The organism is Chryseobacterium sp. FR054, from assembly GCF_056844565.1.
Genome location: NZ_JBXDSA010000005.1, coordinates 1 through 57671, shown reverse-complemented (window position 1 = coordinate 57671; position 57671 = coordinate 1). Strand labels below are relative to the sequence as shown.

General features: G+C 38.8%; 55 protein-coding genes and 3 pseudogenes. 17 read left to right on the top strand and 41 right to left on the bottom strand.

Annotated features, from left to right (window positions below; genetic code table 11):
• Positions 1-14: 14 nt before the first annotated feature.
• Positions 15-1781 carry a S41 family peptidase gene (locus tag AC106S_RS19315; protein WP_482441306.1) on the top strand — a complete coding sequence of 589 codons (1767 nt, stop codon included), beginning with the start codon at positions 15-17 and terminating at the stop codon, positions 1779-1781.
• A 78-nt stretch (positions 1782-1859) separates the two neighbouring features.
• Positions 1860-2231, top strand: a complete 372-nt coding sequence (locus AC106S_RS19310) for a VOC family protein (protein WP_482441305.1) — start codon at positions 1860-1862, stop codon at positions 2229-2231.
• Positions 2232-2350: 119 nt separating this feature from the next.
• On the opposite strand, the gene AC106S_RS19305 is transcribed toward AC106S_RS19310, so the two are convergent.
• The 4 genes from AC106S_RS19305 to AC106S_RS19290 all read right to left on the bottom strand — a co-directional run bounded on the left by AC106S_RS19305 (position 2351) and on the right by AC106S_RS19290 (position 8287).
• The gene (locus AC106S_RS19305) at positions 2351-2962 is read right to left on the bottom strand and encodes a hypothetical protein (RefSeq protein ID WP_482441304.1); all 612 of its coding nucleotides are present in this window, start codon (positions 2960-2962) and stop codon (positions 2351-2353) included.
• 10 nt (positions 2963-2972) lie between these two features.
• Positions 2973-4721 carry a patatin-like phospholipase family protein gene (locus AC106S_RS19300; protein ID WP_482441303.1) on the bottom strand — a complete coding sequence of 583 codons (1749 nt, stop codon included), beginning with the start codon at positions 4719-4721 and terminating at the stop codon, positions 2973-2975.
• Positions 4722-5365: 644 nt separating this feature from the next.
• Positions 5366-6805: a tetratricopeptide repeat protein gene (locus AC106S_RS19295; RefSeq protein ID WP_482441302.1), complete on the bottom strand. Its 1440-nt coding sequence runs from the start codon at positions 6803-6805 to the stop codon at positions 5366-5368.
• A gap of 12 nt (positions 6806-6817) precedes the next feature.
• Complete coding sequence (locus AC106S_RS19290) at positions 6818-8287, bottom strand: tetratricopeptide repeat protein (RefSeq protein WP_482441301.1); 1470 nt, start codon at positions 8285-8287, stop codon at positions 6818-6820.
• Between the two features lie 385 nt (positions 8288-8672).
• Here AC106S_RS19290 and AC106S_RS19285 point away from each other — a divergent pair, with 385 nt between their 5' ends.
• Positions 8673-9176, top strand: a complete 504-nt coding sequence (locus tag AC106S_RS19285; protein WP_482441300.1) for a GNAT family N-acetyltransferase — start codon at positions 8673-8675, stop codon at positions 9174-9176.
• Positions 9177-9178: 2 nt separating this feature from the next.
• Here AC106S_RS19285 and AC106S_RS19280 read toward each other — a convergent pair whose 3' ends face one another.
• The 16 genes from AC106S_RS19280 to AC106S_RS19205 form a co-directional block, all read right to left on the bottom strand.
• Positions 9179-10219 (bottom strand): S66 family peptidase, encoded by a 1041-nt coding sequence (locus AC106S_RS19280; RefSeq protein WP_482441626.1) that lies wholly within the window; start codon positions 10217-10219, stop codon positions 9179-9181.
• Between the two features lie 32 nt (positions 10220-10251).
• The gene (locus AC106S_RS19275) at positions 10252-11031 is read right to left on the bottom strand and encodes a hypothetical protein (protein WP_482441299.1); all 780 of its coding nucleotides are present in this window, start codon (positions 11029-11031) and stop codon (positions 10252-10254) included.
• Positions 11032-11053: 22 nt separating this feature from the next.
• On the bottom strand, positions 11054-11269 hold the full coding sequence (locus tag AC106S_RS19270; RefSeq protein ID WP_482441298.1) for a hypervirulence associated TUDOR domain-containing protein: 216 nt from the start codon (positions 11267-11269) through the stop codon (positions 11054-11056).
• A gap of 14 nt (positions 11270-11283) precedes the next feature.
• Positions 11284-11829: a DUF488 domain-containing protein gene (locus AC106S_RS19265; protein ID WP_482441297.1), complete on the bottom strand. Its 546-nt coding sequence runs from the start codon at positions 11827-11829 to the stop codon at positions 11284-11286.
• 27 nt (positions 11830-11856) lie between these two features.
• Positions 11857-12771, bottom strand: a complete 915-nt coding sequence (locus AC106S_RS19260; protein WP_482441296.1) for a bestrophin family protein — start codon at positions 12769-12771, stop codon at positions 11857-11859.
• A gap of 213 nt (positions 12772-12984) precedes the next feature.
• On the bottom strand, positions 12985-16470 hold the full coding sequence (locus AC106S_RS19255) for a glycosyltransferase family 117 protein (protein ID WP_482441295.1): 3486 nt from the start codon (positions 16468-16470) through the stop codon (positions 12985-12987).
• Between the two features lie 550 nt (positions 16471-17020).
• Positions 17021-17572: a helix-turn-helix domain-containing protein gene (locus tag AC106S_RS19250; protein WP_482441294.1), complete on the bottom strand. Its 552-nt coding sequence runs from the start codon at positions 17570-17572 to the stop codon at positions 17021-17023.
• 67 nt (positions 17573-17639) lie between these two features.
• Entirely contained in the window at positions 17640-18515 is an 876-nt protein-coding gene (locus tag AC106S_RS19245) for an SDR family oxidoreductase (protein WP_482441293.1), read from the bottom strand.
• Positions 18516-18840: 325 nt separating this feature from the next.
• Positions 18841-20007 carry a cytochrome-c peroxidase gene (locus AC106S_RS19240; RefSeq protein ID WP_482441292.1) on the bottom strand — a complete coding sequence of 389 codons (1167 nt, stop codon included), beginning with the start codon at positions 20005-20007 and terminating at the stop codon, positions 18841-18843.
• Between the two features lie 100 nt (positions 20008-20107).
• On the bottom strand, positions 20108-20596 hold the full coding sequence (locus AC106S_RS19235) for a hypothetical protein (protein ID WP_482441291.1): 489 nt from the start codon (positions 20594-20596) through the stop codon (positions 20108-20110).
• A gap of 19 nt (positions 20597-20615) precedes the next feature.
• Positions 20616-21476 carry a DUF4240 domain-containing protein gene (locus tag AC106S_RS19230; protein ID WP_482441290.1) on the bottom strand — a complete coding sequence of 287 codons (861 nt, stop codon included), beginning with the start codon at positions 21474-21476 and terminating at the stop codon, positions 20616-20618.
• An 81-nt stretch (positions 21477-21557) separates the two neighbouring features.
• The gene (locus AC106S_RS19225; protein ID WP_482441289.1) at positions 21558-21887 is read right to left on the bottom strand and encodes a helix-turn-helix domain-containing protein; all 330 of its coding nucleotides are present in this window, start codon (positions 21885-21887) and stop codon (positions 21558-21560) included.
• Between the two features lie 12 nt (positions 21888-21899).
• Positions 21900-22328, bottom strand: coding sequence for a transposase (locus AC106S_RS19220; RefSeq protein ID WP_482441288.1), 429 nt, complete (start codon positions 22326-22328; stop codon positions 21900-21902).
• Between the two features lie 95 nt (positions 22329-22423).
• Positions 22424-22954, bottom strand: coding sequence for a hypothetical protein (locus AC106S_RS19215; protein ID WP_482441287.1), 531 nt, complete (start codon positions 22952-22954; stop codon positions 22424-22426).
• Between the two features lie 18 nt (positions 22955-22972).
• Complete coding sequence (locus tag AC106S_RS19210; protein ID WP_482441286.1) at positions 22973-26842, bottom strand: hypothetical protein; 3870 nt, start codon at positions 26840-26842, stop codon at positions 22973-22975.
• 591 nt (positions 26843-27433) lie between these two features.
• Positions 27434-28864, bottom strand: a complete 1431-nt coding sequence (locus tag AC106S_RS19205) for a helix-turn-helix transcriptional regulator (RefSeq protein WP_482441285.1) — start codon at positions 28862-28864, stop codon at positions 27434-27436.
• A gap of 438 nt (positions 28865-29302) precedes the next feature.
• Between AC106S_RS19205 and AC106S_RS19200 the strand changes: the two genes are divergently transcribed.
• From AC106S_RS19200 to AC106S_RS19190, 3 genes are all read left to right on the top strand, one after another.
• A complete protein-coding gene (locus AC106S_RS19200) occupies positions 29303-29902 on the top strand; it encodes a Crp/Fnr family transcriptional regulator (RefSeq protein ID WP_482441284.1) in 600 nt (199 codons plus the stop codon).
• 67 nt (positions 29903-29969) lie between these two features.
• Positions 29970-30590, top strand: a complete 621-nt coding sequence (locus AC106S_RS19195; protein WP_482441283.1) for a hypothetical protein — start codon at positions 29970-29972, stop codon at positions 30588-30590.
• Positions 30591-30602: 12 nt separating this feature from the next.
• Positions 30603-31004 (top strand): DoxX family protein, encoded by a 402-nt coding sequence (locus AC106S_RS19190; RefSeq protein ID WP_482441282.1) that lies wholly within the window; start codon positions 30603-30605, stop codon positions 31002-31004.
• A gap of 91 nt (positions 31005-31095) precedes the next feature.
• On the opposite strand, the gene AC106S_RS19185 is transcribed toward AC106S_RS19190, so the two are convergent.
• The 3 genes from AC106S_RS19185 to AC106S_RS19175 all read right to left on the bottom strand — a co-directional run bounded on the left by AC106S_RS19185 (position 31096) and on the right by AC106S_RS19175 (position 32741).
• A complete protein-coding gene (locus AC106S_RS19185; protein WP_482441281.1) occupies positions 31096-31632 on the bottom strand; it encodes a dihydrofolate reductase family protein in 537 nt (178 codons plus the stop codon).
• A 66-nt stretch (positions 31633-31698) separates the two neighbouring features.
• On the bottom strand, positions 31699-32454 hold the full coding sequence (locus tag AC106S_RS19180; protein WP_482441280.1) for a helix-turn-helix domain-containing protein: 756 nt from the start codon (positions 32452-32454) through the stop codon (positions 31699-31701).
• A gap of 20 nt (positions 32455-32474) precedes the next feature.
• Positions 32475-32741, bottom strand: a complete 267-nt coding sequence (locus tag AC106S_RS19175) for a ScoMcrA-related endonuclease (RefSeq protein WP_482441279.1) — start codon at positions 32739-32741, stop codon at positions 32475-32477.
• 213 nt (positions 32742-32954) lie between these two features.
• Between AC106S_RS19175 and AC106S_RS19170 the strand changes: the two genes are divergently transcribed.
• The 3 genes from AC106S_RS19170 (at position 32955) to AC106S_RS19160 (ending at position 35607) form a co-directional block, all read left to right on the top strand.
• Positions 32955-33950: an SDR family NAD(P)-dependent oxidoreductase gene (locus AC106S_RS19170; RefSeq protein ID WP_482441278.1), complete on the top strand. Its 996-nt coding sequence runs from the start codon at positions 32955-32957 to the stop codon at positions 33948-33950.
• Between the two features lie 37 nt (positions 33951-33987).
• Positions 33988-34716, top strand: a complete 729-nt coding sequence (locus AC106S_RS19165; protein ID WP_482441277.1) for an SDR family oxidoreductase — start codon at positions 33988-33990, stop codon at positions 34714-34716.
• 78 nt (positions 34717-34794) lie between these two features.
• A complete protein-coding gene (locus tag AC106S_RS19160; protein ID WP_482441276.1) occupies positions 34795-35607 on the top strand; it encodes a helix-turn-helix domain-containing protein in 813 nt (270 codons plus the stop codon).
• A gap of 515 nt (positions 35608-36122) precedes the next feature.
• Here the strand turns inward: AC106S_RS19160 and AC106S_RS19155 are convergent.
• Together AC106S_RS19155 and AC106S_RS19150 are read right to left on the bottom strand one after the other, a co-directional pair.
• The gene (locus tag AC106S_RS19155; protein ID WP_482441275.1) at positions 36123-36776 is read right to left on the bottom strand and encodes a LuxR C-terminal-related transcriptional regulator; all 654 of its coding nucleotides are present in this window, start codon (positions 36774-36776) and stop codon (positions 36123-36125) included.
• Positions 36760-38463 carry a sensor histidine kinase gene (locus AC106S_RS19150; protein ID WP_482441274.1) on the bottom strand — a complete coding sequence of 568 codons (1704 nt, stop codon included), beginning with the start codon at positions 38461-38463 and terminating at the stop codon, positions 36760-36762. The genes AC106S_RS19155 and AC106S_RS19150 overlap by 17 nt, the downstream gene beginning before the upstream one ends.
• 507 nt (positions 38464-38970) lie before the next feature.
• On the opposite strand from AC106S_RS19150, the gene AC106S_RS19145 reads away from it, so the two are divergent.
• Positions 38971-39594 (top strand): DUF1062 domain-containing protein, encoded by a 624-nt coding sequence (locus AC106S_RS19145; RefSeq protein WP_482441273.1) that lies wholly within the window; start codon positions 38971-38973, stop codon positions 39592-39594.
• 339 nt (positions 39595-39933) lie between these two features.
• Complete coding sequence (locus tag AC106S_RS19140; RefSeq protein ID WP_482441272.1) at positions 39934-41685, top strand: T9SS type A sorting domain-containing protein; 1752 nt, start codon at positions 39934-39936, stop codon at positions 41683-41685.
• 80 nt (positions 41686-41765) lie between these two features.
• Here AC106S_RS19140 and AC106S_RS19135 read toward each other — a convergent pair whose 3' ends face one another.
• On the bottom strand, positions 41766-42962 hold the full coding sequence (locus AC106S_RS19135; RefSeq protein WP_482441271.1) for a dioxygenase family protein: 1197 nt from the start codon (positions 42960-42962) through the stop codon (positions 41766-41768).
• A 134-nt stretch (positions 42963-43096) separates the two neighbouring features.
• Entirely contained in the window at positions 43097-43942 is an 846-nt protein-coding gene (locus AC106S_RS19130; protein ID WP_482441270.1) for a LytTR family DNA-binding domain-containing protein, read from the bottom strand.
• 487 nt (positions 43943-44429) lie between these two features.
• Between AC106S_RS19130 and AC106S_RS19125 the strand changes: the two genes are divergently transcribed.
• A complete protein-coding gene (locus AC106S_RS19125; protein WP_482441269.1) occupies positions 44430-47585 on the top strand; it encodes a T9SS type A sorting domain-containing protein in 3156 nt (1051 codons plus the stop codon).
• Positions 47586-47905: 320 nt separating this feature from the next.
• Here AC106S_RS19125 and AC106S_RS19120 read toward each other — a convergent pair whose 3' ends face one another.
• Complete coding sequence (locus AC106S_RS19120; RefSeq protein WP_482441268.1) at positions 47906-48619, bottom strand: 2OG-Fe(II) oxygenase; 714 nt, start codon at positions 48617-48619, stop codon at positions 47906-47908.
• 289 nt (positions 48620-48908) lie between these two features.
• On the opposite strand from AC106S_RS19120, the gene AC106S_RS19115 reads away from it, so the two are divergent.
• From AC106S_RS19115 to AC106S_RS19105, 3 genes are all read left to right on the top strand, one after another.
• Positions 48909-49052 carry a bacteriocin-like protein gene (locus tag AC106S_RS19115; protein ID WP_157845090.1) on the top strand — a complete coding sequence of 48 codons (144 nt, stop codon included), beginning with the start codon at positions 48909-48911 and terminating at the stop codon, positions 49050-49052.
• Between the two features lie 31 nt (positions 49053-49083).
• Positions 49084-49230, top strand: coding sequence for a bacteriocin-like protein (locus tag AC106S_RS19110; protein WP_482441267.1), 147 nt, complete (start codon positions 49084-49086; stop codon positions 49228-49230).
• 136 nt (positions 49231-49366) lie between these two features.
• On the top strand, positions 49367-50221 hold the full coding sequence (locus AC106S_RS19105) for a GLPGLI family protein (RefSeq protein WP_482441266.1): 855 nt from the start codon (positions 49367-49369) through the stop codon (positions 50219-50221).
• Between the two features lie 24 nt (positions 50222-50245).
• On the opposite strand, the gene AC106S_RS19100 is transcribed toward AC106S_RS19105, so the two are convergent.
• Positions 50246-50791 carry an AAA family ATPase gene (locus AC106S_RS19100; RefSeq protein WP_482441265.1) on the bottom strand — a complete coding sequence of 182 codons (546 nt, stop codon included), beginning with the start codon at positions 50789-50791 and terminating at the stop codon, positions 50246-50248.
• An 86-nt stretch (positions 50792-50877) separates the two neighbouring features.
• On the opposite strand from AC106S_RS19100, the gene AC106S_RS19095 reads away from it, so the two are divergent.
• Positions 50878-51159 (top strand): hypothetical protein, encoded by a 282-nt coding sequence (locus tag AC106S_RS19095; RefSeq protein WP_482441264.1) that lies wholly within the window; start codon positions 50878-50880, stop codon positions 51157-51159.
• Between the two features lie 120 nt (positions 51160-51279).
• On the opposite strand, the gene AC106S_RS19090 is transcribed toward AC106S_RS19095, so the two are convergent.
• The 12 genes and pseudogenes from AC106S_RS19090 to AC106S_RS19035 all read right to left on the bottom strand — a co-directional run bounded on the left by AC106S_RS19090 (position 51280) and on the right by AC106S_RS19035 (position 57270).
• Positions 51280-51708 (bottom strand): hypothetical protein, encoded by a 429-nt coding sequence (locus tag AC106S_RS19090; protein WP_482441263.1) that lies wholly within the window; start codon positions 51706-51708, stop codon positions 51280-51282.
• Positions 51709-51847: 139 nt separating this feature from the next.
• Positions 51848-52165 carry a hypothetical protein gene (locus AC106S_RS19085; RefSeq protein ID WP_482441262.1) on the bottom strand — a complete coding sequence of 106 codons (318 nt, stop codon included), beginning with the start codon at positions 52163-52165 and terminating at the stop codon, positions 51848-51850.
• Positions 52166-52468: 303 nt separating this feature from the next.
• Positions 52469-52934 (bottom strand): annotated as a pseudogene (locus tag AC106S_RS19080) (RHS repeat-associated core domain-containing protein); the annotation flags it as partial.
• Between the two features lie 156 nt (positions 52935-53090).
• Complete coding sequence (locus AC106S_RS19075; RefSeq protein WP_482441261.1) at positions 53091-53498, bottom strand: hypothetical protein; 408 nt, start codon at positions 53496-53498, stop codon at positions 53091-53093.
• Positions 53498-53863 (bottom strand): hypothetical protein, encoded by a 366-nt coding sequence (locus AC106S_RS19070; RefSeq protein ID WP_482441260.1) that lies wholly within the window; start codon positions 53861-53863, stop codon positions 53498-53500. The genes AC106S_RS19075 and AC106S_RS19070 overlap by 1 nt, the downstream gene beginning before the upstream one ends.
• Before the next feature lie 290 nt (positions 53864-54153).
• Positions 54154-54611 (bottom strand): annotated as a pseudogene (locus AC106S_RS19065) (RHS repeat-associated core domain-containing protein); the annotation flags it as partial.
• Positions 54612-54662: 51 nt separating this feature from the next.
• A complete protein-coding gene (locus AC106S_RS19060) occupies positions 54663-55136 on the bottom strand; it encodes a hypothetical protein (RefSeq protein ID WP_482441259.1) in 474 nt (157 codons plus the stop codon).
• Positions 55111-55368, bottom strand: coding sequence for a hypothetical protein (locus AC106S_RS19055; protein WP_482441258.1), 258 nt, complete (start codon positions 55366-55368; stop codon positions 55111-55113). The genes AC106S_RS19060 and AC106S_RS19055 overlap by 26 nt, the downstream gene beginning before the upstream one ends.
• A gap of 425 nt (positions 55369-55793) precedes the next feature.
• Positions 55794-55979, bottom strand: a pseudogene (locus AC106S_RS19050) (RHS repeat-associated core domain-containing protein); the annotation flags it as partial.
• Between the two features lie 50 nt (positions 55980-56029).
• On the bottom strand, positions 56030-56377 hold the full coding sequence (locus tag AC106S_RS19045; RefSeq protein WP_482441257.1) for a hypothetical protein: 348 nt from the start codon (positions 56375-56377) through the stop codon (positions 56030-56032).
• Positions 56378-56524: 147 nt separating this feature from the next.
• Positions 56525-56743, bottom strand: a complete 219-nt coding sequence (locus AC106S_RS19040; RefSeq protein ID WP_482441256.1) for a hypothetical protein — start codon at positions 56741-56743, stop codon at positions 56525-56527.
• A 161-nt stretch (positions 56744-56904) separates the two neighbouring features.
• Positions 56905-57270, bottom strand: a complete 366-nt coding sequence (locus AC106S_RS19035; protein ID WP_482441625.1) for an RHS repeat-associated core domain-containing protein — start codon at positions 57268-57270, stop codon at positions 56905-56907.
• A gap of 112 nt (positions 57271-57382) precedes the next feature.
• Here AC106S_RS19035 and AC106S_RS19030 point away from each other — a divergent pair.
• Positions 57383-57671, top strand: a 289-nt coding sequence (locus tag AC106S_RS19030) for a hypothetical protein (RefSeq protein ID WP_482441255.1), incomplete at its 3' end; no start/stop codon positions are given.

Here is a 57671-nt window from a genome sequence, read left to right as displayed (position 1 = left end):
GATAAAAATTAATAATGTCCAGATTACCGCTATTCTTCTTTATATTCTTTTTACAATCATTATATGGACAGAAAACACTGGATTTAAAATACGGAGACACCATAAGTTACCCGCTGAACTCCGGGAAACCGGCCTGGGTTTCTGTCCGGTCAGATGCTGCCAATCTTGCTTTTTCCCTTTTTAGGGATGGGAAAAAGATTAAAGATCAGGATGATTCCAAAGGAATTCGATCTTTGGAAAGGCTGTATCTTATTCCGGAGAAGAATAAAATCTATACTTTAAAAATCTGGGCTAAATCCTATGTGGGGCAATCCGGAAATACAAAAGTAAAGATTGCGGAATCAGGCAGTATTCCTGCTGTGAATAACAGGTTTACATCTGCTCAGCTCCTGGAAGATCTGAAAACCTTCCGCTCCATCAGGGAAAAGGCTAATGCCGGATTATATTTATACCGTAACCTTAAACAAATTGACAGCATTTATCACCGGGCTGAAAAGGAAACAGAAAACTGTAAGAGTCTTACTGAGTTTTACAGGATCATAGCACGGCTTACAGAGTTTGAAGGCAGCTGTCATAATTTTACGGATCTGCCGAACCACACTTCTTATTATCTGACGCAAAAACCTGAATATCTGCCCATTACTTTAAAAAACATCAACGGACGTCTTCTGCAGGATTCGGAAGGTACTCCTATTCCTCTTTCCGCTGAGATCCTGTCTGTGAATGATGTTCCGGCTGCCGATATCATCAGGCGTTTTGCCCGGTATTATTCTTCAGACGGTTATTCTTCCGTTTATAAGGAAACTGCCGGCTTTGAAAAGGGAATGGCGGATAAATTTTATATTGAATTCGGACTTCATAAAAATTACGAAATCAAGTATCAGTGGGAAGGTCGTGTTCATCGGGTAAATCTTCCGGGAATATCTTTTGAAAATGTAAAAAAGCTCCAGGAATCCCGGCATTCACTTATTTTCAGCAAGAAGCTTATGTCTGAAAAATATGCTCTGACAAAGGAAATAGCCGACGTTTACCGTCTATCTCTAAGAGGTTTTGATTTTGCAGCCGGTAAGGAAGATCCCGACTATAAAAAATTCAGTGATTTTCTGGACCGGATGATGCAGACCCTGGAAAAAGAAAATATCCAACATCTTATTATTGATCTGAGAGGTAATTCCGGAGGCACCGGTGCCTTGTATGAAAAGGTTTTTTCCTATCTTACGCAAAGGCCGTTCAGAGACAGCCACTATGCCTATACTCTGTTTAATGAAATTCCGGAGAAGGAAAGGCTGGTGATCACTCCCCTTTTTATTTCCAATGGTATACAGAACGGAAAAAGTCTGGATGTTTACCTAAAACAGCTTTATCCGGTATCTTCACAGGGAAAATTTTACTGGGCTGATGAAAAAAATCCATTGATATTACCCAACGGAAAAACATTTAAAGGACAGCTCTATCTTTTCACTGATGAAAACGTGGCTTCCGCAGGTTCTCATCTGGCTTCCCTGATCAAGTCATACACCAATGCTATTGTCATCGGTACCGAAACCAACGGAGGTTATTATGAACATAACGGGCACCTTCCCGTAGTCTATGAACTTCCCAATACCGGAATACAGACAGGATTTTCAATTGTTCATGTTGTACAGGATGCTCAAATACTGCCGGACCAGAAACCGGGCAGAGGTATAATGCCTCATATCAGGACTTTTCAGACCGATAATGAATTTCTGGAACACAGTGATCACTTCATGAAAAAGTTCTTCGAAATTAAAAAACAATAATACATCTTTGGTTTTTACCTATATTTGAAATCAGTCTCAGCACCGCTGAACACAATCTCTAACGATAAAAAATAATACATGAAAAAAGTAACCGGTATCGGGGGTATCCTCTTCAAATCCAAAGATCCCAATGCGATGAACGAATGGTATAAAGCACACCTCGGCCTTGAAACCAGCCCCTACGGGACCAGTTTTGAATGGCTTCAGACCGACGGTAAAAAAGGGCTGACCCAATGGGCACCTTTTGCTGAAAATACAAAGTATTTTGAACCTTCTGAAAAAGACTTTATGATTAATTACAGAGTAGAAAATCTTGAAGCCCTGGTGGAAGAGTTAAAAAAAGAAAATGTAACGGTACTGGATGAAATTGCCACTTATGATTATGGAAAGTTTATTCATATTCTGGATCTTGAAGGCAATAAGATACAGTTGTGGGAACCTATTGATTAGTATTTTCACTATCCGGATAATTTACGGCGGGCCGAAGGCCCGCCGTAAATTATCCGGAACCTGATGTGAATATTTCCGATCAAATCTGTGATCTTACTGCCGGTCAGAATAGGTACGAATTATATTTTACATTCCGGATATACCGGATGGGACTTATGATACAGGTGAAGCGATTGAGTAATCAGCAGCATAATCAGCAGAAAGCCAAAGGTTCCCCACAGGATACCTCTCCAGTTCCTGAAAAACCGCCAGTCAATGATGATTAAGGAAACCAGGGTAAAAATTCCGGTTCCCCATTTAAGCAGCTGAAGGGGTTTGAAAAGTGAACATTTAAAATCTTGATATTTTATGGCCTGGAAAAGGCAATAATTCTCGGACCAGTCTAAAATCATATAGATGGTTCCCAAAACGAGCAATACGGATAAAAAATCCGTTAAAGAACCTTTTCTTTTGGTTTCTTTAGCGTCATTTTTGAGCTTTGCGGCATACAGGATGAGAAATAGTCCTCCAAAGAGCACAAAGATATTATCATAGTTCAGCGTTACCCAATTCAGTTTTTTATCGCATTCATCAAGTATATTGAATTCATTTCTGAAAAATTCAATAGAATCGAATATCGTCAATGTTGCTTTTCCGCTTTTCTCAAACTGAAGAAAGGTCATTATTCCCCACAGTACGGAGCCCATAAAATAGCAGGTCCGGAGTGCCAGTTTTATAAAAAAAGGATTCATGGTGGTGAGTTTATTTAAGTTTTTTTCTGTCGGCTTTATATTTTTTCCAGTCAAATTTTTCCAGAAAGATCAGGGCAGCTTCTACTCCTTTCAGGAACAGTTCTTCTTTTTCTTTTGTAGAAATATTAAAATTCAGCCAGTTGATTTTGGTTTCATATGCTTTTATTTCAGCAATGCTGTGTTCTTTGTAGAACGGATTGATAGCCAGAAAAGAACTGTCTTCATTGTTACGGAGGGTATTGATCACATTGCCCAGGTAATTTCCGAATGTAAGATTCTGCCTGCTGTTAACAACGGGTTTTGAATCTACAATCCGGGCTCCCAGTACAGGAACTCTCGGTTCTTTAATATGTCTGAGATGAAATAAATTGATCGGAAAATTAGAAAGTGACCCGCCGTCAATAAGAACTCCTGTATCTGAGCGGTTTACATTTCCCTTTACCCCTAACCAGTCGGCTCCTTTGTTTACCGGAAGGATCTTGGGCTCGAAAAACAGCGGAATGGCCATGGAAGCTCTTACAAATACCGCCGGTCTGACAGATTTCTTAAAATCATACAGGCCTTCATCAAGCGGAAAAACAATTTTACACTGATTGGCAATATCTGTGGTGACAAAAGAATAATCAAAATAAATTTTCTTCAGGCTCTCCCTGATCTTTTTTTTATCTTTTTTGGTTACTGCGGGCTGATCAGAGTCTTCAGCAGCGGTAACTACTGCTGTTTCCTTTTTTTCTTTGGCCTGTTTTTCATCCCTTATGAGGTATAACTCCGGAAATCCTGAATTTTCTTCCGGACGGTATGTTTCAGTACCTATTTTTTTATCAGTTATATTATATTCATCCATTTCTGATGATATGGAAGAATACCAGAGATTATTACCGGGTTCAATAGGCTCACTGTTATTATTAAGAGGGACTGCTTTATTCAGGTGAGGGACGGAAAAAGCCTCAAATGCTTCATAAACCGGAACATCAGCCTTATTTTTGGGCAGAACTTTACCTTCAGGTGTATTAACAAATCTTTTGGGCGATATGTTCATATATCCTTCCGCTCTTTTTTTCAGTAATTCCTGAGATGTGATCCCTGATTTATCCAGTTCTGTGACCAGAAATTTTTCAAAAGTTCTGCCTGGATTGATTCCGTAGCGGAACCGGTGAAGAAGGGATAACAATACCCCGATAATAACAGACATCAGAACGAAAACAGCCATAAAAATCAGATAGCCCATTTTCATTTCCGTTCCTATATAGCTTAAAAGCGGAAGTATAATGAGTGCCAGTGCAGCAAGAGCCAGATAAGAAATCAGGATATTACTGATCAGGCCCATTCCTCTGCTTAAAGAGAAGATCATAAATCTGACAATACCTGATCCGGAATCAACAAAGCTTTTCATATTAAACCGATTATCATCCATCATCATATCAAACAGTTCCGGTGATTTGGGATCGTGTTTCTCTCCCATAGAAGCGAGAAACAGGGTATTAATTGCTCCCGCACTGGTTCCGGCTAACCTTAAAAACCGTATTCCCAGATATTCCAGTACAAAGACATAGCCTACCAGAGAAATTCCCAGCACTCCGCCTCCTTCCTGAACGAAATTGACCCACTGGAGGATATTTCCGTTTTCATCTTTTGAAATGGTATCGGAAAATCTTTTGTTTTTCAGGTTCTCCAGCCGATCTTTCAATTTTTCTCTTTTTTTATCTTTAAAGATTCTATCGGCAAATCTGTTTTTAATGTAATCTAAATCTTTTTTCATGGCTTTTTGTTTTGGGGTTATATCATTGGTGTTTTAGTTTGCTAATTCATTCTATATCAATTTTAATTTTCACATTTAAGTTACAAATGCTGTTTCATCTGCTGTATACAAATTTTGTAAATAAATATGAAATAATCAATTACACTTTTGGGGGATATTTATAATGGATAGACTGCCCGCAACAATATAAGCAGCAAATTGAAATCTGTTCCTGATCTTCTATACCATGAACAATTATAAAATTATATTTTACACTTTGATTGAATATAAAAAGGCGTAGTACATAAGTAGCAAGCATCTGAAATTACAAACAATCAAATAATAATCAGCAACTTACCCATAGCATCACATCCAAATTAAAAATATTTATTTCTTATTCTTAGGCAGGCTTTAATATATTTATTAAAACAGATTCAGATATGCATTTTACTTTTTAAATTTTTCGCTTTTTGTTAAAAAAATACCGCGTAGTACCTAAGTAGTATCGTGTTTTTTTTATATTTCATTTAAAAAATCCAAATTTGAGTTCATAAACACACTACCATCATGAATGGTGAAAAGAGAGTATTTCGATTGCTGCCTGGGTATTTCAGGCAGTTTTTTATCGTCAGGAAATATGAAATTCAATTCATCAGCTCTTTGTTCTATCTGATTTCATCAAAAAAATCATAAATATCCTGATCCGGAGGAATATTCAGCCTTTTCCGTATTCTGTATTTTTTCTGCTGAACTGTTTTGTGCAGAACAGAAGTATAATTGGCAATTTCCTTGGATCTGAAATGCAGTTTCAGCATAGCACAGAAAATGAGTTCAGAATTTTCAAGATCGGGATTTATTGTCAGGATTTTTTCTATAAATTCAGGATAAACTTCTTTAAAAACAGCCAGAAATGAAGGGTCGTTTTTTTTAGCCAGCTCAATAACTTCTTTTTCCTGAAAACCATCCATTCGTTTTTTCAGGTCTTCCGTTTCATTTTTCAGTTTTCCTTTTTTCTGATTCAGTTTTTTAATTACTTTCCAGACATATATTCCGGAAAGAACAAAAACAAGAGTTAATGTTACAGAAATTATAAGAACTTTATTCCAGGCTTTACGGGCTTTTTCCTCTTCGGCGGCAAAAATATCCAAATCATTGTGGGCTGTTTTCAGCATAGCGTCATTAGATCTGTTTTTTGCGTCCGTATAAGCTTTTAAATAATAGTAAGCTTTTTCTTTATCTCCTTTTTTATTATATAAAACCCTGAGGTCATTATAAATATATTTGGTATAATTGGTAAAAACAGGTCTTGTTTTACGGTCTACTTCCAGAGCCTGCATCAATGCCTTTTCAGCTTCATCATTCTGATTCATTTCAATATAATACTCCCCCATCAGGGTATTAGCATAAAGAGCTACCGCATCTGTTCTTTTTTCTTTATTCACTTTGTTATAGACTCCTGAAATATACCGGTAAGCAGAATCCATGTTTTTATACATATAGATGTAGTCGCCAATCATACAGTCTGCCATTCCGAAACGTTCCAGCTTTCCGGCTTTCTGCATATATTCCAATGCTTCCTTATACTGTTTTTTCAGTGCAAGATACTGCCCCTGTTTCAGGTATATTTTGAACATAATATTGTTCTTCAGCGGAGACGGATCAGTTTTCTTAATATAATCCATTGCTTTCCTGTTGCTCTCCGATACCTGATCAAGCCGGTTCAGTTCTATCTGAAACTGGCTGTATTCCGAATAATATTTAGCTTTGTGAATGTTGTTTTCCGATTTTGCCAATATTTTCCCCGCCCGGTCAAAAAAAGCCTGTGTCTGCAGATAATTTCCCATCGACAGGTTAACATTTGCCAGATTGATATAGCACAGTGCTTTTCCATCCTGGTATCCCATCTCAACAGCTTTTTTATAGTACTGCTGATTGAGAGCCAAAAGGGAATCATATTCACCGGAAAGACGAAGTTTTTCGTTCCGGGTAAGCAGAGGAACATCAAAACTGTCTTCATATTCCTTTTGTGAGTATGGACTGCAGGAAACCACCAGTTTGAAAATCAGTATGAAAAGAAAAAAACGCATCATTATTCTTAAAGGCATATCAATTGAGCTTTAAATATCTTCCGGGTTTTTCCGGCTGGCTGTACCATCCAACTCTTTAAAAAAATCATAAATATCAACTTCCTTCTGAATATTGAGTTTTTTTCTTATCCTGTATTTTTTCTGCTGAATCGATTTATGCAGTACAAAAGTATAGCCTGCAATCTCTTTAGAGCTGAATCCCAGCTTCAGCATGGCACAGAAAGCAAGTTCAGAATTTTCAAGATCGGGGTTGATATTCAAAAGAGCACGGATGAAATCAGGATACAATTCTTTGAATTTTAAAAGAAAAGAGGAGTCATTTGTTTGAGCCAGTTCAATAACTTCCTGTTGCTTTTTAACCTGTACATGGTTTTTCAATTCATCTGCTTCTCCTTTCAGAGCATTTTTTCTCTGCTGAAGCCGCCTGATCACCCGCCAGACATATATCCCGGAAACTGAAAGAACACATACTGCTATGATGATCAATACTCTCAGATCATTCTTCCGTTTATCTGATTCTTTTTTTATTTCCGCAGCGAAATCCTCTGTTGCTTTATTAATGGTGGCAAGTCTTTCTTCATCAAGTTTTTCTTCTTCCTGCATATATTTATTCAGATAATAATAGGCTTTTCCTCCGTCATTTTTCTTTTTATAAAGTTCTGCCAGAGTTTCATATATATTTTTGATGTGTGCAGAGTAGGTGCGTCTTGTTTTGATATTAATTTCCAGGGCTTTTTTCAGGGCATCTTCCGCCTGGTCATACATATTCTTCTGGTTGTAATAATATCCCAGTGTGAAATAGATCCAGAGGGACTCCACATCACGGGTTCTTTCTTCATTCATTTTTTTTTCAGCCCGCAGAATATATACTTCTGCAGAATCCAGCTTATGATTGTACAGATAAAACTGCGATACCATACAGTTGGTATAGGCCGAGTTTTCCAAAGCTACCGCTTTATGCATATTTTCCAGAGCAGTATCCGGTCTTTTTTTGAAAGTATAATAAATACCTCTGTTTATATAAATCCGTGGAAGCAGCTTGGCCTTCAACTCAGAATCTTTAGCTTCTTTTATGTATTCAAGGGCTTTATCATTGTATGCCACAGCTTTATCATACTGATCCAGATAGAAATAATAAAGGCTGTAATCGTTATAGAACTGAGCTTTATGATACGCATTTCCTGAAACCTCGATTTTAGTTTTAGCTTTCTTAAAAAAAACAAGTGCCTTTTCGTAATTTCCGGCAGCAACATTAACGCTAGCAATATTGAGGTAGCTGAGACCTTCTCCAGCTTCATAGCCCATTTTCTCAGCCTTTTTAAAGTATTCTGTATTCAGACGGATCAGATCTTCATGCCTGCCGGAAAGTTCCAGTTCTTCGTTTTTTATGATCAAAGGCAGATCAAACCACTGCATATCATCCTCTGTGGAAGTCTGGCTGCAGGAAACCAGAATAGACAGCATCATTATCCAGATTATATGGATTATCTTTTTATTCATGGCATTATTCTATTACTTTCTGCTTTTTAATGTTTATACGATTTAATTTTTCCACAGACAGCATTACATCCATTCCTACCTGTGCTCTATTTACAATTTTTTTTTTAAAATCATTGCAAAAATATTTTAATTTATCAGTTGACTGATTTCTTAAATATACATAAAATACTCATCAATCCATATAAATATTGATAAAATATTATATTTTTTTCATCTGTAAATATTTAAATTCATATCCAAAAATTTCATTCGTATGAAAATAATTAAACAGAATTTTAATATGATAAATAATTTTACCGGATCAGATAAAATATAATTTCAGAAATAATAATCAATAAAGTTTAAAATTATCTGCATATTTACTCCATGTACAAATTCTGTTAAAATGATGATAGAGTTCAGAAACCTTTTACCGGCAGAAAGTTCTGCTTACCGGGGCATCAGGCTTGAAAGTCTGAAGTTTTTCCCCGAATCGTTCGGTGCAGATTATCATGAGGCATCAAAAACCGAAAAGCTCAGACTGGAATCTGATATAGAGAATCAGACTCCGGGGAGGTTTGTTATGGGTGCATTTGCTGATGATGAACTTATCGGGATCTGTGTTTTTGTAGAAGAAGAAAATTATTCCGGACATATTTACCAGATGTATGTAAAGGCTGGATTTCAGGGTAAAAACATTGGTTCACAACTCCTTAAAGCAGTTATAGAAGAATCTGTCTCCCAATTCAGCACACGTGAAATCTATCTGGAGGTCACCTGCAGAAATACTGCGGCCTACGAACTATACAGAAAAATAGGTTTCAAAAAAATTTCTGATCATCCTGAGAAAAAAGAAACGCTTATAATGATGAAATACAGGACTGAAAATACGGTCCGGAATATCCTTTAAAACTAAATCACTCCGCTTTCCAGAACAGAAAAAGTTTTATCAGCACAGTTGATTTCTGCCAGTCTTCCATAAGGAATGGTGAAGGCGGGGCAGGTGTGCCCGAAATCCATACGGGAAATAACCGGAAGGTCATGTAAACCTTCTTCGTCCAAAACTTTTAAGAGCTCTGTTTCGTATTCCTGAGCATAGAGATCATCATAAGGGCGGCCGAAAATAATCCCGTTGGCCTGTCTGAGTATTCCCGTTGCGGCATAATTTCTCAGCCAGAATCTTACATATTCAGGTCGCGGCTTCTCTTCAGAAGTTTCAAAAAACAGGATGCTGTCTTTCCAGGTTTCGCGGTCTGGCCATAAGTCTGTTCCTTTCAGCATTTCCAGTACTTCCATACACCCTCCGATCAGTCTTCCTCTCGCTATTGAGTTTCCACGGATAAAAGACCATCCTGAAGACGGGGTAAGTTTTCTTTTCATATTCTGCAGAGAAGGATCAAACCAATCGAGATATTCCGTAGTCCAGCCTTCTGCATTCGGTAAGATCTGCCCTGCATTACCCGGCGAGAATAATGTATTGCGGATGTCCTGAATCTGATATTCGTGCATCTGAACATTTTCTGCAAACCCCACCAGCAGAGAGGTTCCGTAAAAAGAACCTAAACCTGCTTTAAGACACATAAAATGAGTAACCGTACTGTCTGAAAATCCTAAAAAGATCTTTGGATTACTGCGGATCACCTCCAGATCGATATATGGTAAAAGCCTGATGCTGTCATCACCGCCGATAGTCGTGATGACAGCCTTCACGGAAGGATCCTGAAAAGCATTCATCAGGTCGGCGGCCCGGGCTTCCGGATGTTCATAGATCCATTGAGAAGATTTCAATGCATGTTCAGTTTCTATGACTTTAAGTCTGAAAACCTCTTCCAGCCTCTTCTTACCTGTTGCATAGCGATGAGGCAGATCACCGGCTCCACCCCATGATAAAGAGACAACTGCCACTTTATCTCCTTCTGCCAAACCTTTTGGAATAATCAGATTCTTCATCATCAATATTTTATCCTGTAAATTTTTCAATGCTTTTAATGCTCAATAATCCTGATCTTATAATATCTTTTTTTAAGACCGCTTTCCGTATAGTTGCTCTCTTCTGAAAGATAGAGTGTCCTATCATCTGTCCAGAACGATTTTCCGATAATACAGAGCCATATTCCGGTCTGTTTTTCGAATTCTTCATCCAGCTGTATCTTCTTTATATATTCATTACCGATCTTACGCTGGATAAAATAGGAATAGCATTCCTGTCCTCCGAAATGACCGTTCAGCCTGAATTCTTTTCCGGGGGAAGTCACGATCAGATCAGGGTTTCCGGTATCTTCTGTTTTCTGTCCGTTTTTCAGATTAAAGCTTATATCGGTAGTATGCCCGCCCTCGCAGAGCAAAATATCTTCACCGGGAAAATAGGCGATAAAAAACTCACCGTCGAAATCGTTTCTGTTCTCAAGAATTTTCCCGTTTCTGAATCGGATTTTCTTTACAGCCATTGTCTCACCATGTTCATCCGCTCCGGAGAATTCCACCACACCTTTCAACAGCTTCCCCGCTTCTTCAAAACTGTCAATTCTTGCGATCTTATCCTGTTTATATCCTGATTTTGCCTCTGTCCTATGAAACTGAACAGAATCTATCTTTTCAACCTGAACTGAATATTGAATGTCTTTTGCTGAAGATCCGGAATGCTGTACCGTATCCGTTTTTTTGTTTTCTGCCGGTGTCTGTCTAACGGTTTTTTCTTCCTCTTTTTTGAAACAGGACTGTAAAAAAATGGCAGACAGGAAGAATATAAGTAAATTTTTTCTCATAATCTGATGTTCGGGGACAGGTTCAGTCGTCGTTTTTCTTGAGTGCAGAGCCTTTGTGGGCCGCAATATGGTTGGATTTATCACTTTTTATCTCATACTGAGGATCTTCCGGACTGGCATGATGGGTATAACCTTTATAATCAAAATCCCGGGTATGTACTTTAATAATAGTTCCTGAAACTCTCCCTGCTTCTGAGTTCCAGCTTACTTTATCGCCAATTTTAAATTCTGTTTTCATAAGTTTTTCTTTATTTAACTGAACAGATTTTCATCGGAATAGCAGACGTTTCCGTCTGTAATACGCGCCGCAGAAGTATAGGGATGTTCTTCTGCTTTTCCATGAGTCATGATATGGAGTACTTTCCATCCGGCTGCTTTCAGATAATCGGAAACCATAGACCGGTGGCAGCTCCACCAGACTGCTTCTGAACACATATATGCCGTAGTTTTTTCTGATGCTGTTTTTTCCAGCTCCAGGACAGCCTTTTTAAATTCATCCGTTTCCATATAGTCTGCATACCCTCTGAAAGAGTCATTCCGCCAGCGGTCGTTCTGTGAATTGGGCTGCACTTTCCTCCTTCCCCCCAGATCTTCCATATGAATATAAGAGATATTGTTTTTCCGCAGTTCTTTTTCCAGGTTTTCCTTATTAAACCAGGGATATTTCTTTGATCCCGGAAATCTCCTTATATCTGCCAGTACTTCAATCCCAAACTCTTTCAGCAGACTGATAAAATCGGTAATGCTCCTGGTGGAATGGCCAATGGTATAGATGATATGGTGATTCTGGGTCTGCATACGGAATAAGAGCAAAAAACGAACCGCTCAGCTGATAATATTATTTACGATTTTAGGGGATATTTCAATATTTTTCCCTGCAAGTTCACAGATAGTGCTTTCGATCATTTCACACATGCTGTCTAATGCCAGATCATTGTCTTCAGTACCGAAAGGTTCTTCAATTTCGTCTGCGATCGCTTCAAAAGCTACAAAAGTATAGGCTACAAACACCACAATAAGCGGTGTAAACCATTCCAGGCTGTCTACCAGCCCAAAAGGCAGCAGAAAGCAGTAAATATAAACAGTACGGTGAAGCAGCACCCGATAACTGTATGGGATAGGTGTTGATAAAATCCGTTCGCATCCGCCTACCACATCTGCCAATCTGTCCAGGTTTTCATCGAACCTTGCCTGCTGGATAGAATCTATTCTCTCCTCTTCTCTGGCTTTTTCTATCCATTCTGCCATCAGCCTCATCAGTATTACAGGTTTATATTTTGCTGTTTCAACAGTTTTCAGCTGTTCGGGAGAAAGCCTCTTTTGAAGATCTTCATAGGAATCGGTACTTCTTAGCTGGTGTTTCAGCGCATATAAAAAGGAACTGAGTATGTTCAGAAATTCTTCAACGGAAGCAGGATCAGTCTTTTTCCCCAGAGTAAGCACCTGGCGGGTTAATGCTCTTGCAATATTGAGTAGAGCCCCCCAAAGTTTCCGTCCTTCCCAGAACCGTTCATAGCTTGCATTATTCCGGAATCCCAGAAAAAGGGCCAGCACAAAACCAAATAAGGTAAGCGGAGCAGGATTAAGCGGCACTTTAAAATCAAGGATGGTTCCATGAAAATAAACCACGATCAAAGATAAAATGAAAAGAAGGCCCAGCCGTGGGAGCAGCCCCGGAAGTACCGAACCATGCCATACGAAAAGCATTCTGAACCAGTGTTCTTTTTTTCTTATAATCATAATTTCAGCAGATATACCTTAAACTGTTACAATAATACGGATTTCCGGCGGTTTACTCAATACTGTGGCTGTAAAAGGCATCACCAGGAAAGCATACGGTAATTCTTTTCAGAACTTAACCTGATGAGTGATAACAAACAATACAAAACCTCCCGGTACTCACCGGAAGGCTCTGCTTATCCTGCAAAACAGGATCTTTTTATTGAAAAAATACTATTGAGTTACCTTAATAAGCGCTCTGGTGATCTGTTCCTCTTTCTCTTTGGAATAAGTGGAATCAAAAGGTTCCATCACATCAAATAAATACTGGTAAAAAGGAGATATTTTCTGAATGTTTTCAGATTCTTTTATCGCCTTTTCTTTCCCCATCTGCTGAAGTTCTTTGATGAAGACATTGAATTTCTTGTCAATGGGTTCAATAGATTTCACCAGATAGGCATACGCTTTTTCATTCTGGCCGATCTTTCTGTAAGCATCGGTTACGGCAGCAACCACCAGTGAATACTCCATTGGTTTTACCCGCATCTGTCTTTTCGCATAGAGCTGATGTTGCGGGCTCAGGGCAAGATAATAATCATATTCCTCAAAGATTCCTTTTTTAAGTGTTTCCGCCAGCTGAAGGCCTTTCTGCTCCTGTCCTGCCATGATATATCCTGTAACCATTCCACTTAATGAGCGGGGATCATTGTATTTTTCAGCCGGAATTTCTCTTGCAGCAAGATCAAGAATTTCAAGAGCCTTAGCTTTCTGCCCGCTTAAAGCCAGTGCCGAAGCAGCCCTGCTTGCTGACATTCTGTAACTTATAATATTGGAGGTGGCAGCTTCATCATAATGAATACTGAGGTCCTTAAAGTTCCCCCATCTGAAATTTTTCACCACATGATAAAGAGAATTGGCATCTACTCTTCCCATATCGCCGGAAGCAGTCTGTTTTGTATGGATAGGAACCAGCCTGTAACTGAATCCGTCAAACTGAAGATATTCGTCAAGATAGAAGATATTTTCGCTGTCGTAAAGTCCTCCTGAAGAGAAGTTGATCGGGCGTTTCCAGTCGAAACTGGCCAAAAGATCCAGCATCATCAGATTGCTTTTGTAAAGTGTATTTCCTTTGTAACTGATCATGATCTGGTTCACTACATTCGGAAGGTCTGCCTGGGTAATGATTCCTGCCTTTACTGCATTTTCCTTATTAACAGGAAGGATGAATTTATTTACCGGAAGGATGTTGTATTTCTCATATTTTTCTTCCCCGAAATACATTTTCAGAAGCTCATCTTTTTCAGGAGATTTGAATCTGATGAAATCAATAGCTTCCTTCAGGGTAATGGAATCCTGGGTAAGGTATTTTCTGAACGCCTGGAATTCGGTATCCGGTGCTCCCTGTTCTTTAAGCATGGAGAAGAATCCTTCCCAGTCTTCTTTTTTCATCAGATAGATCTGATCATTTACTCCGTCTCTGTATTCCTCGTGGGTAAGCTGGGTTGGAATTCCTTCCGCATTGTAGGTTTTTCTTCTTACCTGATCAATATTCCACGGGGTGGCCAGAAGGGTAAAATTCACGGTTTTCACATCATCCCTGAACCTTTCAGTCTCCTGAATCGCCCATACCGGGAATGTATCATTATCTCCGTAAATAAAAATAATGTCATTTTTAGGTAAAGATCTGAGGAAGGAGTAGGCAGAATCATAGGCTGCTGTCTTTTTACTCCGGTCATGTGACGTATAATTCTGGAACCCCATCATGAAAGGAACTCCCAGCAAAATAACGCCTAAGGCAATATTCGCTCCGCTGGACTTTACTTTAGACTGAAGAAACCAAAGAATAGCTCCGGCCCCCATCCCTATCCAGATGGCAAAGGCATAGAAAGAGCCTACCATCGCATAATCTCTTTCCCTTACTTCAAAAGGTTTTACTCCTGTATAGAAAACAATCCCCACACTCGTCAGGATAAATAATGAAAGCAGGGCATAGAATCTGCCGAAATCCCTGTTCAGCTGGAAAAAGAACCCGATAAGTCCTAAAATCAGCGGAAGGAAGAAGAATTTCACGGTACTTTCATTTTTGAATTTAGCAGGCAGTTTATCTTGGTCTCCCAATAAAGCATTGTCGATGAATGAAATTCCGGAGATCCAGTTTCCTTTTGTATTTTCCATGTTTCCTTCAAGATCGTTCTGTCTTCCTACAAAGTTCCACATCAGGTATCGTACAAAATAATACCCGTTCTGGAAGGAAATAAAATAATCAAGATTCTGAGCCAATGACGGTTTCTGAACATTGATCAGATCGTAGGGTTTTACTTTTAAATAATCGGCAGCCGTGATGGTTTTATCTTCATATTTGGCTCTCAGCTCATCAAAGATCTGTTTGGCCTGAGGATTATCCCCCACATCTTCATTGGCATAGTTGAAGGTAAAATCAGGAGCTCCGTACATCGAAATATAATTCTCCATAACTTCTTTATCCTCTTTGAACATTCTCGGCATAAAGCTGATATGAGACTTACTGAACACATAATTGAAGCGCTCTCCTGTTTTCCTGTATGTTCCGGTTTTTTCATCCTTTTCATACGTATCCCCGGTTTTATTTATTTTATAGCTTCCGTCTTCATTTTTCTCCATTCCTTTGGCATCAAGGAAAGCGGTATAATTCTGTCCGTAGATTGTTGGCCAGTCTCCGTACTGCTCTCTGTTGTAATAATCAAGCATACCGATCGCAGTATCAGGATCGTTAAGGTTCATCGGAGGGTTGGCATTTGCCCTGATCGGGATTACCATCCAGCATGAGAAACCGATAATCATATACACCACCGATAAAGCCGCCGTCTGGAAAATATTTCTTTTTGCTTTTCCGGCATACTTAATAAGGAAATAGCATGCAGCCGTCATTAAGATAAATGCAGCAATCGTTCCTGAGTGGAAAGGAAGTCCCAGTCCGTTTACAAAGAAGATCTCCAGTTTTCCGAACATCGTCATGATCAGAGGGAAGATAATTTTGAAAACAATAATCAGGATTCCCAGAGTAATCACGTTAGCCCAGATAAAATTTTTCCAGGTAAACTTATAATTTCTGGCATAATAAACCAGACATACAGCAGGAATGGCGAGCATACACATCATGTGTACCCCGACAGAAAGGCCGATGATAAAGAAAATAAGAATGATCCATCTTTCGCTGTCCGTTGCCTGGTATTCATTTTCCCATTTTGTGATCAGCCACACCAGCAGAGCGATAAACAGGGAAGCCATAGCATATACTTCTCCTTCTACCGCCGAGAACCAGAAGGTATCCGAAAAGGTAAAGCACAAAGCTCCCACTGCTCCCGCAAAGAGAACGGAGATTTCCTGATGTTTTGTAATTTCATCAAAATCTTTGTTCAGCAGTCTTCTTACAAAATGAGTAATGGTCCAGAACAGGAAAAGAATGGTAAATGCACTGAATACTGCAGACATGGTGTTGATAACCACAGCATAGTTTTCTACATTCCCCAGCGCAAATATGCTGGCCACCGCCCCCACAATCTGGAATAATGCCGCTCCGGGAGCATGTGTTACTTCAAGTTTTACTGCCGAAGAAATATATTCCCCGCAATCCCAGAAACTGAGGGAATGTTCAATGGTAGAGGTATAGGTAATTAACGCAATAATGAAGACCATCCATCCTGCAATGGTATTCTTCTTTTTAAAAGACCAGTTTTTCATATCAATATTTAAATCCAATAATTATTAAGACAACCGGCCACAACAGATCATTACATGGTTTTTATTAAAAAATGTAATTTTATTTTTTTAAGCAGTTTTTTTCTTCTTTTATTTTAAAGGATTGCTTTCGCCAGATCCATGATGATCATTTTTTCCGGAAAGCAAATTTTGGTTTTCTTATTTCTAAGACATCCGGAAACTGCAGAATATTACATGGATTTTATTAAAAGGGGAATTGATCTCGTAAAAAGCAGAGCATCCGTACAAGCAAATCTCCCGGATTACACAGATGTTTATATTGTTCAGGCTCGCTGATCAGGCAGATCTTTTTTGAATAAGCTTTGTTGAAAAACGCGACGGCTCAAGTCTTTTTTACCATTATACTGCTTTTAAGGCGCAAGAAAATCAAATATTTTCAGCAAGTTTTTATAATAGCAATCAATTATCTGAAGAATTAACGAACAGCTGGGAGTACTAAAAGAATATACATTTTAAGACAGGCAGATAAGAACAACCGGAAATGTATGAACATTACCTCTTAAAAAACAATTTACAAAAAATTGCTTTTCAGCTTAATATCCAGTTCATTTTTTTGATTCAGGCTGGTTCCGTTTTTGAATATGATCCATAATTTAAGGCCTATAAAACCGATTAAAACAGGAAGAAAAAGAGGAAATTCCACAGATAATCCCTTTTGAATAAACGGGCTTAAGATCATCAACAAAGAGAGAATTACCGAGAGCATGATCTGTACTCCGGCAATCTCTTTCCCGAGTTCTTTATTTTTCCGGTCTTTTGTTCTGTACGTTAAAATCAAAGGAAAGATAACTCCTCCAAATGGCAGGATCAACCCGGATAAGGCGGAGAGATTAATCATTTTTGCACGGTCTGTTGTTTCTTCTGCTACTGTTTCAACAGAAGCAAGGTCTTCAGGTTTCACGTCCAGAGCCTGTGCAATGGCTTTCAGGGTATATCCTTTGAGTATATTTCCTGCTTCAATCCTCTGAATGGTCCTTAGCGAAAGTCCGGCGCTGCCTGCCAGTTCAGTCTGGGTGAGGTTTTGCTGTTCTCTCAGAATTTTAACCCTGTTACCTGTGTTCATCCGGTTATGCGTTTAATGAATGTTGCCTGCTAAAATACAGGATTTTAACGAAGTTTTTCAGATTTTTCTAATAGATATTATTCAGTCCCCCGTCTAAAGGTATGCTGGCTCCGGTAAGATAAGAAGCATACTCCGATGCGAGAAAGGCGGTGAGATGTCCGTATTCTTCCGGCTGTCCCAGTCTTTTCATCGGAATTTTATTTTCCCTGTTTTTCAGGATTTCCTCAACAGAAAATCCCGACTGCTGAGCTTCGTGGCGGATCAGGTTCCGGATCCGTTCGGTATCAAAATATCCGGTCAGAATATTATTGACTGTGATATGATGCTGCGCTACTTCATTCGATAAGGTTTTTGCCCATGCCATGACTGCTGAACGGATTGAGTTGGAAAGCGCCAGATTCCCGATAGGAGCTTTCACAGAAAGAGAAGATACGTTGATGATTCTCCCGCTTTTCTGCCTGATCATATGTGGTAAGGCCAGCAACGTTGTTTCACAGACTGTTTTAAAAAGCAGGTCAAATGCTTTCTGGTAATCATCCGGTTCTTTTTCCAGAGCGAAGCCAGGTTCAGGGCCATTGGTATTATTCACAAGAATATCTATGGTATGGTTCTGAAAATATCCTTTTATCACTGATCTGTACTTTTCAAAATCGGAAAAATCAGCAACGAGATACTGATGGTTCTGGCCAGGAGCTGTAACCGGAAGTGATGCTGCCATATCTTTTAATTTGGTTTCATTCCGGGCCATGATGGTAACATTGGCTCCGCATTTGGCCAGCTCAAGAGCAATTCCGGCACCTATTCCCTGAGTGGCGGCCCCCACGAGAGCATTTTTTGAAGAAAGGCTGATATTCATGATAAGATGATTGGATATGGATAAAGTTACGAAAAGTTTTGAGGATGGGAAGCAGAAGATGGGTTTTCCGGTTTCTGTGTTTATCACAATTCAATTTAAAATAACAAACACCAAAAACCTGATTAAATCCTATTCACAATCTATTATAATATTGACTGTCATATATTTATTATTAATAAAATTCAGCAGACCGTTCTTGAATTTTTTTTGATTAAAAAGATTATCGTAAAGTTGATGAATAATTCCGTTCTATCTTAAGCGGGTAAAATGATACAAAAGCGGTATGCTTATCCGTAGCCTCGACGAATCAACGGGGTTGACTGTATCCTTTGCTGTCTTAAAATCAACAGCTGCAAAAATGATAACTTAAAATACTGCCGGATAAAATTACAGAATTGGAGTGAAAAGCTTTTTATTTCGGTAAAACCGGAGGAACAACTCTTTCCGTTTTTGTGGTCAGTGTACGGAGAAATGCTTCCAGTTGAAAAATTTCTTCATCAGTGAGATCCAGTAATCTTACAAAAGTTGATTTCTCGGAGGTCAGGGTAATTCCTTCATGAACGGTTGAACGTTTCTGAGTATATTCGGGATTTCCTTTACTGTAAAACTGTATAACTTCTGTAAGGGTGGTCATGGAGCCGTTATGCATCCAGGGTCCTGTTTTTGCTGCGTCACGCAAACCCGGTACCCGGAACTTGCCGGCATCTTCCGGTTTTTTGGTTGCCAGGTAACGTCCCGGGTCCTCTCCTGTTTCACCCAGCAGAGCGGTTCCTACATTTTCAAACCTGTTATTGGAGAAATATCCTGAATTGTGGCAGTTCATGCACTGGGCTTTGGTACGGAACAGGTGCAGCCCCATAAGCTCATCATCCGAATAGGCATCGGATTTTCCACTGATGAAAAGATCAAATTTTGCAGTTCCGCTTTTAAGGGTTCTTTCAAAGGTAGCTATGGCTTTGGCTATACGGTCTTTGGTGACTGTTTTATCTCCGAAAGCTTTCTCAAAAAGGATTCCGTATCCGCTGATCTTCGCAATTTTCCCTGCAGCAATATCGATATGTTCTCCCATTTCGCGTTCGTCCTGAATCGGTATATGGGACTGTTCTTCCAATGACGATGCTCTTCCATCCCAGAATAAAGGCTGGGCATAGGCAGAGTTCATAATGGTCATTGCATTGCGGATGCCCATCTGTCTGTCGTGCCCGAAGGAAAAAGTCCGGTTATCTGCCCAGCCCAGTTCGGGATCATGGCACGAGGCACAGGCAATCTGATTGGAGCGGGAAAGCCGGGGATCAAAAAAGAGGATTTTCCCTAAAAGAGCCTTGTCTCCGGAATAAGGATTATCTTCAGGGAACTTCACTTCCGGTAAATGTCCGATTTCAGAAAAATACGGCAATGCATCCGGATCAAGAATTGGTTTTGGCCATTTTGAAGGATCTCCCGAGGAATATAACGCTCTCAGTTCAGCAAGGAATGAAGATTTCTGCCGGAATTCTTTCTGAACGCGGGTGCTTAAACAGTTCTGCAAAAGAAAAACACTGAGAAATACAATCAATATCCAGCTTATGGCATTCTTCATCAGGGAACGGGATTTTGGCAAAAATAACCATTATCTGCCAATACTTTCATGATTACGGAATGATATTCGTTCTGCGACAGAAGTTTTGTAATGTTGTTTTTCAGACTTTAAACGGATAACGTTCTTCCAGCCCGGGGCTGATGCTGTTCAGTGCTTTATAAAAAGCCTGTTCTTTACATTCCGGAATGCTTTCATATTCTTCATAGTAATGGTCCAGCTGCCGGATGATATAAGCCATCTGAAGCCACTGCCCGAAACTGATTTTCATGGGCTGTAAATGATCAGGAGCATCGTGATCATAGAAAAAAACGGAGTTTTCTTTACTCAGGAGCCAGCGGTCCCCCTGCCCGTTTTCCGCAAAAAGCCAAAAATCGGTCCATTCTGATTCTCTGTTTTCGGAAACGGCTTCCACAGAGTTATACAGGACGGCTTCCGAAGCAATTTCAAAAGTTCCGATCTGTGTCACCAGATTTTCATACTGTTCAGGAAATGGAAATGTGATGGTTGCCGGAAAGTTCTGCGGGCTTCTTTTTTCTTTCAGAATATCTGCTACTGCTTCAGAAACAGTACCTATTGTAAATGGGATCATATAATACTGAAAAAAGGGGTTACGAATTTCTCAGTTCACCGATTTCTTTTACCAGCCGGGGATACATTGTCTGCAGTTCGGCTCCTCCTTTCGGTTTACGGCTCATATGGCGGTTCATACTGTCGTAATTGTTCCCGGGATAACGTTCATAAACGGCATCTCTTATTTCGGATTCGTCTTCATTATCATGGTTTTCAGAATAGGCCTCATCCGATACGTACAGCAGTCCTTCTGCCCAGCAGTCGCCGATATTGAAGCTGTATTTTCCGCTTACGAACGACCGGATATCTTTTGTAATATCTTCAAAGAATGCTTTTCCTTTCAGCAGCAGCCAGCACCGGAAATAAATGAATCCGTCATCGGAAAGATATTCATCAAAAATATAGGTACCGTTTTCCAGTTTAAAGTCGCATTCAAGGATGAAGGAAAGTTCTGCAATTTCTGCGGTGTAGAGTTCACTTAACTTTTCCTGCAGCGTTTTTTCGAAAATGATGAGTCTTTCTTTACTGTATGCGGAGAGATAAACGGTCAGGTTTTCCAGATGTTCATCTATATCGTATTCGTTCCAGCGGGCTTTTTTGTATTTATTGGATTTTTCGATGGCATCCCAGAAACAGATGTCTGCTTTTTCATTTTCTGAAAGTTCTTTTTTCCGGGGAACCTCATCGTTTTCCTGAATTTCGGTATATCCTTTTCTGATCTTTTGGCTGATGAGTTTTTCAGATTCCCGGGAACAGTCTTTTTCATCAGCAAAATCTTTGACGGTCTCGCGTCCTTTTGTTCCGGTTTTTCCAAATGTTACCGTTTGCCTGGTTCCGGAATATTCAATGTTCCAGAATTTATCTGAAAGTTCCTCCTGATTGATAAAGTTTCTTTTCATAAAGTTGATAAGGTAGGTGAAAGCATATTTTCAATGGAGACTAAACTACAAAAAAACGGGAAACCGGGGTACTTTTTTTATTCAGACTTCTGTTTTATGCAGAAAGATCTTCTTCCATTTGGCAACGGTATTTCTGCTCAGTTTAAAATGGGCAGCCAGTTCGGTATTATTCAGCTTATTTTTTTTCTGATATTCCAGCATAGACAGGATATCTGATTCTTTGTAGGAACGGTATCTCTGGCTGTTCTTTTCTGATACTCCGAAAATAAGGGTGTTGATTTTCAAAACATCCAGGGCTAAAAGCTCTTTTTTTAATAACAGACCTTCGCAGGCATTATATTTATCCGGATATTTTTTAATAAGAATATCTGTGTAGATCTGCTTAAAATCCGGCTGTCTGTATTTTTTCATAGTTCTTATTTTTTACAGGCTGTTGTATTTTCCAATCCATTTGAAAAGTGTTGTTTTGGGGATGGCATAGCGCTCGATCACTTCTTTTTTGGTCATATTTTCAGAACGTATCTGTTCAAGGATAAAATCGATGACCTCCTGGGTGTAAATTGTCTTCCTGAACTGAGGAAGGCGGGTTGATGCTGCGGCTTTCTTTTTCTGCATTCTCCGGGAAGGCGGTGAATACAGGATAAGATGCTGGGAATAGCTTCTGAAAAAATCATATTCCAGAAACTTACTCCATTTCAGCAGCAGAAGACTATCTATACTTTCGGCACGGTACATTTCTTCTATTTCCTGTTCCGTACACTGAAAGAAATGGCAGATCCGGGAAAGTTCCGCCTCGCTTTCCTTTACTGCATTCCGAATCATATTTCCGATGTGAATGTTCTTGAAATTCATTTGCATTTTCTGTTTTAAAAGTCCTGCCGGAAGCCAGCCCCCGGCAGGACAGAATAGTATATATAACTTGTGTTTACTTTTACTGAAAGCTGGAATTATTTCCAGTAGTTCCAGCTGGACCCGTCAAATACCGCTAATGATTTACTCGCCGTATCATAGCACATCATTCCGGGATAAGGGCTTTTTACTGATGTGTGAGGGGTATTGATCTGGGGAAGAATCATTGCTTTATCCTGAGATTCCAGAACAAGTATTCCTTTGGCATTACTGGATGAAGCCCCTATAATCACGCCCTGATTTTGTCCGGATCCGGCACTGGTATTCGTTATGATCTGTGAAGTGTTTCCCGGACTGCTCAGATCTACCCAGGTTCCGTTTTCATACATTTTTACTTTCTTATCGCTTTTATCAAACAGAAAGGTTCCGTTGTTATCTGCGGGAGCTGAAGATAACGCTCCGGAAAGGTCATTCACGGCAGAAAGTATAATGCCTTTGGTGTTTCCGGCTGTATTATTAAAATCCAGAATGGTGGCTGTACCGTTAACATTTTCTTTTTCTATTGCCACCTGACCTGAAACCAAAACGGCTAACGAACAAAATAGAGTACTGTATATTACTTTTTTCATTGTATTCAATATTAATTATTAGTCATTACAACTTCTTTCAATGCATTTCCATACTGTACCATTGTACAGTTTTACGCATTTATCCTGAATGTCATAAACGATCATTCCTTCTTTCGGATCGCTGATCATAGAGGAATTCTGAACTCTGGTAATCACCAGCCCTTTTGTATCAGATTCCAGAGCAACGAAACCGTTTGGAATATTTACCGGCCAGTTGGATAACTTATTCTGCTTGGTAATTCCTAATCTGGTAGGTGTACCTGCCATTGAAAAATCTCCGGGCTTTATACAGAATCCTTCACACCCAGATTGAACTGATGTGTTCTGAGAGGTGCCAATCCCCTGCCCTGCTGTTCCCACTATGATGGGAATACCATACTGGTCAACACATGTTCCATCAGCACATAAATTCTTATTGAGAGCAGACGAACCTGCACCAACCGTTAGGGTACCGCCGGCATCTACCAATTGTGAATTGGCTATATTCCGGTCTCCCTCTAAGGCGTCAAGGCATCCGTCATTATCAGAATCAAGGTCAAGATGATCAGGAATTCCATCTCCGTCGGTATCCTGCGTGAAGCATTTTCCCTGTAAAAAAGTATCAAATGCAAAAGCCCATACATCTGCCGCCACTTTTAATGTAGCATTGGTCCCTATCGCAGCGACAGACTGATTGTCAATAAAAATGGTAGCATCCGGTATAAAAACTATTTTAGCCTCTCTATCTCTGACGAATGTGGCTTTTCCTGCTGCATCTGCCATAATAGAAATATAATTTCTCTCTGCGGAATTAATGGTCATTTGTACGGATCCTGACATGTTAAAAGTAGTTACCGGCCAATACCCGTTGGTAAACACAGCTTCACCTGTGGGCCCATAGGGTGTTGAAGGGTTGGTGCTTACATTTGATAATATATATCCGAAATCTGTTGCATTATTCTGGAGTGCTATGACACCCTTATCATGGTTTACGGCCCATGAGAAAATACGTTTATTGGTTGCTGTCAGTAATTTATCCGTTGAAGTCTGTGTTTCATTGGCAGAAGATCCTGTATAAAATACATCTATCTTATCGGTCAGTAGCTGGGCTTCAGTAATAGCATCCTGTGTAGCATACGGAACGAAAGTGATTCCCGGAAATTTATTATAAACCCCTGTATCGCTGAAATTCACAGGATTATTCAGCATATTCATCATCAGGCCATATTTACCCAAAGTGGTATCCAGATAACCAATCCTTAAATTTCTGTTCAATGAATTGCAACTCAACCCTTCATCTGTATCCAGTATCCCGTCATTATCATCATCAAGATCAATGCTGTCTACAATTCCATCGCCATCGCTGTCTTTACACTGGTTGATGGTACTGTCCAGTGCATTAGGATCATAAAGGCTTAAAAAATCAGGGATACCGTTCAGGTTGGCATCAACAATATCTGCCAGCCCGTCACTATTAGCATCTGTGGATGTACCCGCCTGTGTCACAAAAGAAAAATCTGGAGTTGTACTTGCGGTTGCTCCGGATTCAAGGGCATCACTACACCCGTCTCCGTCCGAGTCTAAATCCAGATGATTGGGTATTCCGTCTCCATCCGTATCAAGGAACGTACACTGCGTATGTAAGTACTTATCAAACACATAAGCCCATGTATCTGCAATAGCCTTTTGATCATTATCGGCAGGAGTATTCATACCTGAATTAACATTGTATATGGTGGCATCAGGAAAAATAACTAAATTGTATTCTCTGTCTGCAACGACAACGGGTCTCAGATTGGCATCTGTCATTAAAATATCGAATATTCTTGTAGAAGACATTATCGTCATCTGGACACTCCCTGACTGCATGAGTGCAGGTGTAGGCCAATATCCGTCTGTATATACGCTTTTACCGATTGTTCCTGAAGGTGTATTAGGATTGGTATTATTGGATGTTGTTCTGTATCCGTAGTCTACCGCATTATTCTGTATGGCAAAAATTCCTTTATTGTGGTTTTTCGCCCAGTTAATCAATACTGTGTTTACAGATGTTGGAACCTTATTAGTTGATGAAGTACCGGTAGCGTTATTATTATCTTCTGCCGTAGAACCTACAAAGAAAACATCAATATTATCAGCCAGTAAGGTTGCTTCAGTAACAGCCGCCGCCGAGTTATAAGGAATTAAAGTAACTCCTCTTACTTTATTGAAAGTACCATAAATTCCAAAATTCTTTAAATTATACAGAAGGTTTGTTGCCAATCCGCTGCTTCCTGCTCCTGAATTCAAGTAACCTACCCTTATGTTTCTGTCGAGTTTACCACAAAAATTTCCTTCATCCGTATCGAGCACACCGTCATTATCATCATCAATATCGACAGGATCCGGAACTCCGTCATGATCTGTATCCAGACATAATTTCTGATTAGCCAGAAGGGCATATTTATGATAGGTAGAATTGTATTGCACTATTCCATTATCTAAACTTGTTTCCAGTGAATCTGCCAATCCATTATTACCATATGGCCCAGGAATTACAGACATATTTTTATCAGTAGCTGCCCCTCCTTCATACGCATCGGAACATCCGTCACCATCAGAATCCAGGTCTAAATGATTGGGAATACCGTCTCCATCAGCATCAGCATGACAAGCTCCTTTTTTGGGGTGAGCCGAGGCATTATAGGGAACTGCTGTTGATATTACAGCGGTAATTTCATGAATCGCGGCTGTCCCGATTATTCCGTTAGAAGAATTACCAGCCGCTGTTGTTCCGATATACCTGACCTGATAGTATCGATATGGAGCTGGTGAAGCAATAGCAAACGGACGGGGGCCCGTAGCCAGGCTAAGACCGTTCCCTACTGTAAGAAGTGTATAATTTATTCCATCGTTTGAACCATATAACTTTCCATATATTGTAGTTGATGTCATACCATAATTGCTTTGAACAAAAGTTAAAGAATTCAATACAACTGATGTGGGATATTCAATTGTAAAAATTGGGGTCCCCGGGGTCACTACCTGGCCTGATGCAAAAGTAAAAGCAGCAGCTCCATTATTGGTATTATCATCGTATAATGACGGTATCGTATTTCCGCCTGACGGATTTGCTCCGGAACCGTTGAAAGGGGATTGAACGGAAGCAATTCTGTGAGCCTCAAAGACATTGTAAAAACATTCCGGAGATTCTTCCGCATCCAAAATGCCGTCATTATCATCATCCAGATCTATATCATCAAAAATGCCGTCATTATCAGAATCTGTGATGCAGCCCGCCAGTTTGATGTAATATCTGTAATCTCCCTGTGAACGGGCATTAGGTGTTCCGGTAAGATAAGGATAATAATTTCTGATCTCTATACTTCCGGAGCTTATCGTAAGTGCTGTTGGAAACGTTAAAACAATATGGTTTTTCACCCAGCCGGTGGAAACTGCCGGTGCATCCCGTTTAGATTCCCGGATTTGTACGGAAGACTGACCGTTTATGACAGCCCCGCTAAAGGCAGTTGCAAGGGCATAAACTGTTCTGTCATCGTAGTCTGCAATATGATAGAGAGTAGGATCACTATCTCTTGGCACCTCCATATCCATGTACTTCACTCCATTTACCCAAAGTTCTGTTTTTACGCCATCATTATAATCATCAAATGCAATATCAAATTCCAGTTTATTTGTATTGATATTCACTCCGTTATATGGAGCAGCAAAAAAACCTCTGGCAATGGTAGTTCCTCCTGCATCATCATCAGATAGAACATAAGGATCGCTGCCGTAATTAAAGCCAAAACCTCCACGGTTAGGATCATCTTTCCGGGTCTGTACCCAATTCAGAATATTATCACTGCACTGGCTATAAGCTATGTTGGCCATCAGCAATGAAAACAGAAATAAAATTTTTTTATTCATCAGCTTTTATATTTTAAAATAAATTGATTATTGATCTGGGATCATTGGTCTGCCTCTAAGGAATTTGTGTTTTATATATAGAGAGAGAAAGCAGCCAATTCATCCGGTTATGATGTTGAGTACCCGGAAATAGCGGAGATCTTATATGTTTTTTTAAACAGTGACCTTCTGTTTGCCTTCCTGAACTCCTGAAATGTTTTTCAGCACCTGAAAAGAGAAAAACAGGTGACCTTAAAATAAGCATCGCGATTAGTGTTCTCAGTTTTGAAACTGAAATAACAGGTAACCCAATGATTAATGCTGTATCGTATTTTTCTGATCTCATCAATGTGCTGTAAAATCAGCTGCAAATGAATGAAACTCATCAAAAAAAATAAAAAAAACAGGCCCTCATCAGGCCCTCTATTTACTAAATATAATTAATTATCAGCACTTTACAAAAATTAAAACCTCAGCGTTTTTTTAATAAAAAAGTTAGAATTATATACTTTTCCCTACTGATGCACGGTCTCATTTTTTTATTCCGGGAATAAAAACGGGCACAAAAAAAGAACCTTTTACAGGTTCCCGTTATCAAAACTAAATTATCTGTTAAGCTCCGTCTATGTATTTTCTGATCCAGACCATCAGGTCTTCTTCCGGACTCAGGTACAGTCTTTTTCTGAGGTTGTACCTGTTGTTTTCAATGGTTTTGGAAGCTTTAAAAGTATATTCGGCAATTTCTTTGGTAGAAAATCCCATATAGATATAGGCACAGAATGTAAGTTCAGAGACTTTCAGCATTGGGTTTATTTCCAGCATCTTTGTACAGAAACCGGGATAGACTTCCTGAAACCGTCCCCAAAACCGGGAAGAGTTCTCTTTTACAAGATCATTGAGTTCCGAAAAAGATTCTGTAACTTTCTGCTGCAGTTTTTCAATTTTAGCTTCTCTCTCTTTTAACTCGGATTCTTTTTCAGAAAGTCTTCTCTCCTGCTCCCCGATAATCTTTCTTTTTTTCTTTCTGATTTTCCGGTACCGGTTTATAATAACTGCCAGCAGGATGATAAAGGTAAGAATCACAAGCAGGACAATTAATGTACTGTTTTTCATTAAATCAGATTTTTCAGCCTGTTTTTTCAGCAGAATCCGGTCTAATTCTTTCTGAACAATTTTTTTATCGCCATCCAGATCCAGCTTATGCTGCTTTTCTGCTTTCTGCAGATAATAAACTTCTTTTTCACGGTTGCCCAGCATTTTGTATGATGCGGCAATTTTAGAATCCACATAGGCTGAATACTGCATAAATATTTCTTTATTTTCTGCAGCTTTTATGTAGAAGTCAACCGCTTTTTTATAATCATGGATCTGAAAATAATAGTCACCATAGATTTCATAGAACGGGGCCATATATTTATGCTTTTCAGCAACGGCCAGATCATAAGCTTTCTCAACAAAAGGATATGCTGAAACAGCTTTGTTTTCCTGGAGATAAATCCAGCTTTTGTAGAAGTAGATAAAAGGTCGGTATCTGTAAATCCGTTTAACGGAGAAATATTCTTTCACAGGAATTTTTTCGGAAACGGCAATAGACTTATCAGCATAGCTGTGTGCTGTCTTATAGTCTTTCAGCTCCGTAAAATAGTCTGCTATTCCTATATACATTTTTGAAATGATAAGCTGTGATTCAGGGTCTGTTCCGGATTTCAGCAGATTGAGTACTTCCAGATTAGTCTGGTAAGCCTGCTCAAATAAAGACATTCTGCTGTAATAAGCGGCCCGCAGATCCAAAAACGAAGCTTTTAACAGGACATTCTCCTCAACGGCTTTTTCCTGAAAGCCTTTTTCCAGGTATGGGGCACATTCGTCAAACTGTCTGAAAAAAATCAGAGAGCGTGCGATATAGTAATAAGACCAGGCTCTTCTTTCTGAATCACCTGCCCTTTCTGCCTTAGTTAAAGCTTCTTTTGAAAATTTCAGTGCATTACCAAAATCTACCTGCGCACAGCTGTCCGACAAATTCAGCAGTTTATCAATTTTCACCAATTCGTCCCGGTTCTGGGATGAGTACCGTTGAGATTGAAAGATAACCAACAAAAGAAGAACAACCTTCTTACAGCCAGACGGAATGCTATTAAGAAAAAAATTAATATTAAAAATATTTATCATGAAAATATTTAATAACAGTACAATAACAAGGAAATTAAAAAAAACAAAAATAATATATAAAAACAAGTAATTAAGAATATATTTAAGTTTATATCACGCTACATAAATAGATATTTTTCTATATAAATTATTTTAGCTTATCAATAAAAAAATCATATAAAATTAATATATGATGAATTTTTTACATTATTTATTTCAGTTAAAAATCTGAGCGGCTTCCAGATGATTTAATTCCGGATCTCCTTTATCAATAAGGACATAATATTTATGTACATTTGCAGCCTTATATTTTCTATAAAGAATCCCTTTTTCATGGATACGGATACCCTCATATCACAGTTAATACAGCATTTCACAGAAGTCATTACCTTAGAGGAAGCAGATGTTGCATCCATCATTTCCAAATTAGAGATCATACATCTCGGCAAGAAAGACTACCTGCTTCATGAAGGACAGGTTTCAAAGCATATGCGTTTCATTGCCAAAGGCAGCCTTTATACCTATTATATTGATGAAAAGGGTAAAGAAAATATAAATCAGCTCGGGATCGAAAACTGGTGGATCAATGATCTGTACAGTTATCTGAGCGGGCAGCCATCGAGAATGTTTATCCGTGCCAATGAGACAACTTGCGTCATACAGATCAGCAGAAACAACCTGGAGCTCCTATATAAAGAAGTTCCGGCTTTATCTGAATTCTGGAGGCTGAAAATGCAGAATGCCTATGTAACTCTTCAGGAGAGAACTTTTGAACATTCAAGGATAGATGCTTATTCCAGATACCGCGGCTTCATCCGGGCCTACCGCAATATTGAGCAGCGCTTTCCTCAGTATATGATTGCCTCTTATCTGGGGATCACGGTAGAATATCTGAGCTATTTAAGAAAAAAACACCTGTCTGACCTTTCTTAAGATTTCTTAAGTTTTTTCCGTCTGAGCCTGAATAATTTTGCCCGTAGAATTTTTAACGGATATCATTATGAAGGCTAAATATGCTGCTGTCATTTTCCTTGCAAGTGCCCTGTCGGAACTCAGTGCACAGAAACTTACCTACACTCCCGATCTTGTTTTGGGACACCGTTCCTATACGTATATGCATCAGGTGAATTATCAGCTGAATGACCGGATGAAACTGAACAACCTCACTTTATCCGATACAGAATACACCCGGGATAAAGACAACATATTCTTTATACGGAATACTCTTTCCTATGCTCTCACCAGAAAGATCAGTATAAACACAGCGTTAGGAATAAAAAATCCCGGAGCTTTCTTTACGCTTTCCGCCCAGTATAAGATCATCCGTCCGGCCTATTCTTTTTCTTATTCCATCGGAACTACCTATCAGAAGGGATTTTCTCTGGAACAGTCGGTGTCATTTGAATATTCTCCTTATCTGAAAGAGGGGCTTCAGGGGTATTTCAGTGTACTGGCCATCGGGAATCTGGACAGCAGCGGCTACCCCAGAGGTCTTCAGTTTTTCCGGCTGGGACTGAAACAGGATAAAATAATATACGGTATCGCTTCCAATTTCGACCAGTTCAACAATGGCAAAAAAAAACTGGAAAATATCGGAGCATTCGTAAAGTATAATTTCTAAACAATCATAAAAATGAACAAAAACATCGATTTGGGTATTCTGATCAGCAGAATAGCCGTAGGATTTCCCATGCTGGTTTACGGAATCAGCAAACTGGTACACGGAATCGGATTTATTGAGAACATGATGACCCTGCACGGGCTTCCGCCATTCCTTGCCTATGGAGTGTTTGCAGGTGAATTTATAGCTCCTTTAATGATCATCGCAGGATTCAGGATAAGGCTTGCAGGGTTAATTTTTGCCGGAAACTGCTTTACCGCAATTATTCTTGCCCAGACCGGCAGTATATTTAAACTTAATGAGTATGGAGGCTGGGCCCTGGAACTTCTGGCGATCTATTTTCTTGCCGGCCTGAGCTTCTTCTTTACAGGAGCCGGAAAATATGCGGTTTCTGTAAAGAGTAAATGGGATTAAGCTTTATGAAGAACAGGGTAAAGAGACCGAGATTGAAACCGGTCTCTTCATCTATCTTAAATCCTGTTTTAAAATCCTGCCCGGAAGAAGGCTATCTTTTTCTTATAAAATGATTCTGAACGACTGAAACCGGGAAGATTTTTGTATCTGTACACTCAAATTCGAGCATTTCAGGAAGGTCCCCGAATAAAGAAATGCCTCCGCCCAGTAAATAAGGAATCAAAGTGATGATCATTTCATCGATCAGATCCTGTTTCAAAAAGCCCTGAATGGTCTTTCCACCGTCAATATACAGGTTATGAAAGCCTTTTTCATGAATTTCCATAAGAATGTCTTTCAGCTCACCATTGACGAGGAAAGCCCTATCTCTGAATTCTCCGGGAATTTCCGTCATACTGTTACTTAATACGAAAACAGGCTTCTGATAATACCATTCTTCAAATCCGCATACGACCTCAAAAGTATTCCGCCCCATCACAATGGCATCGATGTGTGCGATAAATTCCTGATATCCCATATCATCATTACCGGGATTGGGTAATGAAAGCAACCACTCTATTTCTCCGTTCCTGTCTGCAATATATCCGTCCAGACTTGTGGCAATAAATACCTTGTTTTTCCTGTTCATCGAATTTAATTTTAAAATTTACCGTACAAAATTAATTCCTGTACCTGTTTTAAAATTGTACAGAATTTACCTTTTCCCGGATTTTAAAAATTCTTTGGGAGTCTGCCCGGTCATTTTTTTAAACACCCTGATGAAATGTGACTGGTCATAAAATCCCGAGTCTAATCCGATGTCTGTTAACCGTCCTGCCGGATCAGTCTTTATAAGCGCAACAGCTCTGTTCACCTTATAAAGGTTCAGGTATTCACCGGGAGTCAAAAAGTAATATTTCCTGAATTTCTGAATGAAGCTTTTCCGGGAAACCGGCAAAAGGTCACTGAAATCTTTAAGCATTCCCTTCCCTGCCCTGTCAGAGCCCAGATATTTTTCAAATTTCATAAGATCCGGATCGGTCTGCATTTTCCCGAACAGTTTCAATAAATAATGTTCAGCTTTCTTAAAATCGGGGGTTTTTACATCCAGCAGACAGTCATATAAAGCTTCAGAAATGGCTTCCATTCCGGGAGTCCCCAATTTACGGATCAGTATTCCGTAGCAGAAAGGTTTTAAAATTAAGCCGATACACCTGTAAACGCCTTCAGCTTCAGTGATGAACGGCTGTTTTTTCAACCCTGATATCACCTGAAGTCCCGCACCCCTGCTGATCTTTTCGGTATTCATTCCTTCTACCGTGTAATAATCTCCATAACTGAAGATCAGCTCGGTAAACAGTGCCGCATGATGAACAAACCTCATCTTAAGATCGGGAGATGTTCCTATCCAGATATAATCCACGAAATTATTCAGCGGATATTGCGGTCTGTATGATATTTCTGTGGGCATTGTGTATTAAGGCGTTTGTTTTAAGGCTTAAAATTAATAATGGTAAAACCTAATTTTTCAAGATAATCCTGGGCGTGGTAAGTCGTAAAGTTTCTGGGATCAGGATCCAGCTCTTCACCATTAATGAATATATTAGCCCGGGAAATGATAAGTTTACACGGGTATTCTTTTCCTGCGTAAACTAAACTATAACAGAGCGCATTTCTCCGGGGTGGGATTCCCTCCCTGTCGGTTTTAATAATCGCCTGAAACACATGTTCTCTTTTTATATTATCAGGAATTGGCATATGATTCTGTTTAAATATTGCTGGTTTATAATTTTTGATGATTTTAATTCCCAAATTCAAATATAGTTAAAAACACTATGATTAATTGATGGAAAAGCAGTCTGTTATTCTCAGTCAACATGACCGTTAGAACAAAACAAATTGACTTTTACAACAAAATGTTACAGGAAATTCCGGAATACCTTTGTCATGTAACCTTTAAATAACAAAACAATGGAAACCAACAATTATCAAGGGGCTATGCAAAAGCCTGTCAATTCAGGATTCAATGCGAAGTCAACCACGGAAGAAGTGATCAGAGGAATTGATCTTTCGGGTAAAACCGCCATCGTTACCGGAGGAAATACAGGTATCGGTCTGGAAACAGTCAGGACCCTGGCCGCCGCAGGAGCAATGGTAATTATTCCCGCCAGAAACGTAGAAAAGGCGATGGAAAATCTTCATGGTCTTCACAATGTGGAAATTGAAGCTATGGACCTGATGGATCCTTCATCCATAGACCGTTTTGCGGAAAAATTCCTGGCTTCCGGACGCCCGTTACATTTACTGATTAATAATGCGGGAATCATGTGGGTTCCGTTCCGTAAAGATGCACGGGGTATTGAATCTCAGCTGGCCACCAATTACCTGGCTCAGTTCCAGCTAACGGCAAGGCTTTGGCCTGCTCTCCGAAGTGCCGGTGGAGCAAGGGTCGTTAATGTATCATCACAGGGTCATCAGTTCGCTCCTTTTCATTTTGAAGATCCTAACTTCCTTACCCGTGAATATGAAACACTTCAGGGCTACGGGCAGTCTAAAACAGCGGTTAATCTTTTCTCTCTTGAACTGGACGTGCGCGCAAAAGCCTGTAAAGTAAGGGTGTATTCTCTTCATCCCGGATCTATTGCAGGAACGGAACTGGGCAGAGAAGCTCCTTTGGAACTGTTTCAGAAAATGGGATTTGTTGATGATCAGGGAAATATGCTTCCGGAAGTACTGGCTTCACTGAAAACAATTCCTCAGGGAGCCGCCACTACGGTATGGTGCGCTGTAAGCCCTTCCCTTAATGATATAGGAGGAGTCTACTGTGAAGATGCGGAGGTTGCACTGCTGTCCCCTGACCATGCAGCAGGACAGGGTGTAAAACCTTATTCGCTGGACAGAGAAAGTGCAAAACGCCTTTGGACATGGAGTGAAGAAGTTACGGGAATAACCTTCAATGCAGATTAGTGTATTAACCTATCGTTTAACGCATAAAAAATAAAAAATGGATCAGTTAAAAAATAAAATTGCCGTTGTAACCGGAGGTAATAGCGGTATAGGATATGCTTCAGCAGAAGAATTCATCAGTGAGGGGGCCACTGTGGTCATTACCGGAAGACGAAAAGATGCCCTGGATGCAGCCTGCACAAAACTTGGTGCCCAGGGTATTATTGCCGACCAGTCTGATATTAAGGATATAAAGGCTCTGGCTTCTGAAATTGCCCGCCGCTATGGAAAAATAGACATTCTCCTGATCAACGCGGGTATTACCAGGGCGGCCTCCATAGAGTCTACGTCTGAAGAACTGTTTGATGAAGTAATGAATGTTAATTTCAAAGGAGCTTTTTTTACCCTGAGTACTTTCATTCCCCTGCTTAATGATTGTGCATCTGTTATCCTTCTGTCTTCAAGTTCTGCGCATATCTCTCCCTGCATGGCCTCTGTGTATGCTTCCAGTAAGTCTGCGGTAAATACCCTGATGAAAATAGCCGCCCTGGAGCTTGCAGACCGGGGAATCCGGGTGAATGCCGTAAGCCCGGGTCCTGTATCTACGGAAATCATGCAGAAGATAGGCCTTAATGACAGCCAGGAAAATGCCATGCTGGAATCTGTTCCTTTAAAAAGGTTCGGTAAACCTTCTGAAGTAGCCAAACTGATCACTTATCTGGCGGGGGATCATGCAGCTTTCATCACAGGATCGGAATTTCTGATCGACGGAGGCCAGAGTGCATAAAAGGAAATCCTGAATTTCCAGGCAAATAAAAATGATAAAATTCCTTATATTTAATCCTTTAAAATACAGTTCTGAACCATGGAACATATCTCGAAATACCTGACCAAAGAGATTAAATTGTCCTGCTATGAGGATAAGCTGTTCAAATCGGATCTTATGTTTGAAGATCATATGCTGGTATGGTTTATTTCCGGTGAAACCAGAATCATCCAGGCAGATCAGACCTATAATTTCTGCGCAGGTGATATATTCCTGATCCCGAGGAATCAGCTGGCTACCATCGTTAATTATCCCAAAGGAGGACTTCCCCACAAAACAGTGGTTCTTCATCTATCTGTGGAAAGACTGAAACTCTTTTATGAAAAGACTGATCTCCCGGCAACGATTATTCCGGAACAGCGTATCTACTGTTTTAACAATCATCCTTTGCTGGAAAGCTATATGAATTCTCTGATTCCCTATTTTGACATCAACGGGATCTTTCCTGAAAATATAGCCACTCTTAAAATTACAGAAGCCATCAGTATATTAAGAACCATTAATCCTGACGTAGACCGTGTACTTGCCAATTTTGACAGCCCGGGAAAAGTTGATCTGGTGAACTTTATGGAACGGAACTTCATGTTCAATATGCCATTGGAAAAGCTGGGATATCTGACGGGGCGGAGCCTTTCTACCTTCAACCGTGATTTTAAAAAACATTTTAACATCACTCCGCAGAAATGGCTGATCAGCAAACGGCTCGAACTGGCTTATTACCAGATAACCGAACATCATAAAAAACCTAAGGATGTTTATCTTGAAGCAGGTTTTGAGGATTTGTCTCACTTTTCTTTTGCATTCAAAAAGAAATATGGAGTTGCTCCCTCACTGCTGAAAGCCAATGCATAATCAATACCCAAAAATTATGTGTAAAATCATACCGTCTTTTGAGGCGCAGCCTTTTTCCTTAGCCATTTTTCGGAAAAACGGACAAACCGGATTCACAGTTCGTATATTCCGGCAGGACTGAAACAAAATAAAAAAGGAGGCGGCTGCCTCCTTTTTATTGTAGTTTAACCTAAAAGACCATTAAACTTCTTTATATTAATTTGTGTTTTTTTAAGCTTTCAAGAAGCGGGCTGTAAGGTCAAGCATACTCATCTCATCTCATCACTTGTGTTTCATCATCTGCGCTTTTATTATATAGCTTGTGTTTATTATTTCTATATGCCGGGAATCCTTTACTATTCTGCAAAATCATGAAAAATATTTCCAATTGATTTTTGCTGTTATCAGTAAATTTTCCTGCTACAAAGAAACAACATTGCGGAATAAAATCTATCATAAACACTATCGATACCCATCGATAGCGACATCGATATTTATCGATAAAAAGCTCTGATGATGAAATCTAGGCTGGAATCCTATATTTTGTGATGTGTTTTGATGAGATCAATCAGCTCAACCAGGTTTTCTATTTTTAATTTTTCGAATATATTCTTTTTAATGGTACTTACCGTATTCTGCTTGATATCCAGATGATTGGATATTTCAAGATTTCCGTATCCGTCTGCATACATTTCAGCGATCTGCAGCTCCCGTTTGGTAAGACTGCTGAGCGGATTGATGAGGTTCGGGTTGTAGACCAGCTGCACCAGTAAGTTGCGTAAGGTCTCAGAAAAATATTCTCCTTTTTCAATAAATTTTGAAACGGCTTCTCTTACTTCCTCTTCTTCACTCATTTTACTCAGATAGCCATTGGCTCCGGCCTTTATAAATTTGAGTGCATGCAGATCTTCTTCAAGCCCTGTAAAGATCAGGATCTTAATATCGGGATTGGCAGCTTTCATCTGAGATATGATATGGAGGCTGTTGCCTTCAGGAAAATGTGCATCAATAATGGCCATTTCTATCTCCCTTGCTTTTACAAGCTCTACAATCTGCTGCAGGGATGAGGTATGATAAATTCTGGCATTAGGAGCAATATCACTGACAACGATTCCCATTCCCTGCCTTACAATGCTGTGGTCATCAGCCAAAAGGAAATTAATTTCTCTGTTTTCAATTGGTATTTCCATTATTATTGATATTTAAATTCATTCTGAATGTTATTGTTGTTCCTTTGTACAGCTTGCTTTCTACGGATATTTCACCGTTAAACAATTCTACAATTTCCTTACATAAACTTAATCCCAGACCTGCCCCCAGATTATCGATCTCATCGGATACAATTCCCTGGTAATAGGGTTCAAAGATTTTTTTGACATCAGTTTCCGATATCCCGACTCCCGTATCACTTACGGTTGTGATCAGCGAAATCCTGTTTTCTCCTGCCGGTTCTGTGTTCAGGGTAAGATCAATCTGCCCGTTTTCTGTAAACTTGTTGGCATTTCCAAGAATATTCATAAATACCTGATTGATCTTTATATTGTCTGAATACACTACCAGATTTTCAGGAATCCTGTCTGTGACCACAAATTTATTATTCCGGGTTTCTATATAAGGTGTAATGACCTTTACAATGGAATTGATTTCATTTTTAAGATCAAAAACCGTATTGATCAGTTTTTTGTCTGCATCCTGGTTTTTGGTATATTCCAGGATCTGGTTAGACTGCAACAGCAGGGTACTGTTGGTAAACTTGATCGACTGAAGATAATCTTTTATAGTATCATCTTTTGTCGTCCTGTAAATCTTATCTATGAAAATATTGATAATCTTCAGCGGAGATCTCAGATCATGGCTCAACATTCCCAGAATTCTGTTTTTGAAATTAAGATTCCTTTTGATCTCATCGTTCGCTGCATTAAGCTTCCTTTCATAGATGAATGCCACTCTTGTAAAATACATGATCAGGATGGATACAATGAACATGAGTATCATTAACCCCAATACCAGATACCTTCTGATCTTATTATTGGCAGAACTCTGCTCGTTGTATTCCTTTTCCAGTTCAGACTTAAAATCCTTGATTGCATTGTCGTAGACATCAATCAGGCCATTACTGTAAACCAGCAGCTTTCCGAAATTACTGTAAAAGTGCATATTATCCTTCTGGCTTTTCACCGCATACAGCTTAATCTTTTTCACTTCACCGGCGTAATGCCGATCCATAGATTTCATCGTGCTGTCCATCTCTGATTTTAATCCGGGCAGGTCAACGGTTTTATTATTGGTAAGCGTAATCACCGTACTGTCTTTTTTCACCTCCACTTTACCGGTGATGGCATCTTTCAGCCTTCCCATGAAGCCTTTCTTTTTCACGGTAGTATCGGAGTAGGTTCTGGTTTGTATGCTCAGGTTTTCGAAATTATTTTTATATTTCTTCGGCTCGTACTGCTTATCTTCAATTTTGGCAGGCAGATTCAGGGAGGTTTTGTAAACAGAATCTATTAAGGTCTTCAGCTTTACAACTTCCATTGTATCTTTTTTCTGTCTTGCCAGATTGGTTTTCAGCCGCGGATTGATATTCTCGTACTGATTGATTTTATCAAAATTATTCTTCAGTTTTTTAAGGGCTTCAAAGTATAATTTCAGATCTTTATCATCCTGGGTAACCATATATTTCTGGAAATACATCTGTGCATCCATGAAGTCTTTTCTCGAATTATCTGTCAGTCCTCCCAGTGCCCTGCTGTCTTCAAGCTGGTCTTTAATGAACTTCAGCTTTTTCCCATTGACTGATTCAGTGTAAAAGAATACGGCTATAATCACCTGTATCAGCAAAATACAAAGGATTAATGAATAATGAACAATTTTCCTCAATTTAAAATTTAAGAATTTATATTTCATATTTGTCTTGTCCGTTAAATTTTGAATTATCCGGTATTAGTTTTTAATGATCTACAACACTCAGCAACGAGGTATATCATTTAATTGGCAAAGTTAAAGTAATTTTTGTCTTCTTACAGCAGTAAATCTTTTATAAAAACCATGAAAACTATTCAATGCCTGTAAAAAATTTCCTATAAAACCCTTAAATCTCAAACAGATTAAGTATTTTTACTGTGTAAATATAAAATAACCTGTTTTGAGAACCACTCTTAAACTTATTATTACAGCTTAATATCAGCTTCATCTATTGTAGCTGATCATTCTTTTGTCCGGATAATTCTGCCCGGACCTTATTTCATTCAGCCCTATTATTTACTGTACTGTCTGCAAAGGCGGCGGCGTGCGCTGTCCGTATCTTCAGCAGCACTCTTACAGCAACAGAATCCTGAATAATAGGTCATAAAAAATCAATAAAGAATAATTAAGCCTACTATTATAATGAGTACAGGATATATATGGGAGATCAAAGTAAAGAATACTCCCCTTCTCAAAAAGAAATGCAGCCACTGTGACAGCACCAGGTTTTACTGCAGTGAAAAATTCAGGACAAACGCTCAGAAAAAAAATATTGATGTCTGGCTGATTTACAAATGTGTAAAATGCAGCAGCACTTATAATATGACCATCATTTCCCGTACCGGAACAGAATCAATCGGTACGGAACTCTATGAAAAACTGATGTCAAACGACCGGAAAACCGCCTGGAAATACGCTTTTTCTCAGGAAACGAGGATGAAAAACAATATTGAAGCAGACCCCGACAGCGTGGAGTATGATGTGGAGTGTAACGATTGTATAAGAGACAATATCATCAGTGAACCCCATGACATGATAACTTTCACGATCCGGTATCCTTTTGAATTCGGACTCAGAATTTCGTCTGTAATCCGGACGGGTCTGGGACTCTCTTCTTCTCAATTCAGCCGTTTATCAGAAATGAATGCGATATCAGTTCACGGAAAATCTCTTCGGAAAAAACACCGGATCAGAAACGGAGATGTAATCCGGATCGACAGAGAAAAACTGAAAAACATCTATCATAACGGGACGTCAATGAAATAATCTGCATATAAACAGCTTAGTCCGAAGACCTTCAGAACCCGGATTGGAAGCTCTTCTTTTTTATCCTCCGGAATTAAAATACAGGAACAGTTCCTCCCATACCGTCTTTATAAAAATTCACAATACAATAATATATTTTAAATTTTATTGAATCAAAATATTTTTTAATGTTATTTTTTTATTAATAAAATGACAAAATACAATTATATCTTTATAATTAAACAATCTATATTTGAAAAATATTCATGTTAATTTTTAATAAAAAAGCGAAAATTATTCTATTTCAAATATTAACATGACAACAACAACCTTCATGAAAATCTTTTAAAACGATAAAATATGAGAAGAAAATTACTCACTGCCCTGTCTTTAGGGGTAATGGCTTTTTCGTACAATGTACTTTCTGCCCAGGATTACCAGACTTTGCAGATTCAATCAGGATTTACGGCTGATGTGATCGCCAATGGCATCGGTGCTGCCAACACTTCCACCACTTTGGATGTGGATGGGGTGAACTTCGCTTTCGTAGCAAGAAACTACCAGGCTACTTCTACAAGTACCCCTATTAATTTCGGAATTCCTGTAAATGGAGTGATCAATTCCGTAGTGGCATCTACGCCGGGATTATCGTATCAGCTGGCCCCACTGGACGCAAGCAATTCACTGCGTCTTGCAACAACCAGTGATTCGGGAACGCTTACTCTGGCTACACCTTCTGCCGCCCTTAAGCTATACCTTCTTGTAACGAGCGGAAGCGGAACATCCACGATATCCGCAACGGTTAACTTTTCAGACGGCTCCAGCCAGGCCTTTACCGGAATTTCTCTGGCTGACTGGTATGGAGGCACAGGCTTTGCCATCCAGGGAATAGGAAGGGTAAGTCTTGCAGATAATACTACGGATGCTGCAGGTGGAACCAACCCAAGATTATACCAGAAAGAACTGGCACTGGATGCTGCCAACCAGAGCAAAACCGTTCAAAGTGTTACGATTGCCAAAACCGGTGGAACCGGAATAGCCAATGTCTTTGCGCTTTCATCCAGCTTTGTTCCTGCCTGCCAGTCGCCTACCAATATTACCGCTGTCCCAACTTCAGGATCGGCTCAGATCAGCTGGACCGCACCTGCTTCAGCCCCTTCAGACGGCTATGACTACTACTACTCTACCAGCTCTACTCCTCCGACGGAAGTTACCTCTCCTACCGGTTCCGTAGGGGCCGGAATAACAACAGCAAATATTCCGGGACTGAATGCTGTTACCACCTATTATTTTTGGCTGAGATCCAACTGTGGTGGTATTAAAGGAATTTGGAAACCGTTTACTTTCTCAACTCTCTGCGGGGCTGTAAATCTTCCGTGGAGCGAGAACTTCGACACTATGACGAACCTCGGACCTGCACCGGCATGCTGGCTGAATGTTACAGGAACCAAAGCATGGACATCCACCAGCTCCACTTCCTACAACACTCCGAAATCAGCTCCTAATTATATGAGAATAGCATATGGCAATACTACGGCAAGCCAGCTGTGGACTCCTGGCTTTAATATGACCGGCGGTGTGGCTTACACATTTGTATTCAACTACAACACAGGAGGTACGGGAAGCAGCTATATAGGATATACAGGAAATGTAAGGGTAAATACCCAACAGGCTATGACGGGAGCTACCGACCTGGGAACATTTATCACCCCGGATCAGGGCACTACTGCCTATACCCCATATTCGGTAACATTTACTCCTCCAACTACCGGAGTTTATTATTTTGCCATTGATGTTTCTTCCACAGGTGCACCATGGTATCTTGGAATAGATGACCTTAAAGTAGAAGCAGGAAATCTTGCCACTAACGAAGTAAAGACAAAACAGAATACAGTACAGATCTCTCCTAATCCGTTCTCTGATATCGTTACGGTTTCACAGATAGAAAAAGTAAAAAGAGTATCTGTTTCCGATACTTCGGGAAGACTGTTGAAGACGATTGAAAAGCCGACAGCACAGCTGAGCCTTTCAGACCTTAATGCCGGCGTTTATTTTATAACAGTAGAAATGACAGACGGAACCAAACAGACTATAAAGGGAATTAAAAAGTAAAATAGAAACATTGGATTTCACAGAATGACCGGAATTTTCCGGTCATTTTATTTTTTACTCTGTCCAAAATGTAAACAAGATTATTCATGCTCAGGTTCAGGGAGATCAAAATAATCTCCCTGCGTTCTGCTGAGGGCTTCAGAAAGCATTTTGAAGTTATCAGGCATCGGCTTCAGATCAATATATTTATCTACAATACTCCTGTGTCTGTAAATGATAAATGTGTTTTTGACCGCTGGATTTATTTTATTCAGATAAGCCTCAGTTGCTTCGTCTGCAAAAGAAGGAACAAAGGTGAGTGCCATATTTCTGATGTGAAGCTCATTCCCCAGCTTTTCCAGCTCCGCCTGCCTGGACTGCTTAGTGTAATTTTTTTCGTTCCCGTATATAAAGTATACTTTCAGATAGTTTTTCCGCTTTTCACTCTCCTGTTCCAGAAACAGCAGCCAGCTTTTTATTTCATTCCAGTCCGGCTGATTACCTGTAAAATACAAGATACCGTGATAGCGTCCGTATTTACAGACCGGACAGGTTTGAGTTCCCTTATCCATCCCGAAAGCATGAAAAGGAATAAAGGAAGGCTGATCTTCACCGATATTCAGCCCTGATATTTTTGAGGTCTCTGGCTTTTTAGGATAACCGGGAATATTCAATCCGAGTACTATATCATGTTCGGCGATCTGCAGGCTGTCTTTTAAAAGAATTCTTACAACACCGCTTCCTCCCCGGTTTTCAAAAGGATGTTTCTTTTTGTAAGGAATCAGCAGCCGGTCGTCATCGAAATTAATTTCATCCGTATAATATTCGTTCGCCACATCCGGTTCTTTAACGGATAAGTGGATGTGAGCCGGCAGTACATCATTGGGATAAGGAGCAGGGCGGATTGTTTTTATCATATATTTTCCATTGGCATCGGTTTTCACCCATCCCCGGATATGACCGTGGCGTCTGATTCTTTCATCCATACCATCTGCAGGGGTGTAGCGGCCGGTATGATCTGTCTGCCAGTAATATATAATAACATTGGGAGCTGGAGTCCTGCCATCTATCTGAAAGACCGTGCCGGTAACCATCAGTTTTTGTCCGGCCTCATTCCAGCCGGGACTGGTATCTGTGGAGGAAATTTTTTCCGGCATACCTATGTACATCAGCTCACAGCCATCACAACCGCCACCCACGGTCTTATCATTCTTACTGACTGAATTTTTGGTCTGTCCGTCACAGGCAATAAACAGCAACAGAAGGAAAATTGTTTTACAGATCATCAGATTTTTCATTGTTCGGAATTTTCAGCAAAGAAACCCTGCAAAACATCACTTTACAAATAAAATACGGTAAGCTGAGGCAATATTACCGTAACCTGATGAACATTTATACCTCTGCTTTTCTTATCATTGGCAGCAGGAACAGTTTACTGATCAATGTTTTCAAATTTTGTTTTAAAATCCGAGGCATAATTACGGCTTATCCGTACAACTGTTCCATCTGAAAGGCTGGCATCATAATCTCCGTTTAAACGGGATTTATAGGAAATAACCTTTTGAAGATTAACAATACAGGATTTATGGATGCGTATAAATTTAGTGTTATCCAATTGGGTTTCCAGTAATTTCAATGTACCTGTATGCAGGTATTTTTTTGAAGGATGGTGAATGTTTACATAAGGTGAATTGGCAGAAAAATACAGAATATCATCCACAGCTATCCTCAGTTTCTGATGGAGATCTGAAACCATAACAGATTGAATGAAACCCGGATCATTAGCTTCTCCAGAGTTAATATCTGTTTTCTCAGGAACCATACTGCTTTTCAATACGATTAACGCTCCTGAAAAAAAGCCATAAACAAGTACGGTTTTTATAAAATATGCGGATAAGGCAAAGTTAAAAGTCTGTTCACACGGAAATGTATGCTCATAAAAGATCCGGGAAAAGCCCCAGACTACCGCAGGATAAGCAAGCAAATGAAAAATGATTGCCGAAACGGGCAGCATCAGTCTCCATCCCGTCACCTCCGTTTTCTTTAAACAGGTTGAAAGCTGAGCCAGCAATGGAAAAAATAAGCCCCAGTAAGAAGCACTGAATAAAAAAGATTCTGAAATGTAAAATACACTGTTCTGGAAAACAGTATACATATAATCCAGCAGAATATTGACAGCAATGAACAGAGTCAGACATCCGGCAAAAACAAACCTCAGTATCTTCTGATTCTGAAGAAGCTGATGAATAGCAGGAACTGTCAAAACATATTTATTCATAACAGGATAAAGCAGATAAAACTACCTGGCAATTTTCTTTTATAAAATTACAAAAAAGAAAAACATCAGACCGGAAAATCAAAATTAAAGAACAATATCCTACATTTATATTTTAAATTAAATAATTAAAAATAATTAATAATTTCACAAAATAAATTTGTTTTATTTAAAAATTTATTGTAATTTGGACAACAGTTACCGTTTTATTCTCTATTACTTTTGAATGCTCACTTAAAAGTGAATCTACACTTTAAGTTGAAAAGATCCATTCGTTATGCCGGAAATATCTGTTGTTGTAAATAAAGACAGCATGTAAAAACATCCGGCAGAACAGGATTCCGGAAGGCTGTGCCATACCCCGACAATCTCATTGTCTTTATTTTTACAGATTAACCCTTAATCCTGCCAAAATCCTATGTGAACAGGCAGAAATATGATACTGAATATCAGTTCCAATCACAAAATCCATTAACTAAATTATAATAATATGAAAAAAAGACTACTTTTTTTACTACTCAGCTTTTTTGCTTTACGTAGTTATGCACAAACGGAAAACATGGGAGAATTCAGCCAGAGGATGGCACAGCCTTTCATGGCACTGGAACGGGACAGAATCCCACACGGCATCCTGCTGGATTACGCCTGGGGTCTTACCGATATGGAACAGTTCAACAACAGTGAGCGGTCACAGGAAATGGACATCCATATTTACAGCAGTATCTATAAAGAACTCTTCTCGGGTGTTATTCATGAAAAAGGATTAAAGAATCTTCCCACCATGAATGATATGGCTGCCAAATGGGCAACCTACCGTATGCAGTACAACAATGAAGAAAGTGTAAACCCTACCTTTGTACTTTCGGGTCTGTATGCAAAATATTCCAAATTTGATGTGAACGCACATGTTAATCAGAAAATACGGTTTGAGGATCAGCAGTTTAAAGATGCCTACAATAACGGGGTATGGCAGAACCCTTACCAGGAGGATGAAATATTCGGACTGGCCGCTCCTACCAACGAAATCAATACGCTTGCATTCAACGTAGTGCTTCCGAGAGAGCTTTTACTGGGAAATGCAACAGAGGAGATCCAGTCTATTACAGCCGATTTCGGGGGTGGCAATGAACAGCAGATCATGAGGTTTGATCATCCTATTGCTTTAACCTACCCTTCTGAGGGAAAATACAATTGGTCATTCTCTGTTACCCTGGCTTCCGGGGGAATAAAAAGAATAAAACTTCCCATAGAAATCATCATAGGACCTGGCGGGCTGTTCAGGAACAATATCAATATAAGCAACGGAAAGCACGGGGCCATACTGCGTATAGATTACATTAATGACAATGACAAACGCATTACCCGTCCTCTGATCGTAGCTGAAGGATTTGACCTGAGCAGTGCCCTGTTTCCTGAAAAGCCGGGAGGAGACCTTTCCATCGGGAATTTCAGAGACCGTTTAAAGGCATCTCCTCAGTTACAGACCCTTTTATCCGACAGCCAGCAGTATGACATTATTTATGTAGACTGGCGTAACGGTATAGGCGATATAAGAGAGAATGCCGCAACCCTGAAAAAAATCATAAAATATGTAAATGATCAGAAAGCGATCAATGGCAGCACTGCACCGAATGTACTTCTGGGCCAGAGTATGGGCGGTCTGGTGAGCAAATATGCCCTGGTAAAACTGGAACAGGAACATTACAACCATCAGGTAAGTCTGTTTATTGCCCACGATTCTCCTATGGATGGGGCCAACATTCCGGTAGGTGCACAGTATATGCTGCGTCATGCCAATGAACTTTATACCTCCAACCCGTTTTTATATGCACTTGGAGATCATGTAGTCCCTTTTGTTCTTGATATTCTGGGACTTTTTAACAAGAAATTCCTTACGGATTTTGGGGGAAGTGATGTTTTAACTATCGTAGACTGTCCTGCAGCCCTGCAAATGACCAAAAATTATATAGCTCCCAACTGGCAGCTCAACACCTCTTATCATCAGAACTGGCAAAATGAATTTGATGCCCTCGGCTACCCTACACAAAGCCGTAATATAGCGATCAGCAACGGAAACATGTGCGGCATTAACCAGGGATACAACGCCGGAGACAATCTTTTCCGATATCAGAAACAGACTGCATCATTAAATGAGCTTAACAGTACACTGATCAATCTTTCTATGACATTCTGGGGAGCCACTACCAATAATTTAGGGCTTGTCCTGTTTTCAACAATTCCATTACCTTCACAGGTACGCGCCGATTTTCAGATCAAAACCATTCCTGAAACCACCAGTAGCGACAGGGAAGTTTACCGGGGAATTCTTAAGTATGATAAAAAATTCAGAATAAAGCTTTTAGGAATCAACTGGACCATCACTTACGACGTAGCCAATAAAAAGGGATACATCAGCAGTGCAGTACTTCCTACCGAAAATCTTGCAGGAGGACTTTATGAGGTAGATCAGAAGCTGATTAACGATTATGTGGTAAATTCTGCCTTCAATTTTATCCCCGTTCCGAGTGCCCTGGGCATCAAAAGAACGAACGGCAGTTTAACTCTTCAGGATTACAAGAGGGCATACAGCAGCAGCAACCTTCAGGGCAGCGGACTCAGCTCTCCTTTCAATGAGTTTATTGTGGAATCATCATCCGGAAATATTCATAACTATAACCATATTACTTTCAGCAGAAAAACCGGAGATTTCTTAAGAAACGAGTTGGTAAAAGTTATTAACAACAATGCCAGCTACCCTAATACAGACTGTTCGGCATTTTGTGGAATCTCTCTTCTTTCCGGAGCCAATCAGGTATGTCCGGGAGTCAATCAGGTATACAGCATCGTAGGTATCGGCGCAGCGGGCAACAGTATATGGTGGACTGTGGGTAATGGTCTTCAGATTGTTTCAGGCCAGGGAACAGCCAGTATAACGGTTAAGATCAATCCGAATGTGTTCATCAACGGTAAAAGTTCTATCAAAGCAGAGATTGATTCAAACAGTAACTGTGGCAGCAGAACGCTTAGTAAAGAAGTTAATATTGGTTTGCCTGCCATACCTCTGAACATTTACGGGCCATCCACTGTTAATGTTTATCCGATGCCAAACGGCAACCCACCGATCTCACCGATCTTAACGTATGAAGTGGATCCTGTTCCAACGGCGACTTATTATGAATGGCAGCTGCCGGGTAACTTCCAGACCGTTCAGAGTTTTTCAACCAACCCGGCCAACTGGGAACTGCTGGCCAGTACAGCGACCAAGAATTCCATTTCTGTAAAAACCAACAGCAGTACGAACGGTTATGTGAAAGTAAGAGCCTGCAACACTTGCGGCTGCTCGTCCTTTACCCAGTTGCCTGTTACTATAAAATATGTCAGCGGAGGCTTTGGTGTAACGCCAAATCCGGCAGATCACCAGATTCAGCTGTATCTTGTTGACAGTAACAACCGTCCGGAATTCAGGAATAACCAGACTGATGTAACAGTTTATGACATGAACTCACAGATCAGAAAACGTTTTCAGATCACCAACACCGGAGGTACCACTGATATTTCTGAACTGGAAGTTGGTATTTATAAACTGCAGATCGATATGCAGAACGGCAGTTACCAGGTGATTAATCTGAGTGTTTCAAGAAAATAAACAATTTAACCGGAGTTCGGGTTAAGGAGTTTAAATGTAATAGTCTGGAGGAAGGAGACCGGAAGTTAATTTTAGTTATACATATTGAAAAGCAGATCAATATTTGCTCTTAATGAATTTCATTGTTTCCCTCTTCCATCATTCAGCTTCAAACCTGTATCTGATATATTACTATCCCGGACTGAAGTTAATTTAACATAAAAAATCTGTCTCATAACCGGGACAGATTTTTCATTATTATAAGATTTTTTAAGTTCTCATAATTCATTGAAAAAAAACGGACAGGAAAGCAGATATCTCCCATCCGTTTTTATGTATGTTCAATTTAAACCATCATGAAAAATAATTCCCAGGCTATACCTGCTCCCACTGTGTAAAGGGCTCACACCATGCTTCACGTTAACCCGGTAATATCCTCTGCTCCCCTTTACGGGACGGAAATTGGTAGTAAAAATCACCATATCACCAAGATTGGGTCTTAAAACATTGGCTTTGGACTGTGCCCGGGGAATCTGCTCCATAATTACCAGTTCTCCGCCAGTATAATCCTCGTCAGCCTGATTCAGCATAAAGACGGCCTGCAGAGGAAAATATATTTCTCCATAAAGATCCTGGTGCAGGGTATTGAATCCTCCTTCTGCATATTTAAGGATCAAGGCAGCAGGCTTTTCCTGTCCATGATCTTTACAGAGAGCCTTCATTTCCCGATGAGTAGACGGAAATGTTTTTCTGATCCCCAGTTCTTTCATCCACCCGTTAGCTACGGGTACTATTCCGGCATACACACCTTCCCTGAGTTTCGCAATGAGTTCAGGCAGCGGGTATTGAAAGTATTTATATTCTCCCAGCCCAAAACGGTAACGTTTCATATTGACTGTCTTCCGGTAGGCTTCACCGGAATCGTAATCAGCGATCAGTGTGCTGCATTCCTGTTTATTCAGGATATTCCGGACAATGGTAAAACCTTTATCGTGCAATTCTTCGGTAACGGCCGGCCATTTTACAGCAGCCAGTCTTGTTTCTATACTTTCCATAATAACGAATTTATAAGGGGTAAAGCTAAAATAATAACCGGCATCAGAAAATCCGAACCTTGCGGAATATAGGCAAACCAACCGGTTCTGATATTTGTGGTCTACAAAGTACAGTCAAGAAAGCAAACTTGTCACAGACCCCTATTTCATCCGGGCAGAATCAAGTTCCGGAAGGTTGTTTTGATTTCATCCACTAAGTAAAAAAAGTCACAAAATGCAAATATTTTCAAAATAATTTACCTTAATCAATAAAAATTGATTAATTTCGAACTAAACCAAATTTATTATTATGAAAAATTTAAAAAAGATCCAGAGACAGGAGATGAAATCAATTAAAGGGGGCATCAACTGCCCGGGCGGACAGATCTGCCTAATCGGCGGAAAATGGCAGTGCATGCCTTATGATGGCTGTGGGGGCGGAAATCAGCCTTAAACTGTACGTTTAATCCAAATATTATTGTATTATGAAAAATTCTAAAAAAATTTCAAGAGATCAGTTAAAGACGATCAATGGAGGGGCATCAGGCTGTTCCGAAGCATGCTGCCCACCACCGGGAATAAAGAGATGTCCGTGGGTGAATTGTTTTGCACCTTGTGATATATTAAGCTGAGAACTTCCGTAATCTGCAATATAAAAGCCTTGAGATCTTTGATTTCAGGGCTTTTATTGTATATTACAAAGATTACTTATATTTGAATATTATCAATAACCATCTATAATTTAAAAAAAACTATCTTTCATAAGAAATGAAAATTATCATCGCTTTATTTCTCTTAATCTCAGGGCTTCTTTTTTCTCAAAATCAAAGATTTACCTATGAATATTCATTCAGGCTGGATACTTTAAATCAGGAAAATATTGAAAAGGAAATGATGAATCTGGATATCACAAAAGAGGGTTCTTATTTTTACAGTGCTTTGCTTATTACACGGGATTCTCTTTTCAATGCTGAAATTGAGAAAGGAAAGGCCAGTAATTCCTTCAATATTGATTTTAGAAAAATCAAACATCCGAAAGTCAATTTCAGAATTTCCAAAACATATCCGGACCTGGAAACGGTTTATCACACTTTACTTAATGCCAGTAACGTTGCTGTAAAAGAATTAAACAAAATCAAGTGGAGCATCCTTCCGGAAACAAAAAGCATAGAAAGTTTTAAGGCTCAGAAAGCAACTACCAATTTTGGAGGAAGAAACTGGACTGCCTGGTTCACGAATGATATCCAGATACAGGACGGGCCTTATAAATTCTGTGGTTTACCCGGTTTAATTTTACAGATTGAAGACGAAGGGAGAACTCATATTTTTAACTTAGTGGGCAGTCAGAGGCTCGATTACCCCCCGTCACTTATAGATTCAAAAACGAAAGAGGTTTCTATTACAAAGGAAAAATTTAACCAACTCTGGAATGAGTATATAAAAGACCCCGCCAAAAACATCAAACTCATACACAATTCTTCCGAAATGTCTGAAACGCTAATGTTCGATTCAAATACCGGAAATCCAATGACGAAGCAGGATTTAATCAGAAATAAAGAAAACCGCACGAAAAAATTTTTGGCAAAATTCAATAATTTTATAGAAAAAGACCTTTATAAATAATATATTTTATCAAAGGCCGCTTAGTTAAAAAATTATGGAACCTTTTCTATTTTCCCTATTTTTTATTTTATCCAATACCTGCTTTTTCCTCGTCTCTAACGTTCCGGTGACTTCTAAAATGTCATTGCTGAAATCTCCAAGCCAACCCTGTAAAATATCATTTACCTCCCGCCTTAGATCGGGTAAATCCGATTCCTGACAGATAATACTATCATCTTTTTCTATGGGAACAAAAACCAGGAGGTCAATTTCAGCAATTGCTGCGGTCATTTCTTCGTAGAGAGCGGATATATTTCTCTTTTTGTTTACCGCATAAATGTATGCTAACAGGTCTAATGGACAACGGTCAAAAAGCACGTTGTTCTCATTATTTTGCAGTTGTCTTACAGAAAAATTGAATTGTTGTGTGTAATCATCTAATGCCGGAATCTCTGAAAACAAATATCCATCCTCTTCAAGCTGCAGATAAGGCTCATGGATCAATTCATATTCCGGCAAACTCTCAGCCACCTCTTCGGCCAAAGTTGTTTTCCCAACTCTATGTGAACCTGTAAAAGCTATTCGCATCATTCATTAGTTTGTTTTTGCAGGGCAACATCTTTTTTAATGTGCTATACCTTTCAAATTTAAAACTATATTTATATTCGTTTCGGTTTTTGGGGAAGATTACAATATCTTTTGAGAATTTAATATTTGAATATACATCCTGTATAGGGGTACGAACAAAATTAGAGACTGCCCAAACTTTTAGGACAGCCTCTCTTCTTTTTTATCCGCTCAAAGTCACAGACTTTGCACAGCAGGGGCAGATTGACAACGATACGCTGAAAAAACTAAAAGCAATACAGGAACTTGACAGCGATACCAAAGCTCATATATTTGCTACCATCGATGCTTTTCTTAAAGCTTCTAAACTTAAAAATATTGCTGCACTTTAGTTCTGTTTTCATATATAAAACAGAACATTATATAACACAAAAAACCTCGCAAAATGCGAGTTTTTTTTATTATCAATGGAACGAGCGAGATGCTCGCACCAGCGGCGGGGAACATATTAATTAATTTTCAAAATATTGCTCTAAATATCTAATATCTTCAAAACTATTAAGATTACACTCTACGATAATTATTTTTTTATTAATTAATCCATTTAGGTTCTCGAATATTTTCTTTAAATTATCTATTAAAAATTCAAATGATTGCATATGAAACCCTATATTACTAATAACAATATTATCTTTTTCACCATCTATTAATAATTTAAGCAGAATTATATGTAATTTACCCAAAACATCATCCAATCTAATTTCAATACCAGTTAGCTGAGAAAATAATAGTACTAATTTGCTTAGTTCATTTTGGTCGATTTCATCATAAAAAAAACCTATTTTTATCGCCTTATCATATGCAAAGTTGACAAAAATATATTCATCTTTATATTTCAAAGATGACAATACATTTAAGTTTATTATAGAAATATCATTCATTATCTTGTTGGTCTTACTGGAAATTTGTATACTTTACCATAATTACGAGGATTTGCAATATCAAACTTAGCATTATTTTTCATAAGCATATCTAAATATTTATAGCTTCCTGTTTGTATTCGATATTGAATAGCTGCATTTATCCTATGATTACCTTCTTTAAAATAATGTACTCCTTGCCATTTAAATCCTCCCACTCCAGTTTTATCGAATGATTTATCATGCATTTGTTTAAGATATTACTAACTATACTAGGATTTATTCCCGAATTAAGGCTCTTAAAGCCTTGTTTTTCAGCCTCTGCAGATATTTCCAATAAAGGAACTTCTTCTGATGCCCCTCCAAATAACTTTCTAATTGATCCGCCAAGTCCATTGAACATCATCGTTCCGCCAGAGCCATATTCTCTTACTCCTTCATGAGCAAAACCACCACCTAATCGCATATTTCTATCCATTAAGCCTTCTCCGGGATGTTCTGCTGTACTAGTCCTCCATGCAGAATAGGCTTCATATTGATTGGCATAATTTGATCCGTGCCCAGCATTCTATTCTTCAAAATTTCTCTCAGCATATTTTACATCATTGGCTGAGCTTCCTAAAACAACACCTCCTGATCTACCTCCATTTATACTTGTATTCTCAACAACTGAGTTATCTGCTGCAAAACTTGTATAACCTCCTTTTTGATAAGCTGCATCTCCTTCCTGCATTCCTGCAACAAAACTCCATCTACCATCCTTTAAGCCCCACCCTGTTCCTTCTCTTCCGTCAGGATCGATAAAATTAATCGGATTATTAAACGCATAATTAAAAGGACTATGGCGAGTCATTTTCTCCGCCAGCGGATCAACAACACCCCCATCTTCCAATGTCCGGCATATACATCCTTGCTCCATAATCATACATTCCTGACTCCTGAAGTTCTTTGCCGTTGTACTTGTACTGATAAGCATTCTGAGTAGTAACCGTATAATTATGCAGCAATCCAAACGGGTAATAATCATTCATTTCTACAATCTCTCCCGGTCTCCAGTCCATATAGCAAACATTTCCGGCTGGGGATTCTGTACATTTCATAGCCTGGTATTTTCTGGGCTGAATGATTCCGTCTTTGTTGGCATCCGTATAACTTAGTCTTACATTGCCCAGATGATCTGTGTAATGATAGACATATCTGCCGCTCAGTGCATCATAATATCCTTGTGAAGTGGGTATAATTCTCAGTTTCATCTCAGCCACTTCATTCGGATCAACAAAGTTCAATCCAAAAGGATAATAATTTTTGACATCTGTTATTTCAATCACGCCTTCGCTGTTTCTGGCATAGCTCACCCAGGCATTGTCGAGGAGGTCTCTGTACTGGTAAATATAGCGGTTTTATTATTTTAGCTTTCCCACATTGTCTATGTATAAACTACACATGTTTAAGCAGTCTTCATAAAAAGTTCTCTTCATTTTACTTGTCCAAATTATCTTATTATCTACTAATTCTTTATCAAATCGCTCTTTAGGTTGATGTCCATATATACTAAGTGATTTTTTCAGTCTAAAAGAATACAACTTTCCTTTTTGAATTTTATATTTATACTCTTCTTGACTATTACAAACTTTAGAAACTGAAAATATTGCTTTTCCTGGTCTACTTTTTATATATATTATATAACTGTTATTTGTAGAATCTATTTTCTCAACCCTTGCTATCAAATTTATAGTATTTACTTGTTGAGAAGATTGGCTAAAAATTGAAATTCCTAAAAAACTCAAAAATATTGCTAATAACTTTTTCATTATGGTAAAGTTTTAAAACGCCCTAAAGACGTCTGCTCTTTCGTTTTTTTATTTATATAAAATACTTCTTCTTCTGTGTATAAAAGTCTTCCATCAGTATTTCGTACCCTATCCTTTGTACGTTCAGTAGTGAAGTCATTACCTGGGTCTCTAAATCTTGGATCTAATTTTTTTGCATCTTTATGAGCAGCATTATATCCTTTTGCGTTATTTTCTTCAGATGTTGCTCCAGGACTACCAGGACTATTGAGTAATCCTGAGTAAAGTTCAAGAGCTTCATGAAGAGTACCAACTCCTTTTGGTATACCTAAAATTTCATCCATTTTTTCATTAACCATAGGATTTACGACATTAATTCCTATCATTTTCCCATTTCCAGCCATTTTGCTTCCTCCATATGCCCTCCAACATAAAATGTACCATCGTCGAATCTATAATCTCCATCTGATTTCAAGACCGCTATATTACAGTTATCTTGCGTTGCCTTTAAAAATGTTGCGGACGCATCCGTTAATTTTGCTCCTTTTACTGCTGTTGCTGTTACTTTTCCACCTTCGTCCATCTTCAAATCTAACTGCCCATTGGTAGCAGCCTGTAATTGAGCTAAAACCTTATCTTTATAATCTCCCGTTATAATAACATCATTTACACCTCGGCCATCTGGATCAATAAATCTAATAGGATTGTTTACAGCATAGTTGTAAGGCGACCATCTGCGATATTTCTCCGCCAACGGATCCACCACCCCCATCTTCCAATATCCGGCATATACATCCTTGCTCCATAATCATACATCCCCGTCTCTTGGAGTTCCTTGCCATTATACTTATACTGATAAGCATTCTGCGTAGTAACCGTATAATTATGCAGCAATCCAAACGGGTAATAATCATTCATTTCTACAATCTCTCCAGGTCTCCAGTCCATATAACAAACATTTCCGGCTGGGGATTCTGGACATTTCATAGCCTGGTATTTTCTGGGCTGAATGATTCCGTCTTTGTTGGCATCCGTATAACTTAGTCTTACATTGCCCAGATGATCTGTGTAATGATAGACATATCTGCCGCTCAGTGCATCGTAATATCCTTCTGAAGTGGGTATAATTCTCAGTTTCATCTCAGCCACTTCATTCGGATCAACAATTACCTTTTTAAGGAATGACTAATTACAATTATTATCCATAAAAGCCTTTATTTCTTTATCATCATTAATAAACTTATTATTTTCAAAATAAAGAGCAGTTGCATTAACCAGAGACTGATTTCCTTTTGGTAAAATAGATATATCATATATAACTTCTTTAAAATGAGAGTTAAAAAAATTAATGACTTTCAAATCTTTTTCAGATTCATCTATATCATAAACTATTAAAACATTTTTATACATATATAATTTATGCCTTTTAGGGATATTATCATTGTAATTCATTTCTGCCAAAGAAAACAAAAACTTATTATCATTACATTTCTTTAAAAAATTTATTTCAAAAAAAACAAATCTTCCAGAACTAATCCTGTTATCTAAATAATTATTAAAAGACTTATCTACCCTTTGAGCAGAACAACTTATACAACTAAAGTTTAGCAAAGTCGTTAAAAATATTACTGTTTTAATCTTTTTTAAATTTCCCTTCATAAGCTTTAATTATTGTGGAACTATTGTATATTACCGTTGTATTATAATTTGGAGAATAAATAAAATGTATAGCCTTAGGCATTTTCTCTGCGGATGCTCTATCTCCCTTAATTGCACTTTTTATTATAGAAAAAGTATAGCCATTTTCTTTTCTCGGGAATTTGGACATCATAAAACCACTTGGGTTTAAGGGACCTGAAAAATCAGTTCCTCCCCCATTTTGAGATAACATAAATCCCGGATGGAGATGTCCACTCAATTTAACATGATCACCACTATAAACAGTATTTGCCGAAGTTTCATTGTGAGATGTATAAACTACAGTATTATCTTTGCCACCTATATCTGCTGTTTGAATTCCGAATTCAACGTTAACCTCTCCTGCTTTAATCCAATCAGCAACCTGATTAAAATATTCTAATGCTTTAGCCTCATTTCCTTTGAAATCTATATATTTATCTTCAGCAGCATTATATTGGTATTGGTTTTTTTAATGAAATCTTTTTCTTCAATATCATATCCGCCGTCATTATTTTCTTTTAATTTTCGGGTTTTTCCTTCTCCTTCAAAATTTTTAGATGTGTAGATAACGTCCCTATCTGATTCCTCCCTTCTGGTTAAATATCCCTTGTCATCCATCTCATAAACATCCAAATTCATTCCATTGGGATCAATAAACCGAATTGGATTATTTCCTCCGTAATTATATGTTGACATTGGCTGGTACATTTCTGCTAAGGGATCATGTACTCCCCATCTTCCCAAATCCGGTATGTAAAACCTAGCGCCATAATCATACATTTCGGTCTCTTGCAACTCTTTTCCATTGTACTTATAATTATAATAACCTCATAAAATACGAGGTTACCTATTATCATAAGAATCAGTTGTCATTACTTTTTCTTAAACTGAATATTATTACACTTATTTTTTTCATACCATTCAATCCAACCTTTTCGGTCATCTTCATATACTCCCATTGGATATGTATTTGCATAATTTGACATGCTTTCGGCTGAGACATGTGCATATTTTGAAACGAATAATAATGATTTTGTAAATTGTTTATTTTGTGATTTTTCAACAAGACTGTCTATTATTTTTATATGATAAAAATACTCCTTTTTGAAATCTAAATTTTCAATACAATCTCCATTCACATAAACATTATTATCTTTATTTACGGAATTAGCACAACTCATCAATATTAATAATACTAAAATAGAAAATATGTTTTTCATACTATGGCAATTTTGTTTTTTTAACTTCGGCTCCTCCAGTTTTTGGAAACCACAAAGCTTGATTGGTTTTGGTTCCGTCTTTTTCTTTGAAAACATTAATATTGTTACTATTACTAGTATTATTTGCTTCAGTTCGTGTATTACCATTCACTTTATCTTCAGCCTTAGAAGCTTTATTATGCGCTTTCTCAAAATCGACATATTTTTTCCACCTACAACTGATGGATCAGGTTTTGTCTTTCCAAGATCTCCTTTAGATAATCCCATTTTTGATTTTTCAAGTTGCTCAACATGTTCATGAATAAGTGCTCCCGCACTGCTTGTACCTCCTTTCCCTGCTTTATCAAATTCTACAATATCTCCCATGTCAATATCACCTGTTTGCCAATTTCCTACTTCAGCTTTAGTACTATTCTCAACGATGGCTTGATTAACAATTTCTTTCGCTCCAACAACATCATTATAATTATCGTAGAAAGCTTGTTACTCTTTTGTCAACGAAGCATCTTTATTAATCATATTAAGAGTTACTGTATATAAACGGCTTCATATTTTCCACCTAATGTATTTTTAACTAAATCTTTATAAGATTGTTCTGCTGTTGTGGTAGCAAACGAAAGAATTAATTCGTTTCCGTCTGGATCTATAAAAGCAATTGGATTATTTCCAGCATAAATATATTGAGACATAGGCGAGTATTTTTGTGCTTTATTATCTATGTCTCCCCATCTCCCTATATCCGGCATATAAAACCTCGCTCCGTAATCATACATCCCCGTCTCCTGTAACTCCTTACCGTTGTACTTGTAATTAAAATAGCTGCCCAACTGTCCTCTGGAGATTCCTTCAATATGATTCAATCCAAAAGGATAATAATTGTTGACATCTGTTATTTCAATTGTGCCTTCGCTGTTTCTGGCATAGCTTACCCTGGCATTTCCGAGGTGGCCTCTGTACTGGTAAATATAGCGGTTTTCCTAAACCTATACATAAAAACCACTACTGATGCAGTGGTTTTTATGTTTATTGGCGCAAAGTCAGGATAATTTACAACTTTGGCTACTTATTTATCTTACTCCGAAGTTTGAAACTTCGGAGAGCAAGGGTGATCTCTGTAAATATAGCGGTTTTATAAGGAAAGATATAAAAAACCATTGCCGTTTGATATGCAATGGTTTTTATTGTCAGCTCAAAGTCGGGAGACTTTATGTAATAGGTTTAATCAATATAATGTTCTCTACCATTAGCTATTATAGTGATGATTTTACCATTTTTTCCTTTTTCCCACACCTGT

Excerpts from the sequence above, each read along its gene's own strand:
- AC106S_RS19155 (WP_482441275.1), bottom strand. The coding sequence starts at position 36,776 with ATGGAAATACCAATTGAAAACAGAGAAATTAATTTCCTTTTGGCTGAT.
- AC106S_RS19040 (WP_482441256.1), bottom strand. The coding sequence starts at position 56,743 with ATGGGAGATATTGTAGAATTTGATAAAGCAGGGAAAGGAGGTACAAGC.
- AC106S_RS19220 (WP_482441288.1), bottom strand. The coding sequence starts at position 22,328 with ATGAATTTCAAGAACATTCACATCGGAAATATGATTCGGAATGCAGTA.
- AC106S_RS19235 (WP_482441291.1), bottom strand. The coding sequence starts at position 20,596 with ATGATCCCATTTACAATAGGTACTGTTTCTGAAGCAGTAGCAGATATT.
- AC106S_RS19120 (WP_482441268.1), bottom strand. The coding sequence starts at position 48,619 with ATGGAAAGTATAGAAACAAGACTGGCTGCTGTAAAATGGCCGGCCGTT.
- AC106S_RS19105 (WP_482441266.1), top strand. The coding sequence starts at position 49,367 with ATGAAAATTATCATCGCTTTATTTCTCTTAATCTCAGGGCTTCTTTTT.
- AC106S_RS19275 (WP_482441299.1), bottom strand. The coding sequence starts at position 11,031 with ATGAGAAAAAATTTACTTATATTCTTCCTGTCTGCCATTTTTTTACAG.
- AC106S_RS19210 (WP_482441286.1), bottom strand. The coding sequence starts at position 26,842 with ATGAATAAAAAAATTTTATTTCTGTTTTCATTGCTGATGGCCAACATA.
- AC106S_RS19135 (WP_482441271.1), bottom strand. The coding sequence starts at position 42,962 with ATGAAAAATCTGATGATCTGTAAAACAATTTTCCTTCTGTTGCTGTTT.
- AC106S_RS19045 (WP_482441257.1), bottom strand. The coding sequence starts at position 56,377 with ATGAAAAACATATTTTCTATTTTAGTATTATTAATATTGATGAGTTGT.
- AC106S_RS19280 (WP_482441626.1), bottom strand. The coding sequence starts at position 10,219 with ATGATGAAGAATCTGATTATTCCAAAAGGTTTGGCAGAAGGAGATAAA.
- AC106S_RS19110 (WP_482441267.1), top strand. The coding sequence starts at position 49,084 with ATGAAAAATTCTAAAAAAATTTCAAGAGATCAGTTAAAGACGATCAAT.
- AC106S_RS19070 (WP_482441260.1), bottom strand. The coding sequence starts at position 53,863 with ATGATAGGAATTAATGTCGTAAATCCTATGGTTAATGAAAAAATGGAT.
- AC106S_RS19125 (WP_482441269.1), top strand. The coding sequence starts at position 44,430 with ATGAAAAAAAGACTACTTTTTTTACTACTCAGCTTTTTTGCTTTACGT.
- AC106S_RS19085 (WP_482441262.1), bottom strand. The coding sequence starts at position 52,165 with ATGGATAGAAATATGCGATTAGGTGGTGGTTTTGCTCATGAAGGAGTA.
- AC106S_RS19145 (WP_482441273.1), top strand. The coding sequence starts at position 38,971 with ATGAGTACAGGATATATATGGGAGATCAAAGTAAAGAATACTCCCCTT.
- AC106S_RS19290 (WP_482441301.1), bottom strand. The coding sequence starts at position 8,287 with ATGAATAAAAAGATAATCCATATAATCTGGATAATGATGCTGTCTATT.
- AC106S_RS19090 (WP_482441263.1), bottom strand. The coding sequence starts at position 51,708 with ATGAATGATATTTCTATAATAAACTTAAATGTATTGTCATCTTTGAAA.
- AC106S_RS19225 (WP_482441289.1), bottom strand. The coding sequence starts at position 21,887 with ATGAAAAAATACAGACAGCCGGATTTTAAGCAGATCTACACAGATATT.
- AC106S_RS19270 (WP_482441298.1), bottom strand. The coding sequence starts at position 11,269 with ATGAAAACAGAATTTAAAATTGGCGATAAAGTAAGCTGGAACTCAGAA.
- AC106S_RS19185 (WP_482441281.1), bottom strand. The coding sequence starts at position 31,632 with ATGAACAGGAAAAACAAGGTATTTATTGCCACAAGTCTGGACGGATAT.
- AC106S_RS19170 (WP_482441278.1), top strand. The coding sequence starts at position 32,955 with ATGGAAACCAACAATTATCAAGGGGCTATGCAAAAGCCTGTCAATTCA.
- AC106S_RS19285 (WP_482441300.1), top strand. The coding sequence starts at position 8,673 with ATGATGATAGAGTTCAGAAACCTTTTACCGGCAGAAAGTTCTGCTTAC.
- AC106S_RS19230 (WP_482441290.1), bottom strand. The coding sequence starts at position 21,476 with ATGAAAAGAAACTTTATCAATCAGGAGGAACTTTCAGATAAATTCTGG.
- AC106S_RS19315 (WP_482441306.1), top strand. The coding sequence starts at position 15 with ATGTCCAGATTACCGCTATTCTTCTTTATATTCTTTTTACAATCATTA.
- AC106S_RS19175 (WP_482441279.1), bottom strand. The coding sequence starts at position 32,741 with ATGCCAATTCCTGATAATATAAAAAGAGAACATGTGTTTCAGGCGATT.
- AC106S_RS19255 (WP_482441295.1), bottom strand. The coding sequence starts at position 16,470 with ATGAAAAACTGGTCTTTTAAAAAGAAGAATACCATTGCAGGATGGATG.
- AC106S_RS19300 (WP_482441303.1), bottom strand. The coding sequence starts at position 4,721 with ATGAAAAAAGATTTAGATTACATTAAAAACAGATTTGCCGATAGAATC.
- AC106S_RS19180 (WP_482441280.1), bottom strand. The coding sequence starts at position 32,454 with ATGCCCACAGAAATATCATACAGACCGCAATATCCGCTGAATAATTTC.
- AC106S_RS19190 (WP_482441282.1), top strand. The coding sequence starts at position 30,603 with ATGAACAAAAACATCGATTTGGGTATTCTGATCAGCAGAATAGCCGTA.
- AC106S_RS19260 (WP_482441296.1), bottom strand. The coding sequence starts at position 12,771 with ATGATTATAAGAAAAAAAGAACACTGGTTCAGAATGCTTTTCGTATGG.
- AC106S_RS19215 (WP_482441287.1), bottom strand. The coding sequence starts at position 22,954 with ATGAAAAAAGTAATATACAGTACTCTATTTTGTTCGTTAGCCGTTTTG.
- AC106S_RS19075 (WP_482441261.1), bottom strand. The coding sequence starts at position 53,498 with ATGAAAAAGTTATTAGCAATATTTTTGAGTTTTTTAGGAATTTCAATT.
- AC106S_RS19160 (WP_482441276.1), top strand. The coding sequence starts at position 34,795 with ATGGAACATATCTCGAAATACCTGACCAAAGAGATTAAATTGTCCTGC.
- AC106S_RS19060 (WP_482441259.1), bottom strand. The coding sequence starts at position 55,136 with ATGAAGGGAAATTTAAAAAAGATTAAAACAGTAATATTTTTAACGACT.
- AC106S_RS19305 (WP_482441304.1), bottom strand. The coding sequence starts at position 2,962 with ATGAATCCTTTTTTTATAAAACTGGCACTCCGGACCTGCTATTTTATG.
- AC106S_RS19250 (WP_482441294.1), bottom strand. The coding sequence starts at position 17,572 with ATGAACACAGGTAACAGGGTTAAAATTCTGAGAGAACAGCAAAACCTC.
- AC106S_RS19130 (WP_482441270.1), bottom strand. The coding sequence starts at position 43,942 with ATGAATAAATATGTTTTGACAGTTCCTGCTATTCATCAGCTTCTTCAG.
- AC106S_RS19265 (WP_482441297.1), bottom strand. The coding sequence starts at position 11,829 with ATGCAGACCCAGAATCACCATATCATCTATACCATTGGCCATTCCACC.
- AC106S_RS19195 (WP_482441283.1), top strand. The coding sequence starts at position 29,970 with ATGAAGGCTAAATATGCTGCTGTCATTTTCCTTGCAAGTGCCCTGTCG.
- AC106S_RS19200 (WP_482441284.1), top strand. The coding sequence starts at position 29,303 with ATGGATACGGATACCCTCATATCACAGTTAATACAGCATTTCACAGAA.
- AC106S_RS19100 (WP_482441265.1), bottom strand. The coding sequence starts at position 50,791 with ATGATGCGAATAGCTTTTACAGGTTCACATAGAGTTGGGAAAACAACT.
- AC106S_RS19055 (WP_482441258.1), bottom strand. The coding sequence starts at position 55,368 with ATGTTATCTCAAAATGGGGGAGGAACTGATTTTTCAGGTCCCTTAAAC.
- AC106S_RS19115 (WP_157845090.1), top strand. The coding sequence starts at position 48,909 with ATGAAAAATTTAAAAAAGATCCAGAGACAGGAGATGAAATCAATTAAA.
- AC106S_RS19295 (WP_482441302.1), bottom strand. The coding sequence starts at position 6,805 with ATGCCTTTAAGAATAATGATGCGTTTTTTTCTTTTCATACTGATTTTC.
- AC106S_RS19240 (WP_482441292.1), bottom strand. The coding sequence starts at position 20,007 with ATGAAGAATGCCATAAGCTGGATATTGATTGTATTTCTCAGTGTTTTT.
- AC106S_RS19165 (WP_482441277.1), top strand. The coding sequence starts at position 33,988 with ATGGATCAGTTAAAAAATAAAATTGCCGTTGTAACCGGAGGTAATAGC.
- AC106S_RS19140 (WP_482441272.1), top strand. The coding sequence starts at position 39,934 with ATGAGAAGAAAATTACTCACTGCCCTGTCTTTAGGGGTAATGGCTTTT.
- AC106S_RS19310 (WP_482441305.1), top strand. The coding sequence starts at position 1,860 with ATGAAAAAAGTAACCGGTATCGGGGGTATCCTCTTCAAATCCAAAGAT.